Here is a 55,223-nt window from a genome sequence, read left to right as displayed (position 1 = left end):
TGGACTGCAGGGCTTTGGGGACAGTATCAACCTCGACGCGTTCCCCGTCGCCGCAGACAACCTCATCGACGATATGCAGGATCAGTTGGTCGAAGGGTTGTTCCAAGATGATATTTTCATCTGGTGGACTGATGGCTACGCCGAACACCTCTCTCGGGGGCACGAAACGGGGTCAAATCAGTTCGAGGCGGTCGCCAAGGAGTCCGGGGGCGTGGAGCGCGTCAGCGATGCCACGCGGGACCGCTTCAGTCGTGCCGTCGCCGAGGTGTTCTTCAACGTTCTCCGCTTCGACTTCGAGGACGTGGAGGGCGACCTGCTCGGGGACCTCTACCAGCGGTACTTCGACCCCGAGACGCGCAAGGCGCTGGGAGAGTTCTACACGCCACAGCCAGTCATCGACTACATCATGGACGGCGTCGACTACGAGCACGGCGTCTCGAACGAGCGGCTCATCGACCCGTCGTGTGGGTCCGGCACCTTCCTCGTGGAAGCCGTCGAGCGGTATCTCGATGACATCGAGCATTTCGAGGACGATCCCGACTGGGAGGAGCACCTGCGGGACCTCTGCACCCGTCCGCGCATCGTCGGGCTGGACATACACCCGTTCGCCGTGTTGATGGCGCAGATTCGCTTTGTGGTCGCTATCCTTCCAGCCTACCGCGAGGCCAAGACCCAGAACCCGGCGTTCACGCTCCGGCGGCTTCCAATCTACCGGACTGACACGCTTCGCAACGAGCGGGAACTGACGGGCGCAGACCTCGGCGACGACGGCACCCGGCAGATGACCTTTGACGCCATGACCGAGGACGACCAAGACGTCCGGATTCCCGTGCCGCTCCCGGTCGAGGTGGACGAGGATGAGGTCGGCGAAACGGAGGATGGCTTCCTCGTGCGCCGGGTGCGGATGCCGTTGTTCGACACGATTCAGTTGGAGACGGGCGTGAACAACTTCGGCGAGTATTTCGCGGCTCTGCAAGGCGTCTTGGACACCGTCAAGGACCACATGGCCCTCGCTGAGGAGTTCGGCAGCGACTTCGACTGGGAGTACGAGAGCGGGCTGGCCGAGCGCATCAACCAGCACACGTCACAGGACTACTCGGGTGTCGAGGAGTTCTTCGTTCCGTACGTGGAGGACATGCTGGAGAACGTCCGCTACCTGAAGGAGGAGCACAACGACGGGCGGCTGTTCAAGATGTTCGAGGACACCGTGCTCGCGCTCGTTGTGAAGAACTACATGGAGTACGACTACGTCGTGGGGAATCCGCCGTACGTTAGGGTCCAGCACCTCCCTGACCGGCAGAAAGAGATGTTTGAACGACTCTATGACTCGACTACCGGGAATTACGACATTTACTGTCTATTCTACGAGAGAGGGTTAGAATTCCTAAAAGAGGGAACGGGAAAACTCGGATACATTACCTGTACGTGTTTAGCCCCGTCTGATTTCGTCACTGTCTCGTAGGTGGTGGTCTGTGACAGATACATGGTCTGTCAGCAGGGAGTCAGTCTACATTCTCAGGGATGGTCTCCGCTGCCCGGAGACCATCCCGTCGGCCCTGCTGTCGTCGTTTCGAGGTGGAATCGATGAGCTGGGACGATCTCTCCAAGGACGAACTCCTCTCGCGGTTTCTCCAGATGGAGGAGCGAATCGACGAGCTGGAAGAGAAGATTGCCCAGAAGGACAAGCGGATCGAGGAACAGAACGAACGGATCGAAGAGCAGCAAGAGCGGATCGAAGAACTCGAAACACGTCTCCGGAAGTACGAGAATCCACACACTCCACCCAGTAAGCGACGGTCGGGGACCGACGAGTCCCCGACCTCGCAGGACGACGAAGACGACGATGTCCGAACTGATGGTGGTACTCCCGGTCGAAAGGACGGTCACAACCCGGAGTGGCGCTCTCCGCCCGATCCTGATGAAGAAATCGAGGTCACCTCTGACTGTTGTCCCGAGTGTGGCGACCACTTCGACGAGTCGGTGGGCGTCAGCCCCCGACTCGTCGAGGAAGTCCCGGATCCACAGCCACCAGAAGTCACCCAGTACAACCGACACCGCTACCAATGCGACTCCTGTGGAACTGAGACGGTTGCGACTCACCCCGACTGCCCCGATGAGGGGCAGTTCGGGGTGAACGTCATCGCGCAATCTGCCCTGTCACGGTACGATCACCGCCTTCCCTACCGGAAAATCACGGACCGCTTCGAGCAACTTCACGGACTCGAACTCTCAGGTGCATCCGCGTGGCACGCGACCGAGCGCGCTGCGCGCGCCGGTCGCTGTGAGTACGAGCAGATCCGTCGAGAGATTCAGGAGGCTGAAATCGTCCACGTTGACGAAACCGGCATCAAGCGTGACGGTGACCAAGCGTGGATCTGGACGTTTCGGACGGACGAGCATACGCTGTACGCGGTCAGAGAGAGTCGTGGGAGTGATGTTCCCGCGGAAGTCCTTGGCGAGGACTTCGCGGGAACGGTCATCTGTGATGGGTGGACGGCGTATCCAGCGTTCAGCAGTACGCTTCAGCGGTGCTGGGCACATCTTCTCCGGGAGGCTGAAGACGTTGCTAGTGACCACGAGGAGGCAGAACCGGTGTACCGGTATCTCAAGCAGATGTTCGTCGGTCTCCAGTCGTGGCTGGAGACCGACCCAGATCCTCGTGCGAGAGCACAGATGCATCGAGCGTGTCAGGACGGCCTCAGATCGCTCGTTGAGCGGTCAGTGACCGACGAACCAGTGGCAACACTCCTCGGGAAGATCGAAGGTGGACTCGACCACTGGCTCACCTTCGTCGGTGAGCCAGCGGTCTCCCCGACGAACAATGCCGCAGAAAACGCCCTTCGTGAACCTGTTGTTCTCCGGAAAATCATCGGAACACTCCGGAACGACCGTGGCATGTTCGTTCACGAGACGATCTTGTCCCTGCTGGCGACGTGGCGCCAGCAGGGACGCAACCCATACGAGGAACTTACGCGGGTTGTCCACGACAACGAAATGATCTCACGAGAGCAGACTGTGCCGGTTGTTGAGACCTCGGGGTAAACACGTACCATTACCTCAAACCAGTTCCTTCAAACGGACTACGGAGAAGGTATCCGCCGAGTCTTGTTTGAACGCTCGGCAATAGAGGAGGTCTACGACTTCCGGGACTCCGGCGTGTTCGAGGACGCGGCGAACCTTCCAGTAATCTTGTTCGCTCGGGACGAACCAGACGCTGAAACCCGCGAGGACAACATGATTCGATGTTCTCGAGTCAAATCCAACATCAGCGAACCCAGCCAAAACAAACTTGACAAAGAGGTTGTCCAATCCATCCGCGAACACCAAGAGGAAGCGCGGTACAGCGATGAATACATCGATATTTTCGACTACCCACAGAGAAAATTGGATGACCAATTCTGGTCGCTGATGCCGCCCGAAGAACTTGAAGTGTTCGAGAAATTAAATGAAAGGCAGGACTCTACGTTAGGCGAGGTAACGAAATCTATCTCTTCTGGCACTCAAACCAGTGCAAACAAAGTCTATCTCGTGATTCCGCAGGATGCGGATAGAATCGACCCACAGGACGAAGGTGACACTGTGACGGTTGTCCCACTGGGTGAAACCAAAGAATACGAGATTGAAACCGACCTCCTCCGACCTTGGCTCCAAGGTATCGACGTTCAACGGTGGCGTGGAGATTGGGCCGGCCAACACGTAATCTTCCCCTATCACTTGGAAGAAGACGAGAACGGCGTACTGGACCCCAAACTCTACCAGAGAGAGGAAATGAAAGATAGATTCCCTAAGACTTGGGATTTCTTCAAACAGCATGAAGACACGCTCCGGGGACGTGAAGGGGGTAGATGGGAAGATAGCAAGGTCTGGTGGGAGTTTGGCCGTCCGCAGAATTTAGAGAAGTTCCGTCTTCCAAAACTCATCAATGCGGATATGGCCAGTAACGCACGGTTCATGATTGACGAAGATGGTCTATGGCACTTCAAAACTCCCTATGGTATCTATCTCAAATCGGATTTACAATCAAACACAGAACGAGTGGCCTGCTTGGTCAACTCGAAGACTCTGGATTTCTACCTCAAACATATCGCTCCGATGCTTTTAGGTGGAAAGTATCGATATCAGTCCAGATATCTTGAAGAACTGCCATACGTGGATGTACAGACCGGAGAGATACTCCCACGGTTAGATGAGACTGTTCGACCAATCTTGGAATCTCTGGATACGCAAAACAAGATAGAGCGGTTTCCAGAGGCGTACCTCGGCGACTACGATGGCGAACTCGACTACGTCACCTACGAGTGGCAAACCCGGCGATATCCGGTGAATGCCGAGATACAGGGGGACGTGGATGGGAAATTTACCGTGCAGGCTGGACGGTCGGACATCATCAACGACCCGGCGATGTATTCCGACGACCGCGAGATGCGCAAGCGGCGCGCGGAGTACGTCCACGCCGCTGTGGACGGGCGCAACGTCAAGAGCGGCGAGGAGATGACCATCCCGATTCCCCGCTCCGATGACGGCGTGGTCGAACTCCTCGGCCGGCTCGAAGCCGACCGCGAGGAAGTCCGGCAGACTGACATCGACGCTCTCGAAGCCGAGATAGACGACGCGGTCTACGACCTGTTCGACCTGACCGACGAGGAGCGCGTGGTCATAGAGCGCTACCTCGACGTGTTCTGATCGCGCTGCCCCGCTGTCACCATCCCACGCACGGGACACCCGCGGAGAGCACCACCGCTGTGATGAGCGCCGGTCCCGCGCATGCCCACTCGATTCGAGCGATTCGGGGGCTCGGTGTGGCGCGCAGACCGCGTGCAAGCGGCGTGTGTCTGACGCGTGGCTGCCAGGTCCCGGGAAGCTTTTTGCGCGTGCGGTGGTTCCATCCAGGAAATGACTCGGCCACCGGATCTTCTCGCCGACGTGCTCGATGGGATCGACGCCCTGCTCGTGTTCTCGCCGAGCGGGTCGTACTACGACCGCGTTGCCGACGTCGAGGGGGTTGACGTCGTCGTGGTGGCCACCGAGAACGCCGTCGGCGCCGAGACGTTCGTCGAGTTACCCCTGGCGTTCGACGACGTGCGAGAGCAGATCCGGTTCGGGATCGAGGGCGCGCTCAGCGAGGGTGTCGTGGCCGACGGCGACGAGCTCGGCTGCGTCGCGCCGTTCCTGAGCGAGGAGATCGACATGGTGACGCGGACGCGCGCCAACGCCGGCACCCAATCCAGCGTCTACGAGTTGTTCGCCAGCACGCGCGCGGAGCCCGGGGTCATCCGGGACGTCTTCGACGTGGCGATCGAGCTCGGGCGGAAAGGCCAGAAGGGCAAGCCCGTGGGGGCGCTGTTCGTCGTCGGGGACGCCGGCAAGGTCATGACGAAAAGCCGGCCGCTATCGTACAACCCCTTCGAGAAGAGCCACGTTCACGTCGGGGATCCGATCGTGAACGTGATGCTCAAGGAGTTCTCGCGCCTCGACGGCGCGTTCGTGATCTCCGACTCCGGGAAGATCGTGTCGTCGTACCGCTACCTGGAGCCCGGTGCCGAGGGCACGGACATCCCGAAGGGATTGGGGGCGCGGCATATGGCAGCGGGGGCGATAACCCGGGATACGAACGCGGTCGCGATCGTGCTCTCGGAGTCCGACGGCCTGGTGCGGGCGTTCAGGAACGGCGAGCTGGTGTTGGAGCTCGACCCCGAGGAGAACTAGCATGACAGACGTGTTGCGGACGCTTGTCGGCCCGCATTTCGAGTACGGGCTTGCGACGCTCGTGTTGCTTTGCGGGGCCGTCGCGGGCTACCTCGTCGGGTGGATCCACCGGCGCGTGATGTTGGCCGCCGGGGTCGATGAAATCGTCGAGGGAACCACCGTCGAGCGGTTGGCGCGGCGATCCGGGACCACAACCGTCGATCTGACCGCGCGGTTCGTGTCGACGGTCGTCTACATCGTGGCCGTGCTGGTGGCGCTGGACGCCGCCCAGTTCTCCATCCAGAAGCCACTGTGGCGGCTGCTCGGCTCGATCCTGCCGTCGGTGCTGGCTGCCGTGGTCGTGGTGGTGGTCGGGGTGCTCGTCGGCGACAAAGTCGAGGTGTTCGTGACCGAGCGGCTGCGGTCGGTGAAGTTCCCGGAGGCGTCGGTCGTGGCCGTGGCCGCGCGCTACACGGTGGTGTTGGCTACGGGGCTCGTGGCGTTGTCCCAGCTCGGCGTGGCTGTGGCGGCGCTGCTCGTGGTGTTCGGCGTCTACCTCGCGTCCGTGGTGGTGTTCGCGCTCGTCGCGACGCGGCAGCTGTTGGCGTCGGCGGCGGCGGGCGTCTACCTGTTGTTGCGCCAGCCCTACGGGATCGGTGATCAGGTCGCCATCGGGAGCCGCGAGGGCGTCGTCCAGGAGGTGGACGTGTTCGTGACGCGGATCGAAGCCGACAGCCGGGAGTACGTCATCCCGAACCATCTCGTGTTCCGGGACGGGATCGTCATCGTCCACCACCAATGAACGGACTCGCCACCATCCTCGGTGCCATCGCTGTGGGGGCGTTCGGGTACGGGATCGGCCGGCACGACCGCGTGCAGTCGTGGGCAGCGACCCGACCGGGCCGCCACTGGGCGCGCCGCGTGTGGATCGCCAGTGGGCTGTGCCTGTGCGTCGCAAGCGGCGTGTTTCCGGTGTCCCAGCCCGCGGGCATCGCGGTGTTCCTCCTCACCGGCGTGGTCGGCGTGGCGGCGGCGGGCATCGCCGCTGCGGGGGCCGCCGTCGACGCCCGACAGGCGGCGCGCTCCCAGTCGCTGGGCCGCAGGCTCCGCACGTTCTGGGGCATCGCAGCCGCAGCCCATCGCGTCACGCGGTACGGGCTCGTGGTCGGTGGCGCGGGGTTCCTGTTGGCCGCGCTGACCGGCGGCATCGCGGTCACGCCGCCGCTATCGGTTGTCGGCGGGTTCGCGTTCGGCGGCCTGTTGGCGGTGCTCGGCGGGTTGACCGCGGTCGGCGCGCTCGTGCCCGGGGCGCACGCGCACCGAGTGAGCGCCCGGGCACGGAGCGAGACGGAGGACACCGACGATTCGGCGCGTTAGTCGCCAGTGGGCGCGGCGGGGACGCCGGCGACCGTTTCGCCGGGCGGCACGTCGGCGGTGACGAGCGAGTTCGCCGCGACCTGTGCGCCGGCACCGATGGTGACCCCGGGCAGCACGACCGCGCCGGCCCCGATCATCGCGCGATCCTCGACGACGACCGCGCCCGTGCGGTATTCGTCGTGGAGGAACTCGTGGCACAGCAGCGTGGCGTCGTAGCCGATGATGGCGTCGTCGCCGACCGTGACGAGCTCCGGCCAGAAGACGTCGGGCGTCGACTCCAGGCCCCACGCGACGCCGTCGCCGACCGTGACGCCGATGCGCGCCAGCAGCCAGTTTTTCGCGTGGAGGCTCGGGGAGATGCGTGCAAGCACGATCACGACGTAGTTCAGCGCGACCCGGAGCGGGTGTTTGGCGTCGGTCCACCGCCACAGGGAGTTGCGCGCGTTCGGCGTGGGGTGGCGTTGGAGGCGGTCGTGGCGGCTGGACGCCCCGCTGGAGTCCGGGCGCGCGGTCATGCCGACCCGTCGGTGGCCGGCGTGTCATTGCCAACGACGGGAAACGACGCCGTGATGTCCCACGCGTGGATGCAGTGGACGCGCCCGGCGTCGTCGCCGATCCGCCAGTGGTGGGCGTCCTCGGACCAGTGCTCGTGGCGACCACAGCGCGTGCAGACGCGCTCCGATGGCGTTCGGAGGTCGGTCATCAGTACAGTGATGTCGGCCAACCGGCTTGAGGACTGCGGTCAGTCCGACTCCGAGCGGAACGCGTCCAGCTGGCTCCCGAGGAACGACGGCGTGAGCGTCGTGAACTCGGCGCGCTCACCCGGGCCGAGATACTCGAAGACGGAGTGGCGTGCGTCCTCGACGTACCGGCCGCCGGCGAACACGCGCACCCCGACCTCCTCGGGGCCGCGGATCACGCGCCCGATGGCTTGTCTGGCGCGCCGAACCGCGGGCACCGTCAGGGCGTACTCGAAGGCGTGGTCGTCGCCGAAGGCGTCGGCGTACGCGCGCCTGACCGCCCGAATCCGTGGCGACCCGACGTTCACCAGTGGCACGCCGACGACGAGACACGCCCCGAGTTTCGCGCCGTCGTAGTCGACGCCCTCGGTGAGCGTGCCCCGTGTGCTCGTCACCAGCACCTTGCCGTCGCCAGCGAAAAACGTCGCTTTGAGGTCGTCAGTCGCGGCGTTCGACGACGATTCGTCGACGAGCACGTCCTTCTCGACGACGCCGTCGCTGAGATAGGCGGCCGCCCACGCCGCCTCCCGGTAGTTCGGCATGCAGACGAGAACGTTGCCGGGCTGGCGGGCGACCGTCCGCAGCACGTAGCGGTATTCGTCGCGCGTCGGGTTGTCGGTGCCCGGCTCGGGGTCGCCGCGGTTGTGCGCCGTGAACGGCGTGGCGTCGACGAGGAAGCTCGCGCGGTTCGATTCGGGGAACCGCAGATCGTAGCGGCGCTCCACGACGGGGCGGGGGTCGCTGTCGCCCGCGCCCGCCGCCAGGCGGTCCAGGCCGGCGACCTCCCGGAACACGTCCAGCGGTTCCAGGGTGGCGCTCATCAACACGCCGCCGCCGACCTCCGACAGCGTCTCCCGGAGCGCGCGGGCGGGCATGCAGTTGAACATCACGAGCGCGGGGGTGTAGGATTCGGCCCACGCCGCGCCGGCCCGCCCCGACTCCTTGGGCACGTGCTCTAGCTCCACCTCCCGGAAGTACGTCGCGTGGTCGCGTTCCCACCACCGCTGGAGCGTGACGCCCACGGGGCCTGCCACCGCCGATCGGTCGCCGTCGTCGTCGAGGATCGCCTGCACCGCGGTGCCGGTTGCCGCCAGCGACCGCCACGCGTCCCCGGTGTGGCCGTGCTGTTCGGCCCACTGCGTGAGCGCGTCGGGCTGCTCGCTTTCGGGGTCCCGCAGCGGGATCTCGTGGTCGCGTTCGGGCAGCGACCCCGGGCGGTCGGGGTCGAACCCCTCCGCGGCGAGGTATCGCGCCACGCGGTCGTCGAGCCACTCCAGCACGTCGTCGAGGAACCCGACCATCGCCTCGACGGCGTCGAGCGAGCAGTCGTGGCTGGCGAGGTGGTCGGTGACCTGCTGGCGGTTCTCCCGGCTCTGGTTGGCCCGCGTGAGCAGCGTCCGGCAGTCGTTGCGGGCGCGAGTGAGCGTGTGCCGCCCCAGGCGGTCCGAGAGCAGGTCTCGAACGCGCTCCTCTAGGCGGTGGGCTTCGTCCACCACGACGAACGTCGAGTCGTCGATGAGGTGGTCGGTGAGCCCCCGGGTCTGGGGGTCGAAGAGGTGATTGTAGTTCCCGACGACGACCTCCGCGTGATCCAACAGCACCTGCTGGACGCGGTGGGGGCACGTCCCGTGGTCGACGCCCGCTGGCAACACGTCCGCGCTCGTGACGACGTTGTGCCGGCCGGCCTCGAAGCCGACCGGCGAGCCCTTGTCGCGGCCGTACCAGTCGGCCTCGAACGGACACATCAGCGGCGGGTCGCCGTCGGCCATGTCCTCGGGGGCGGTCGGCTGGTGGGGGACGTACGGTGCGTCCGTGGCAGCCGTCCGCAGCGGGGTCTGCGAGAGCGTCCGGCTGGCGTCGGCGCGCGCCGACCGCGCCAGCGCCCGACCCGCTGCGGGATCCCACCACGGCTCGTCGGGGGTCTCCGCCGCCGGCAGTTCGGTGAGGTCGCGTGCGTCCTGCCCGTCGAACTCGCCGCCGTCGTCGCCCTCCACGAGGCCGGCAGTCGACTCCCGGAGGTCCTCGCAGCGCTCGTGGACGCCGGCGTCGTCGGGGAACTTGTCCTCGCGCTCGTACGGGCAGAGATCCCGCTTTCCGACGAGCGCCACGCCGTCCAAGGGGTCATCGAGGCCCGCGTTCATCGTTCGGAGGTCCGCGACGAACTGCTCCAGTTGCTGTTTGACCGGCGTCACCACCAACACGCGCTCGTAGCTGTCGGTGTTGCGCACGAGGTGCGCGCCCGCGGTCAGCGCCGCCATCGTCTTGCCCGTCCCGCAAGGCCCCTCCATCGCGAGGAAGCCGTCGCTGTCACCGGCTTCGATGGCCGCCCCGATGGCGTCGGCCTGCTGGTCGTACGGTGCCTCGAACCCGAAGAACTCGCGCCACGGCTCGTCGGCGTCGCCCATTCGGTCAGTGGTGGGGCGGCCTCGGGTAAGAACCCTCGGAAGCCCGGCGGGTCAGTGGCCGTGCGCGTCGTCGTCAGTGACGTGGGTGCGCTCGCGGTGCCGGACGTACAGTGCAGCGACGCAGACCGAGAGCGCGACGATGCCGAGCCTGACAGCCGTGTCCACCGGCGGGTCCGACGGCAGCCCCCCGTCGACCGCAGCGAGCAGTCCGACGGTGACGAACACCGCGACGGCGATCCACGTGAGAACGGCGGCCACCGCGAAGTCAGTGAGCTTCGCCAGCGGCCAGTCACCCGCAACAAACGGGTACGCGCCGCCGAGAGCAACGACGAACGCCACCGATTTGACGACCCAAGTGGACAGCGGACTGCCCAGAAGGTGATTCACGATGGAAAGCGGGAGTCCAACGACGACTGTGATGGAGAGGAACGCGGACAGCACGTCACCGGTCGCAGCGAGCACGCCACCGGAGCGACGGCGGGACATACCCAGCGCTGTGACCGCCAGCGACAGAACGGCTCGGGTGGGTCAGTCGAACTGCGGAAGCGAAAGCGGCACCGACCCCTTGGTGTACCCCTCGACGCGGCCGCTGGGCCGCAGCCGGAACACGACCGCCGGCCGGTGGCGGACCTCGGGCCGCTCGCCGCGAATCCGACGCCACTCGTCGTCCGGGAACGACGAACAGTCCACGACCAGCACCGCACCGCCGCCGTGCTCGCTGAGCTGGCCGTCGGTCTTCGTCGCCGCCGTCTCCCGGACGGCGGCGATGGGGGTGCCGGCCGCACGATCGCTGGTTGGCACCGGCCGTGTGACCTCCACGAGCACGCCCTGCTCGCCCTCCCGGTCGGCGCGGAAATCGAGGCTGTGACCCGTCGTCACCTCGATCTCCGGGGTGACCTCGTAGCCCGCCTCCCCCAGCAGCCACGCGGCGTGGAACTCGCTCATCGCCGCGCTGGCCCGGGGCACGTCGAGTGTCTCCGAGGTCCCGAGCTTGCCCGCCATCTCGTGGCGGTGGTCGTCGAAGACACCCGTCTTCAGGAACGACTCGTAGAACGCCAGCGCGTCCTGGAAGTCGGCGTCCGGAAACCCGGCGGCGTGCTCGCGGAAGAACGCCCGCGTGGTCCGGCGGCCGTCCTTCGAGCACAACACGGACAGGAAGAACCACGACACGTACGGGTACGCCGCCAGCCAGGGGGCGTGCTGGTGGAGCTCCGCAGTGAACTCGCGTTGGGCCCACCGACTCACCGCGAACGGCGCGTCGGCAAACGACCGCTTGTCGGTGCGCCACAGCGGCGACGGTGTTTCCGTGTTCCCCAGCCACCAGCCGCCGGGCGTGTCGTCGGCCGGCCACGCGAACAGTGCGGTGTCGCCCGTGTCGACGTCGAAGCGCCGTGCCTCGTAGCCCGACGGCTGCGCGAACCAGGGCGTGTCCGCTGACGCACCGAGGTTGGCGTCGAGCTCTCGGTGGAGCGCGTCGGTAACACGGTCGGTACTCCAGCGCTCCCGGGACCGCCGGAACCGGAGTGGCTTCGCCACGGTCGTCGTATGCTGTCCCGTGTGTTAGCGGTTTCGACGGTTACTCGACGCGTTGCTGGAAGGCGTTGCCCTTCCAGCGGAACACGGCACCGTACTCCTCCCACTCCTCGCGCTCTTCGAGCCGGTACTGGGCGAACGACGGGTTCCGGATGAGTTCGAGCTCGGAGACGTGGAGCCGAACCGGCTTCAACAGCGCGCCGAACGGCGCCGTCGTGCGCTCGGTCTGGATGTCGTTGTCGTCGGGTTCGAACGTCGGCCCCTCGATCGGGTCGACGGTGACGCTCCCGAACTGGTAGCGCTGCCAAACGTCGTAGTCGCCGTACGGGACGGTGTCGGCCGGCGGGCTGTCGCGGACGACTTGGAGTTTGAATCGGCGACACTGTGCGGGCTCTTCGGTGACCCAGATCAGGCCCCGTGCGTGCAGCTTCAGCGCGTGATCGCCCATCACACCGCCGTTGACAACGTACTCGCCGGAGGTGTATTCGATGCCATCCAGGCGCACGTCCGAGAGCGTTCCGTCGAAGTACCGCTGCTCGCGGTACTGGAACGGCAGCCCGGTCTCAGCCGCGCGTTCGATCGTCGGCCGAGCGCGGTCCGGAAGCGTGTCGTCTTGGTCTTGCCCCCAGTTCGACCGCGTTTCGTTGGGATCGATCCAGGCTGTCACTGGACGGTCACAGTAGACCATTGTCATCGTCCATGATAAATCCTTCACCCGAACCGACCAGATTCGCAACGACTAAACAACTACCTCGCCGAAAGCTGAATGCGTGCGAGGGTAGCCAAGCTCGGCCAACGGCGACGGACTCAAGATCCGTTCTCGTAGGAGTTCGAGGGTTCGAATCCCTTCCCTCGCATCGCCGGCGCACACTGTGCGCCGCGGGATGCGGGAAGTCCACGGGACGGACTTCCCTCGCAAAACACACTGTTACACGCCACCAGCGACAGCCGGAGTCGCTGACCCAGACCGACGGCTCTTTGCACCGGGCCACCCGTGCTGGTGGCATGCACGACACCGACCGCGTTTCGGTCGCCGAGCGGGCGGCACGCACGGGCGGCGCGGTTGCGCTCGACGCGTTCCGAACCGGCATCGACGTCGAAACGAAATCCGGGAAGACGGACGTCGTCACGGAGGCCGACCGCACCGCCCAGCGCCGCGTCGTCGACGTGATCGACGCCGTCTACGACGAGGACACCATCGTCGGCGAGGAAGCCGACGCGCTGAAGACGGTACCCGACGCCGGCGCCGCCTGGGTGATCGACCCGATCGACGGCACGAACAACTTCGTGCGTGACACCCAGCTGTGGGCGACCGCGGTCGCCGCGGTCGTGGACGGCACCCCGGTCGCGGCGTGTAATCGGTTCCCGGCGCTCGAAGACACGTACATTGCGGGCGCTGACGGGGCCACGCTGAACGGCACGCCGATCTCGGTCAGTGAGAAAACCGACCCCGAGACGTTCGTGGTCGCGCCCACGATCTGGTGGGATTTCGACCGCCGCGACGAGTACGCCGCCGCCTGCGCCGCGATCGTCGAGCGGTTCGGCGACATGCGCCGGTACGGCTGCGCGCAGGCCGTGTTGTCGATGGTCGCGAGCGGCCAACTGGAGGCCACGATCACGAACGTCGTCGCCAACCCCTGGGACAGCGTCGCCGGCGTCCATCTGGTTCGGCAGGCGGGCGGCGTCGTGACCGACATCGACGGAACGCGTTGGACGCCGGGCGCGACCGGGCTCGTCGCGTCGAACGGGACCGCACACGACGCCGTGTTGGCCGCCGCCCAGGAGATCCGCGCTGCGGCCGAGTAGTAAGGTATTGGCGTTGGCACCGTCTACCGCGGACACATGGATGTAGACGACACGGACCGCGAGATCCTGCGCGCGCTGCAGGCCGACGCCCGGAAGCCGTTCAGCGAGATCGCCCGCGAGATAGACATGTCCTCGGCGACGGTGCATGACCGCGTCAGCCGCCTGGAGGAGGCGGGCGTGATCCGCGGCTATCACGCCGACGTCGACCCGAAGGCGGTCGGGCTCGGAACCACCGCGTTCGTGGGGCTGCGCGTCGAACAGGGCCGGGAGGACGAAACCCTCGACCGGCTCACCGGCATCGAGGGTGTTCGAGAGGTCAACCTCACGACCGGCGAGTGGGACGTGATCCTGCGTCTCGTCGCCGAGGACACCGACCATTTGCGCGCACTCATGTTCGAGGAGATCGCTGACATGGACGGGTTCGCGCGCTCCCAGACGATGGTCGTGTTGGGGACCGAGTACGAATCGCCGGAACTGCCGCTGTGAACGCACGCCCGGCGGCAACCGCTTGTCGGGCGACGTACCGGCCGCGCGTTCGGACCAGCGCCTGCCCCACGGCGGGCGTCGAGCGTGCGCGATCACCCCCACGGCTGTGGTGTCGTCTGCGCCGTCGATGGCGGGTTCGATTTCGCGTCGCCTAGAGCAAATTCCGATACGTATATGACATGTTGTTTCTGACCGTACAGTATGGTCGAATTGTGCGATGGGTGTATCGATCACCTCGAAGCCGCACTCCAAGCCACTGACCACACGGAGAAGAACTACCACATCCGGGAGGTGTTACAGGCCTGCGAGACCGCGGAGTTACCGCCCGATCAGACGGTGGAACTGGCACGACTGAACGACACCTAGGGCGTCCGATGGTGCGTGCCGGATCGCCCGCGGTGGCGACCCCAGCGGGCGCGGTCACGCGGTGTCGTCGCGCGCCGGCAGCCTGATCGTGACGACGGACCCCTGGGGCGTGTTGTCCTCGAAGTCGAGGTCGCCGTCGGAGTGGGTGACCGCCCAGTAGACCAGCCAGAGCCCCAGCCCCTGGCTGTGGTGCAGCGCGTCGATGGCGTCGTCGCCGTTGAGCACGCGACGTTCCATGCGTGGGATGCCCGGCCCGTGGTCGGAGACGGTGATCCGGACGTGATCCATGCCCTCGGTGGCCGTGGGCTCGGAGACGGAGACGCTGACCTGCGGGGCCGTGCAGTCGGCGTGCTGGATCGCGTTCGTGACGACCTCCTGGATCGCCGTGCCGATCTGGGGGACGGCGGCGGCGACGGCGGTCGGGGGCGTGTCGACTGTGAGGTCGGCGTTCGGGGCGTCGGCCTGCGCGCGCTCGACGACGGTCTCCGTGATGCGCGCCACGTCCAGGGGCTCGGGCGTGGTGTCCGTGTCCAACACGGCACTGATCGCGCGTTCCTTGTCGGCGGTTTCAACCAGGGAGTCACACCGCGAGATGATGTGCGCGGCGTGGGCGGCCGCCTCGCCGGTGGCGTGGCTGGCGACGAGTTCCGCGCGGCCACGAACCACGTTCAGTTCGTTGCGCAGCGTGTGCCGCAGCACGCGATCGAGGACGTGCAGTTGGCGGGCGCGTTCGCGGTTCTCGGCCACCGACTGGTCGATGGTGTCGCTCATCTCGTTGAACCCGGTGCCGATGCGCTCCCATTCGTCGGCCCCGCCGACGTCGACGTGGGTGCCGTACGCGCCGTCGCGGAGCGCGCGGAACCCGTCGATCAGGGCTTCGACTTGCGCGAGGTTGCGGCGGTAGTTCCACCAGCCGAACACCGCGATGACCGCGAACACGCTGATCACGCTCCCCGTCTGGAGGAGCGTGAGCCGTTGGATCGTCGGCCCGATGACCGCGCGGGACTCGGAGACGGAGACCACCCAGTCGGCCTCCGAGAGGGGGGCCGTGTGGGTGGTCACCGACCGGTTCGGCGACGGCGGACGGTGGTAGATGTCCGCGCCGCCGTCGGTGGTGACCGTGACACCCGACGAATCCGGGAGGTCCGACCGCAGCAGATCGAACGCGCCGGTCTCCGAGAGGTACACCGCGCCGTTCAGCGTGGCGACGATGTCGCCGTCGCGGCGGACCGGCGTGCTCACGACGACGACGTTGGTGCCGGTCTCCGCGGGAACCGGGTTGCTGATGTAGGTGGTGCCGGCGAGCGCGCGCTGCACGTACCTGCGGTCCCCGAAGTCGGAGCCGACGACGCTGGCGGCGTCCGACTGTGGCGCGGCGAGCGCGGTCATCGTGCCGTTCGCTGCGATCACGGATGCGCCGGCGAACGCGGAGTTGTTGACGAGCGCCCGGAGGGCGGATCGCTGTCTGGCGGTGCCGTGTGCGCGAACGCCGGGGCGTGTGGCCCACAGTTCGACGGACTGCTCGTGGGTTTTGAGTTGGGCATCCAGTTCGGTCCTGACGAGCGCCGTGTTCCGTTCGACAGTGGTCGTGTGCTTGTCGACGACGGCGTTCTGGTAGGCCTGGAACCCCGCGTAGGTCGCGCCGCCGAGGACGAGCGCCGTCACCACGAGGATGACCGCGAAGAGGGTCTGAGAGCGCACGGTTACGGCCCCGTGCGGAGCGTCACCGAGAACACCGCGCCGGTGGGGTCGTTGTCCGACACCGTGACACGGCCGCCCACGGAGTCCACGAGCGTGTCGACCAGATACAACCCCATGCCGGTGCCGTCGCTGTCCAGTCCGGTTTCGCCCTTGCCGAAGATGGCGTCCTTCTGCGCGTCGGGCACGCCGGGGCCGTTGTCCGCGACGTGGATCGTGGCCGTGTTGTCGTCGGTGCAGTCCGCCGACACAGTGACTTCGGGGCTGTCCTGGTCGTTGTGCTGAATGGCGTTTTTCAGGAGGTTGCGGAACACCGAGTCGAGCATGTTGTTGCCGTGGACCGTGACGTCCGGGATCGAGCCGTCGACGGTCACGGCCGCACTGGGGAACGACGACCGTACTTCGGCCAACTCGGCCTTCAGCGTCGCGCGCAGTGACATGACGTGGTCGGCGTCGGGGTCGGTGAGCATCACGTCCGCGATGTCGCGGGCGGTCTTCGTCAGCTCGACGGCGTGGTCGGCGCTCTCCAGGACGCGTTCGATGTAGTCGGCGTGTTCGCCGTCGAGTTCCCCGGCCAGCATGTCGGCGTACGCGAGCACGAGCTGGAGGTCGTTGCGGATGTCGTGGCGAAGCACCTGATTGAGGACGTCGAGGTTGTCGCGTTGCGTCTCCAGGCGGGCCTCGTAGTCGGCGCGCTCGGTGACATCGACCACGATCGAGAACAGCACGGTGTCGGTGTCGAGTTCGATCGGCGAGGAGTGGATCTCGACGGTTCTGCGCTCGCCGTCGGCCAGCTCGTGTTCGAAGACGAAGTGGTTGCGGTCCCCCTCCTCGGCTTGGCCGCGGTGGGTGTCGAGGGCACCACTGGGCAGCGTGTTGAGGTCGGTCACGGTCATGCCCGTGAGTTCGCTGACCGAGTAGCCGTAGAACGCCGCGGCGGCGTCGTTGGCGTTCTGGATGCCCCCCGAGTCCGGGTCGATCAGCAGCATCGGCGCGGAGTGGTGTTTGAACATGCGGCGGAACCGCCGCGCGCGCTGGCGAAGCTCGGTTTCGAGTTGGCGGCGCTCGGTCACGTCCCGGATGGCGCCATCGACCACGGTGGTGCCGTCGTGCGTGACCGTGACCGCCGTGAGCGTCCCCCAGACGGTGTTGCCGGCCAGCGTTTCGAGTTCGAGTTCGGTCTCCGTGACGACGCCGTCGGCGCGCAGCGTGGCGACGATCTCCTCGCGCGCCGCCGGGGTTGCGTAGAACTCCGTGGCCGGGCGGCCGCGGAGCGCGGCCTTCGACGGGGCGTCGGCGAACGCCACCAGCTCGTCGTTGACGCCGAGGAGCACCCCGTCCCCGAGGCGGGTGCGAAACGAGCCCACCGGGAGGGCGTCGAGAATGCGCTCGTGGTGCGCCCATTCCATGCCGGATTCGGGCGCAGCGACCACCACGAGCGCCGTCGCGGGCGCGTCCTGGTGGGCAGCGTTGAGGCGTGTGGCGTCGACGGTGACCAGCCGGCGGTCGGTGTCCGCGCCGGCGAGCACGACCCGGGCGTGCGTCCGGGTGGCGTTGCCGGCCGCCACCGCGTCACAGAAGCGATCGAGGTCCGAGGCGGTGTCCTGTGGGGCGAACGATCTGATGGGCGCTCCGACCGGGTCGGCAACGCCGGTGAGCTCGCTGAACGCCGGGTTCGCGAACGTGACGGTTCCATGCTGGACGACAACCACGGGGTCCGTGACGGCGGCGAGCACGTCGGCGTACGAGTGTGGTGGGGTGTGTGTCATCGGTGGGCACCTCGCCGGGCAGCTGTGTCGTGTTCGACTGTGGAGGTCGGGTGTCATAAACGGCGTGCGTTCGTTTCGCGGGGTGAGAAGTGGCGCCGGCGCCGACCACCACGCGTGATCGGCGGGAGGTGTACGGTCACCGATGGTGGGCCGTGGCTGTCGTGGTGGCTGCCGGAGCGAGCGCGCCGTTCAACGGCGGGAGCGGGCCGCGAGCGGGCTGGCCGATGGGTGCCGATCCGGCGGGCGAGTCCAGTGGGGCGGGGCGAGCGGTCGGGGGCCACATCGACGGGGCCGTCGGGGATGTCGTGTCCCGCTTCGTGGCCGCCGCGGCGTCGTCGTCGCCGGCTGCCGCCACGGCAGCCACCACGTCCGCGTTCGACACCGGCTGTTCGCGGTCGTTCAGCCGCCGGAGGACCGCTTGCCCGTCCGCCGTCCGGTCCGTGGCACTGCGGACGCGGCGGTCGAGCGCGCCCCAGACGAGCGCGCCCTTCCGGTAGTTCGCGCCGACAGCCCACGTCTCCGGGGTGGACAGCACGGCGCTGCGCCACGGCTCGTCGGCGCCTTTCGCGATCGTTCGTCGGAACGCGGCGTTGGTCGTGGCGTTGAGCCGCAGCGACAGCAACGCGGCGTAGTACTGGGCGGTGGCCTCGATGGTCCACCTGGCGGAGGCGGTCGTGTCGTACGCCTGGCGCGTGTGGACGTATTCGTGCAGCCAGACGTTCGTGGCGGTGTTGAGCCGTTCGTCGGCTCCCACCCAGGCGTCACTGCCGCCGTACTCGACGCCCCGCGGCCCGAGGAGCGGCGCTCGTGGGGCTGCCAGGAGCCAGACGTGATCGTCGCGCCCGCCGACCTGGAGGCGGCCTGCGGCCGCGGTGACGGTGTCCAGGATCGCCGCCGGCGGTTCCACGAGGCCGGCGCGCTCGGGGGTGACGAGCGTGATGGTCTGTCCGTGAGCGGTGCGCGTGCGCTCGATGACCGGCCCGAGGTAGGCGATTTCGCCGCCAGTCGCGCCGGGGCCGTCGACGGAGACCGATTCCGACACCGAGACGGACACGTCGTCGGCGTCCGACCACCGCCAGCTGGTCCGCACCGTGGGCACCGTGACGAGTGCCCAGTCGCCGGCGTCCACGAACGAGTACTCGCCGGCCTGGTGGCGCTCGTCGCTGGGCGGCGCGGCGGCGCTCTGGTTGGCGGTGACCGTTATGCGAAGCGTTGGTGCGTCCTGTCGGCCGGTCCACTCGTAGCCGTCGGTGCTCGGGTCGAATCCACTGGCTGACACGCGTGTCGTGCGGTTCGGCGGGGACACCGAGAGTTCGGTCACGGAGGCGGGGATGTCGTAGGTGACTGTGGCGTCGATGCGGCCGGGTTCGTCCGGCGTCTTGGAGAGCACGACGGATTTGTGGATCGTCTCCGAGTGGGGTGTTGCGGCGCCGTTGGCCGTCGCGGGCGGCGCTCTGTCTGCACCCCGGTCGGCCGTATGTTCGAACACTGCCGGCTGACTGGCGACCACCGCGGCCGTCACCACGACGGTGATGCCGGCCAGCCTGATGGCTGCCGTGCGATCCATGTCCACGTAATACGTTCCCAATACGCATAGCTTGTCCGGCCGTGACCGCCTACACCCCGTCCGACGGTGTGTCGGCAAGTGCACCGACTGCGGACACGACAGCGTCGCAGGCCACGAGCCTGTCGGCCCACTCCGGAGCACCCGCCGCGTCGCCGACAGCAAGCGTCGGGACGGTGTCGGTCAGCAGGCCCCGAACGCCGGGCCGGGCCGCGGCCGCAACCGGCACCGCGACACCGTCGGCGGCCGCGATGTCGGCGCGGGTCGCCGACGCGGCGGTCGTGTCTTCGAGGCGAGTGAACGGCGCGACGCTGGTACACGGACAGCCAACGCGGCGTGCGGTTTCGTGGTCGGTGTCCCCCTCGACGACGGGGCCGACGCTCACGGAAGCGCCGGCGGAGACGAGGCGGCGGACGACCGGTGTGGCGCTGTCGCCGCCGCCGACGACGTGCACGCTGGTGTCGGCGGCCGCGGACGTGCGGTCGGGAAGCGGGGTCACCGTCACTGCGCCCGTCGCGGGGTCCGTGCCGACGGCAACCCTGGCGTCGAAGGCCGCCCGGATGGTGTCGGGCGTGAGCACGCTGCGGGGCGCGCCGGCGTCGTGCACGCGCCCGTCAGCCACCACCACCAGCTCATCGCAGTATCGCGCCGCCAGATCGAGGTCGTGGATCGCGGCGACCACAGCGCGGTCCTCGCTGTCGGCGAGGTCACGAACCACCTCCAGCGTCCGGATCTGGTGGTTGACGTCCAGGCTTGCGGTTGGTTCGTCCAGCAGGAGGACGGGTGCCGCCTGGGCGAGCGCGCGCGCCAGCAACACGCGTTGGCGCTCGCCGCCGGACAGCGAGGTCACGTCGCGGGCGGCGAACTGCGCGACGCCCGTCCGCGCCATCGCGCGGTCGACGACCGCCGTGTCGGTGTCGGTCCCGAACCGCGTCGTGTGGGGGTGGCGTCCCATCTCGACGACCTGTCGCACGGTGAACTCGAACGAGACGCTGGCGTCCTGGGGGACGGTCGCGATGCGGCGGCTGGCGGCCGCCGAGGACAGCGCGTGGACGTCGTCGCCCGCGACCAGCACCGTCCCGGCGGTCGGCGTGATGAGGCCGTTCATGGCGCGCAGCAGCGTCGACTTGCCCGCGCCGTTGGGCCCCACGACGCCGACCAGGTGGCCGTCCCGGATGGACGCGTGGACGTCGTCGAGAATGCGGGTGCCGGCCAACTCCACGTCGAGGCCGGTAACGTCGAGGGTCACAGCGCGCGCACCTCACGGTCGCGCAGCAGGTACAGGAAGAACGGCGCGCCGATCAGGGCGGTGATGATGCCCACCGGTGGTTCGGTGGCGGTCGCGCGCGCCACGGTGTCGGCGGCAACGAGGAACGCCCCCCCGGTGAGCGCGCTCACGGGCAGCAACACGCGGTGGTCGGGGCCGACAACGAGGCGGACCGCGTGGGGGACGATGAGGCCCACGAACCCGATCGCGCCGGCGAACGAGACGGCGGCCGCGGTGACCACGCTGGCGACCGCGAGCAACAGGCGTTTCGTTCGGTCCACGTCGACGCCCAGCGTGTGGGCGTCCTCCTCGCCGGCCAGCAACACGTTCATCTCCCTGGCGTACGCCAGCAGGACGGCGCTGCCCACGACCACGACGGGGAGCGCGGCCTCGACGTCGTGCCAGCGGCTGCCGTGGAGGGTGCCCATCAGCCAGTACATCGCGGGCCGGATCTCGCGGCCGGAGTTGACGACCAGAAAGGAGGTGACCGCGCCCAGGAGGGTCTGGACGGCGACGCCGGACAGCAGGAGGGTGGCGGTCGGCGTGTGGCCGTTCTTGGTGGCGATGGCGTACACAGTGAACGCCGCGATCAGCGCCCCCGCGAAGGCCGCGGGCTGCACGCCGATGACGACGACCGACGGGAGGGTGATGGCGGCGACAGCACCCACGGCGGCCCCGCTGGAGACGCCGACGATCGACGGGTCGGCCATGGGGTTCCGGAAGAACCCCTGTAGCACTGCGCCCGAGATCGCGAGCGACGCCCCGACGGTTGCCCCGAGCACGATCCGCGGCAGCCGGATCGTGCCGACGATCACCTGGGCGGTCTCCGGAACGCCGAACTGCAGCGGGGCGGCGTACGCGATGGTGAGCGCCGGCCACGGCAGCCCACCGCTGACGACGGGCACGGCGTGCGTGTGCATCGTGACGGACGCGCCAACCGGCACCGCAAGCTCGGTGAGTGCGGCCATCGCAACGGTGCGCAGCGTGATCGGTTCCGGGCCGATCGTGGCGCTCACGAGCAGCACCGCGACGAGCAACACCCCGGCAGCCGCCGACCACGCCACCGCTCTCGCGGACGCCTCACGCATTGAACCCAAGCGTACTTTCGGTAGTCAAATATTTATTGTGGTCGCGAGACCGGTGGTGTATGCATCGGGGCCGCTTCGCCACCCTCGTGATCGTGGCGCTCGCCGTGACGATGGTCGTTCCGGCGGGCGCGTTCGCGCCACAGCCGCCAGCACAGCACGCCGACGCCGACCGGGCGTGCTCGTTTCCGGTCACCGAACCCGACGCCAGCAACACCGCGATCACACTCGACAGCGAGCCCGAGCGCGTCGTCACGCTGAACCCCAGTGCGGCACAAACCATGTGGGAGCTCGGCGACCGCGACGCCGTCGTGGGCGTCTCCCAGTTCGGCACGTATCTGCCCACGGCCAGCCAGCGCACGGTCGTCTCCGGCGGCCAACCCTCGCAGACGAACGTCGAAGCGGTCGTCGGCCTCGACCCGGATCTGGTGCTTGCGCCGAACACCGTCCGCAACACCACGGTCACGCGGCTCCGGTCGGCCGGCATCACCGTCTTCCAGTTCCGGGCCGCCACGAGCATCGACGGCGTCGTCGAAAAGACCGCCACCATCGGCCGGCTCACGGGCAACTGCGCGGCGGCGGCCGCCACCACCGCCGAGATGCGGGACCGCGTCGCCGCCATCGCGGACGCCGTGCCGGACACCGATTCCGCGCGGCCCCGCGTCTACTACCACCTCGGTGACGGCTACACCGCCGGCCCGAACACGTTCATCGGCGCGGCCATCGAGGCGGCCGGCGGCCACAACATCGCCGCCGACGTGAACACCACCTCACCGTACCCACAGCTCTCCGAGGAGGTCATCGTCTCCCAAGACCCCGACGTCGTGGTGACCGGCGTCTCCGCGGACCGCCTCGACGCCACGGCGTCCGCGCTCGTTGCGCCGTCGTCGGTCGTCCGGAACACCACCGCGTACGCCACCGGCAACGTGGTTGCGGTGAACACAAACCACATCAACCAGCCCGCGCCGCGGATCGTGGAGCCGATGGCGCGGATGGCGAACGCGTTTCACAACACCACCATCAACACGACGCTCGACGCACAGCCGTCGGCGACCACGACGGCGACATCGACAACGCCGCCCACCGACGCAGCGGACGGCACGGCACCCGGATTCGGGGTCGCAGCCGCGGTGTGCGCGCTGGCCGGCGCTGCGCTCGTCGCACGCCGGTAGGCCGACACCGTTTCATTCCTCCGCCCGGTAGCGACGCGTATGGTTGAGAACGTCATCTGGCCCGCGTACTTCGACGCGGCGCTGTCCCGCCGCGACGGCCGCCGCGTCCCCATGGAGCTTGCCGTCGAGGAGCCGTCCGTCGACGAGATCGCGACCGCCGTCCAGCAGGTCGGCTACGACGCCGTCGTCGAGCGCGACGTGGCGTACCCACGGCGGCACTGGGACGCTGCGGGCCGCGTCCTGGTGAAGGACGCCGACGACGCGAAGAACACGCTCGTCCAGGCCGTCGCCGCGTACGTCGGCGCGCTCCGGGACTGATGGAGCGCGCCGGCAGCGTCACGCGGACCGCGGGCACCATCGCGGTCGTGCGCACCGACGCGGACGCCCACCCGCCGATCGGCGCGATGCTCGTCGACCAACAACTGGACACCGTTGGCCGCGTCGTCGACGTGTTCGGGCCGGTTGAACGCCCCTACCTGGCGGTGTCACCGGACGACGGCGTTCACCTGCCGGGGCTCGTCGGGGACACCCTCTACAAGCGGTAGGCCGCCACCCGACAGACCGAAGCTGCAAAACGGGGGGCGCGCACACACTCGGAGCATGAACGATTCGACGCGTGTTGCCGCCGTGCTCGCCGGCGTCGTCGCGCTGTTCGTCGTCGTCCAAGTGGGCGCGCTCGCGCTGGTTGAGCCCTTCCAGAGCGCGGGCCTGCAGTCCACGGAGAACCCACAGAACCCGCTCAATAGCGTCGTCTACGTGGCGTTCCTGCTGGTTGCGACCGGCGGCATTCTGCTGGTCATCAAGTACGACAAACAATGGATCCTCCGGGGGGTCGTCCTGGTGACCAGCGGCCTGGTCGCGTCGTACGTCTTCGCCGTGGCGATCCCCGCGGTCGTGGTTGCGGGCGTGAACCTCGCGGTGTGGGGTCCGGCCCTGGCGCTCGTGGGGGCGCTGTACGCGTACCCCGAGTGGTGGGTCATCGACGCCGCGGGCGCGATCATGGGGATGGGCGCGGCCGCCCTGTTCGGGATCAGCTTCGGCGTGCTCCCCGCGATCGTGCTGTTGACCGTGCTGGCGGTGTACGACGCGATCAGCGTCTACGGCACCGAGCACATGCTCACGCTGGCCTCCGGGGTCATGGAGCTGCGGCTGCCGATCGTGTTGGTCGTTCCGACGACGCTGGCGTACTCGTTCGTCGAGGACGCCGCCGAGACGGCCGACGAAGCCGAGGCGGGCGAACGCGAGGCGGCAGCGCCCGCCGACCGGCCCGCGTACTTCATTGGCCTCGGTGACGCCGTGATGCCGTCGATCATGGTGGCCAGCGCGGCGTTCTTCCTGGACACGCCGCCGGTCGTCGCCGGGATCGAGTTAGCACCGCTGACCGCGATGGCGGGCACCCTGGTGGGGCTGCTGGTTCTGATGCGGATGGTGTTCGCGGGCCGCGCCCACGCCGGCCTGCCGCTGTTGAACGGCGGCGCGATCGCGGGCTACCTCGTCGGCGCGGTCGCCGCCGGCGTTCCGATCCTCGACGCGCTCGGCGTGGCTGCCTACCTGTGAGGGTGTCATAGAAGAGTTCTCATGGTTTGCTGAATCAGCTCTAACGAATTGAAAGCGCCGTACACTTGGTGCACGCTATTTTTAGCTTGTCGTAGCTATGGCAAAAGAGAAATTCGGAGTCGCTGTTGACGAGGAAATTGTGCGAGAAGTGGACGAACTGGTCGCTGAGTGTGACGATCTCGGAGCCAGCCGCTCCGAGATCGTCGAGGCCATCCTCACAGCGTTCGTTCAATCTGAGTCAAACCACGCTGAGCGAGTGAGAGAGATCATAATTCGGAAACGAAAGGGCACTCTCTAAGCATCTCAACATACCGTGCACCAAGTGCACGACTTTCTAAGCTAGTAACTCTCTATAACAGTCAGAAACTCTATCATAGTGTGTGAAGACTTCTATGACACCCTCTACCTGTAGTTACTCGCCGTACAGCGCTTCGCTGGCGGGCGCGAAGTCGAGCTCCGAGCCCAGGTCCTGCTCGACGGCGCGCTCGTACAGCATGTTCGCGGCCGCCACCGTCTCGATGCCCGTGCCGCCGCTGTCGAACACGGTGATCTCGTCGGCGCTCTGGCGGCCGGGTGCCGTTCCGGCGACGACGTCACCGAGCTCGGCGTGGATGTGGTCGCTGTCCACGACGCCGGCGTCGACGGCCGCGATGAACGACCCCGCGTCCTGCGTGGTGCGCCCGCGCAGGTCCGGGACGTAGGTCGCACGCTCGATGGCAGCCGTGTCCAGTTCGCGCTTCTCGGGGTGGTATTGGCCCATCGCGGTCACGTGCGTGCCGGCGTCCAGGTTGTCGCTGTCGAACACCGGCTCGCTGGCGCTGGTGGCGGTGATGACGATGTCAGCGCCCGTGACCGCGGCCGCGCTCGATTCGACGGCCGACACCGACGCGTCGAGGTCGGCGTCGAGGTCGGCGGCGAACGACTCGCGGCTCTCGGGGGTCGGCGAGTACACGTGGATCGTGTCCAGGTCGCGGACGGTGGCCGTTGCCTGCACTTGGCCGTGGGCCTGTGCGCTGCTGCCGATGACCGCCAGCTCGCTGGCGTCCGCCCGGGCGAGTTCGTCGACGCCGACCGCGCCGGCCGCCCCGGTCTTGAGGGGGTTCATCGACGCGCCGTCGAGCAGCGCCAGCGGCGCGCCGGAGTCGGCGTCGTACAGCGGCGTCATGAACCAGGCGTCGCCGGAGCCGAACCCGGCGCTGTACGTGTACCCGCCCATGACACCGTCGTCCGGGAGGAGCGCGGAGTAATCCGTGAACATGCCCGCGGGGTCCTCGCGGAGGAGCGCGGTGCGGGGTTCGGCGGGCGCGCCCTCGCCGCGCTGTCGGTAGCCGCTGCGCACCGCGTCGACGTAGTCGGCGGGTGTGGCCAGTCCTGCGATCTCGTCAGCCGAAAGGAACATCGTCGCTGTCACGCTTGTTGATTCGTCCGAAGCCACGAAAAGGATTGAGGAGGCGGCGGGACTCCGGGCTGGCGATGCCCGGATTACGACCCCCGGAGATCAACGACGACGAGCGTGATGAACCGGGCGATCGCGAGGCCGGCCGTGACGGTGGCGAACATCACGAGGAAGAACGTCGGGTCAGCGTTCCCGGGGAACGCGGCGGTGTTGCGGATGAGCTGACCGATGAGGTCCGCCGCCAGCCAGGTGCCGGCCGCGAGCACGATGGCGCGCCGGTTGGACGCCACGGTGCTGGCGCTGTACGCGCCGACGAGGGGGGCCGCGGCCAGCCACCCGATGAGGAACGGCAACAGGACGCCGGCGTATTCCTGGGGCGTGAACGTGCCGTGGCGGAGCGTGCCGGCCAGGATCACCACCAGGATCACAACCACGTCCCCCGGGAGGAACCGTGCGACGGCGCGACCGTCGACGTCAGTGAGCGTCATATCCGCGGGTTCCACCTCGTGGGGCAAGGATGTCCCGGTTTCGAGGGGCAACCACGCAGTCTTTTGGCCTGCCGGCGTAACGGCCGAGCGTGCGCTACGCGGTCCTGGGGGATCACCACGACGGGCCGACGCTGCTGTTGGATTGGGAGGCGTTCAGTTACGCCGGCAAGTTCGTGATGTCGAACACGGGGAAGGCGGTCGCCTACGAGGGCGCGCCCCTCGCCGAGCGCGGCGACGACTGGCCGCCCGACGCGCGGGCGGCTGATGACCCCGTCGACGACGTTGTGGGTGCCGTCTCGTTCAACGAGGACCGCACGGACGCCCACGCGGCGTGGCTGCGGTACGTGACCGTGCGCGGCGACCGCCGCGGGGCGGGCATCGGTGCGCGGCTCTGCGCGTTCGCCGCCGCCCACCTGCTGGGCGACCACGAGTGCGTGCGCATCGCCGTCAACAACCCCTTCGCGTACGAGGCGCTGCACAAGGCCGGCTTCGGATTCACGGGCGAGGAGACGGGCATCGCTGAGCTCGTGCTGGAACGCCCCTGCGAGCACCGAGCGGCCGGCTACCAGGACGGCCTCGACCGGTACCGGGAGCGCGACCTCTCGCCCGAGGAGGCGGCGTTTCTCGATCGTAAACGTGGGGCGTCGCCGCCAGCACGAGTCGAGTGGTAACGCCGCCACAGCTCAACGGTTAAACCGCGGGCACCCGAACTGGGCGTGATGGGGAACGCGGACCTCCGGCAGCTCGCGGCCATCGAGGAGACTCCCTTCGCGGACCTCGAAGGGAGTGTGGTGGCCGTCGACGCCCACAACTGGCTGTACAAGTACCTCACCACGACCGTCCAGTGGACCGGCGCGGACGTCTACACCACCAGCGACGGCACCGAAGTGGCGAACCTCGTCGGCGCGGTGCAGGGCCTGCCGAAGTTCTTCGAACACGGCCTCACGCCCGTGTTCGTCTGGGACGGCGGGGTCACCGAGCTCAAAGACGACGAGATCGCCGACCGCCGCGAGCAACGCGAGCGCTACGAGGAACAGCTCGACGACGCCCGCGAGGCCGGCGACGCCGCCGAGGCGGCGCGCCTGGACGCGCGCACGCAACGGCTCACGTCCACCATCCACGAGACCACCCGGGAGCTGTTCGACCTGTTGGACATCCCGCAAGTCGAAGCCCCCGCGGAGGGCGAAGCACAGGCCGCATACATGACGCGGACGGACGACGCCGTCGACTACGCGGGCAGCGACGACTACGACTGCCTGCTGCTTGGGTCGCCGGTGACGCTGCGCCAGCTCACGAGCTCCGGCCACCCGGAGCTGATGGACTTCGACGCGACGCTCGCCGAACACGACCTGACGTGGGAGCAACTCGTCGACGTCGGGATCCTCTGTGGGACGGATTTCAACCCCGGGATCGACGGGTTCGGACCGACAACGGCCCTGGACGCGATCGGCGAGCACGGCGACCTCTGGGACGTGCTGGCGGCCGAAGGCGAGCACGTCGCCCACGGCGACCGCATCCGGGAGCTGTTCTTGAACCCCGACGTGACCGACGACTACGTGGTCGACCCCGACGTGTCGCCGGCCATCGACGCGGCCCGCGCGTTCGTCACCGACGAGTGGGAGGTCGACGCCGACGCGGTCGCCCGGGGGTTCGAGCGCATCGACGCCGCGGCCGCACAGACCGGCCTCGACCGGTGGACGTGACCGGCGCTGATCCGGGAGTGTTTACCGATCGCGCGCTCACGCACAGGCATGGATCTCGCCGACATCGAAGCGCGGATCGAAGCCGGGTTCGAGGCGGACTGCAGCGCCACCGTGTCGCGGGCGCGTGGCCCCCACGACGACGACCACCTCGAAGCCGTCGTTGTCTCCCCGGCCTTCGAGGGCGTGTCGCTGGTCGACCAACACGAGATGGTGTACGACGCGCTCGGCGACGCCATGACGACTGAGATCCACGCACTGGAGCTCACGACACGACCACGCAGCGACCGCGACGCATGAGCCACGCGGGCGCTCGGTAGCCGGCGGGCCGCGGGGTCGCGGCCGACCGTCGCCAGCCCACTTGGCCGGGAACTGCAGGCCGCTGCGCGTGCCGTCTGGGGTGCATACACGCCGCCGATTCGGGTCGGTCCGTCAGGGCGTGTGTTCAACCACGGCGACTGGTTCCGATGGCTTTTACGCGCCGCCGGGAGACCGCCCACGTATGAGCGAGGATTACCGCACGGAGCAGGACAGCCTCGGCGAGATGCAGGTGCCCGCTGACGCCTACTGGGGGGCACAGACCCAGCGCGCGATCGAGAACTTCCCGATCTCGGGGATCGCGTTCGGGCGGCGGTTCGTGCGCGCGCTCGGCGTCGTCAAGAAGGCCGCCGCGCAGGCGAACCGCGACCTCGGCCTCGTTGACGACGAGCGCGCCGACGCCATCGTCGCGGCCGCCGACGAGGTCATCGCCGGCGAGCACGACGACCAGTTCCCGGTCGACGTCTTCCAGACCGGGTCCGGGACGTCCTCGAACATGAACGCCAACGAGGTCATCGCGAACCGCGCCGCGGAGCTCCTCGGCGAGGAGATCGGGGATCGCGTCGTGCATCCCAACGACCACGTGAACTACGGCCAGTCCAGCAACGACGTGATCCCGACCGCGATGCACGTGGCGAGCCTCGACGCGCTCGTCAACGACGTCAAACCCGGCCTGGAGACGCTGGCAGCGGAACTCGACGACAAAGCGGACGCGTTCGACGGCGTCGTGAAGACCGGGCGCACGCACTTGCAGGACGCCACGCCGGTGCGGTTGGGCCAGGAGTTCGGCGGCTACCGCACCCAAGTCGAGAAGGGCATCGACCGCATCGAGGCTGTCGCCCCGCGCCTCTCGGAGCTCGCGCTCGGCGGCACCGCCGTCGGCACCGGGCTGAACACCCACCCCGAGTTCCCGGAGACGGCGGCCGGCTACATCAGCGAGGAGACCGGCGTTGCGTTCCGTGAGGCGGACAACCACTTCGAGGCGCAGGCCGCCCACGACGCCATGAACGAGGCCCACGGCGCGCTGCGCACGGTCGCGGGGTCGCTGAACAAGATCGCCAACGACCTCCGGCTGCTTGCCTCCGGCCCCCGCAACGGGCTGGGGGAGATCGAGCAGCCCGAGAACCAGCCCGGCTCCTCGATCATGCCCGGGAAGATCAACCCCGTGGTGGCGGAGGCGGTCAACCAGGTCCACAAGCAGGTCGTGGGCAACGACGCCGCCATCGCCGCGGGGGCCGCGGAGGGGCAGATCGACTTGAACCTCTACAAGCCCGTGCTGGCGCACAACTTCCTGCAGTCCGCGGACATGCTCGCCAACGCGAGCGCTGCCTTCGGCGAGAAGTTCGTCGCCAAGCTCGAAGCCAACGAGGCCGCCTGCGAGGCGCAGGTCGAGCGCTCGATGGCGCTGGCGACCGCGCTCAACCCCACGATCGGCTACGACAAGGCCAGCGAGGTCGCGAAGGCCGCGCTGAAGGAGGGGAAAACCGTCACCGAGGTCGTCGTCGAGAAGGGATACCTCTCGGAGGCGGAGGCCGCTGACGTGCTCGACCCCGAGGGGATGACCCACCGGGGCATCCTCTCCGGCGACGACACGTAGCGGGCGCCGGCCACCTTCTTGTGTCGGGAGGCCTGACACGGCGTATGGAGCGACTCGACGCGCGCGTTGTCGTCGTCTGGCTGTGGCGTGTTCTGGTGTTTGCCGTGGTGCTCGCCGGAGCCGCGGGCATCGGCAGCGGCGCCCTGGACGTGGGCGTGTCGTCGGCCGCCGCAGCGGTGGCGGTGTTCGGCGTGGTGGCCCTCTTGGGGGCGACACACGCGCTGTTGCGGTACCGGATCTGGCGGTTCGACGTGCGCGAGGACACGCTGTACATCGAGCACGGCGTGCTGGTGCGGGTCCGAACCACCGTGCCGTACGTTCGCGTGCAACACGTCGATTCGCGGCGGGGGCCACTGGAGCGCGTGCTCGGGCTGGGGCGGGTCGTCGTCTACACCGCCGGCTCCCGGGGGGCTGACGTCACGATCCCGGGGCTGTCCCGCGAGCGGGCGGCCGACGCCCAGGAGACGTTGCGCGCGCTCGCGATCGAGAGCGAGCCCGAGAACGGCGAGGGTGACGCCGTATGAAGCTGCATCCGCTGTCGGTGCCGGTGCGGGCGCTGTCCCGGGCGCTGGGGTTCGGGTGGGCGTTTTTGATCGGCGGCGCGGCGCTCTCGGGCGGGAACGCCGCGCTCACCGGCGTGGCGGTGCTGGGGGTCATGGTGGCCGTGGTTGCGGTGGTCGCCTACGAGATCGCGTACTACAGGCGGTTCGACTACGAGCTCACCGAGGACAGCCTGGACATCGCGTCGGGCGTGTTCTCCCGGCGCGAGCGCGAAATCCCGCTGCGCCGCGTCCAGAACGTCGACGTGACGCGGTCGCTGGTCGCGCGGCTGCTCGGGCTGGCGGTGGTGGACGTGGAGACCGCCGGCGGCGGCAGCACGGAGGCGTCGCTGCGGTTCGTCAGCCGGGAGGCGGCTGCGGACCTGCAAGCCAACGTGCGAACGCGCCGCACCACACCGGGCGACGCGGCCGACGCCGCCACAGCAGCCACTCCGGACGCGGGTGACACCGACAGCGAGTCGCGGTCGGCGGCGGATCGCGCGCGTGAGCCGACGCCCGTCGGCGAGCGCGGGGAGTTGCTGTTCGCGCTGTCGAACCGCGACCTGCTGTTGTACGGGCTGTTGTCGTTCAACCCGCGGCTGTTCTCGGGCATCATCGCGGTCGCGACGGTCGCCGCGCCGAGCCTCGGCGGACGCGTGGCGGTGCCGGATCTCGGGGTGGTGGTGCTGGTCGCCGGAGCGGTCGCGCTCGCGCTCGGGGTGTGGCTGGTGTCGGCGGCGGTGCGCGTCGTGCAGTTCTACGGGTTCCGGTTGCGCCGGGTGGGCGGCGATCTGCGCTACGAGCGCGGGCTGTTCGAGCGCCGCGACGGCACCATCCCGCTGTCGAAGCTCCAGACGGTGTCCGTCGAGGACAGCGTGTTGATGCGGCGGTACGGGTTCGCGTCGCTGGCGGTCGAGACGGCGGGGTACGCGCCGGGGCAGTCGCCAAGCGGCGGGTCGGAGGCGGCGGTGCCGATCGCGCCGCGGGCGGCGGTGTTCGAGCTCGCCCGGGAGATCGAACCGGTCGCGGACATCGACCTCTCGCGGCCGCCCGAGCGCGCTCAGGACCGCTACGTCCGGCGGTACGCGCTCGCGGGGCTGGGCGTGGTGGCGGCGGGCGCGCTCGTGAGCCGGCTCGTCGTGTCGTTCCCGTGGTACGCGCTGGCCGTGCTGGTGCCGCTCGCGGTGCCGGCGGCCCGGCGGGCGCGCGCGACCCGGGGCGTGTACAGCGACAGCGACCACGTCGTCACGCAGGCGGGATGGTGGCGGCGCAAGACCACGGTCGTTCCGGCTCACCGCGTGCAGACGGTGCTCCGCAAGCAGACGGTGTTCCAGCGGCGCTGGGAGCTGACCAGCGTCGTCATCGACACGGCGGGGTCGCGGTCGCTCTCCGGCGGGGGCGCGGTTGCCATCGACCGTGACGGTGGTGACGCAGACGCGCTGGCCGACGACGTGGTCGACTGCACGCTGCTGTCCGTGGGCGTTCGCGGGGACGACACCGCGGCGGCCGGGTCGGCCGCGGACTGAACGGTTTTATTGCCTTCGCGGTGCCACGCATCGATAATGACCGAGTTCGACTACGACGAGCTGGGGTTGGTTGCCGGGCTGGAGATCCACCAGCAACTGGACACGGCAACCAAACTGTTCTGTGCGTGCCCGACGACCCGCCGGGAGCCCGCGGAAGCCGACCGGACGTTCACCCGGTATCTGCATCCGACGCGCTCGGAGCTGGGGGAGATCGACGAGGCCGCCCTGGAGGAGAGCCGGGTCGAACGGGAGTTCGAGTATCTCGCGTACGACACCACGTGTCTGGTCGAGGAGGACGACGAGCCACCCCACCGACTCGACGAGGACGCCCTGGCTGCGGCCCTGGAGATCGGCCACCTGTTGGGCATGGACGCCGTCGACCGGGCGCACGTGATGCGGAAAGTCGTCATCGACGGGTCGAACACCGGTGGGTTCCAGCGGTCGACGATGGTCGCCGAGGGCGGCGCGATCGACACCAGTGAGGGACCGGTCGGCATCGAGGACCTGATGCTCGAAGAGGAGTCCGCACAGCGCATCGAAGACCGCGAGGACGGCGTGCTGTACTCGCTGGATCGCCTGGGCATCCCGCTGGTCGAGATCGGGACGAAGCCCGACATTTCCTCGCCCGCCCAGGCCCGGGAGGCCGCCGAGCGCATCGGCATGCTGTTGCGGTCGACCGGGAAGGTCAAGCGCGGATTGGGGACGATCCGCCAGGACGTCAACGTCTCGATCGCTGACGGCGCGCGCGTGGAGATGAAAGGCGTGCAGAGCCTCGACGACATCGACGACCTCGTGCGCGAGGAGGTCCGGCGGCAGGTCGAGTTGCTGGACATCGTCGACGAGTTGGACGCCCGCGACGCCGCCGTGGGCAAGCCCCGGGACGTGACCGACGTGTTCGCGGACACCGAGTCGGGCGTCATCCGGGGGGCGTTGGACGACGGTGGTGAGGTCCACGCCGTCGTGCTGCACGGCTTCGACGGGCTGGTGGGTCGCGAGCTGCAGGCCGACCGCCGGCTGGGGACGGAGTTCTCCGACCACGCCACGCGCCACGGCGCGGGCGGCATCTTCCACACCGACGAGCTGCCGGCGTACGGCGTCACCGCGGCCGAGGTGGCGGCGCTCCGGGACGCGGTCGACGCGGGCGAGGACGACGCGGTCGCCATCGTGGCCGACGACCCCGAGACCGCCGCCCAGTCGATACAGGCGGTCGCGGAGCGCGCGGAGACCGCGATGGCGGGCGTCCCGGAGGAAACCCGGGGCGCGAACGACGACGGCACCTCGAAGTACCTGCGGCCGCTGCCGGGCGCGGCGCGGATGTATCCGGAGACGGACGTGCCGCCGGTCGACCCCGACCCGTCGGCCGTCGAGACGCCGGAGCTGCTGACCGAGAAAGTCGAGCGCTACCAGGCCGACTTCGATCTGGACGCCGGGCTCGCCGAGCAGGTGGCGTACGGCCGGCGCTGGCAGCTGTTCGAGCAGCAGGTCGAGGCGGGCGTCGACGCGACGCTGGCGGCCCAAACCCTGGAGTCGACGGTCACCGAACTCCGCCGCGACGACGTGCCGGTTGGGCAGCTGACGGACGCCCACTTCCGGGGTGTGCTGGGGCTCGTCGCGGACGGCGACCTCGCACAGGAGGGGGTGCCGGAGCTGTTGGCGGCGCTGGCCGAGCAGCCCGGCAGCGACCCGGCCGCGCTCGCCGAGGAGTTAGGGCTCGGCTCCGCGGCCGAAGACGAGGTCCGGGAGGCCGTCGTCGGAGTCGTCGAGCGCAACAGCGATCAGGTCGCGGCCGAGGGCATGGGCGCGTTCTCGGCGCTGATGGGGGAGTGCATGGGCGCGCTGCGCGGGAAGGCGGACGGCGACCTCGTCAGCGAGGTGCTCCGCGAGGAGATCCAACAGCGGTCCTAGCGGCGCGTTACTCGTCGGCCAGCGCGGTGACGAGGCTGTCCAGGCTGTAGCTTTCGAGGGCGCGCTGGGCGTCCTTGTGGCGGTCGATGACGAACGTGGAGTTCGTTCTGTCCACGGGGTCGAGGGCTTCGAAATCCGAGATCAGGCGTTCGACGTCGTCGGAGCCGGGGAGCCGAGCGACGACGACGAAGTCGGTTTCACCCATCGTGAAAAACGTCTGCGTGACGCCTTCGACGGCGCTGATCTCGTCGGCGACGTCCTCGTAGCCGCCGTCGTAGCTCGTGAGCACCTCGAGAACGACAGTGACGTCGAGGCCGATCGAGTCGGGGTCGATGTCGTAGAGGTCGTTGGTGATGACGCCGTCGTCGCGGAGGTTGTTGAGCCGATAGTGGATGGTGGATACGGGGATGCCGGTTTCCTCCTGGAGGGCTTCGGGGCTGCCCGTGCCGAGGTCCGCGATAGCCTTCAGGATCGTGATGTCTCGGTCGTCCATGTGCGTGGGTTGTGCACCGCGGTGAAAAACCTGTGGCCATTCCACTCAGAGCCAATTCTCTCGCGGGAAGTGCCATGCACAACTAGTATAGATACAACTGTTAAAGAAAAGTCTAAAGTACTCCGCACAAGTTATAGTTATAATGAGTTTCAGACGCCCGACGATGGGGGAAACCCCCACCACGGTGTTGTTCCTGCTGTTGGCGGCGATCTGGGGGTCCTCGTTCGTCGCCATCAAGATCGGTATCGCGGACGTTCCGGCGCTGTCGTTCGCGGCGATCCGGTATTCGATCGCTGGCCTGATCGTGCTCGCGTACGCCGCCCACACCACGGACCGCTGGCGACCCCGTGGCCGTCGAGAGTGGGTGCTCGCCGCCACGGTTGGCCTGTTCGTCATCGGCATCTACCACGGCGCACTCTACCTCGGTGAACACGACGTCTCCGCCCCCATCGCCGCGATCGTCATCAGCCTCGCGCCGATCCTGACCGCAGGGTTCGCGAGCAAACTCCACGAGAACGTGACCATCGACGGCACGCAGGCGGCCGGCCTGCTGGCCGGCCTCGCGGGCGTCGTCATCGTCGCCAACCCCGGCAGCGCGGGCAGTGTCGACCTGGGCGGCCTCCTGTTGGTGTTCCTCGCGGCGGCGAGCTTCGCGCTCGGCGGTGTCCTCACCGGGAAGCTCCCTGGCGGGGGCGGCCTGCCGGTCGAGACCATGGAGGCCTGGGCGATGCTCATCGGGTCGCTGGCCCTCTGGGTCGGGGCCGCAGTGCGCGGCGAGAACGTCACGGCCGTTCACTGGACGCCGACCGCGCTCGCCAGCCTCGCGTACCTCACGCTGGTCTGCGGTGCCGGCGGCTTCCTGTTGTACTTCGTGTTGCTCGAGCGCGCCGGCGCAACCGAGATCAACCTCGTCTCGTACCTCGAACCGATCGGCGCGTCGGTCGTCGCGTGGGCGCTGTTCGGTGACGTGGTCTCGCCGCGCGCGCTCGCCGGGTTCGCAGTCATCTTCGCCGGGTTCGCGCTGGTCAAACACCGGTACATCGGCGCTGCCGTCCGCAACACCACCGACGACGCCGAGCTCTAACGCCGCCTGCCGGGAACACAACGACTACCGCCGCGCCGAGCGAACGGTCTGCCGTGCCCGTCTACTTTGAGGACGTGACCGTCGGCGAGTCGCAGTCGTTCGGTAGCTACGACGTGACCGAGGCCGACGTGCTGGCGTTCGCCGAGGCCTACGACCCGCAGTGGTTTCACACCGACCCCGAGCGCGCCCGCGAGGAGTCGCTGTTCGGGTCGCTTGCGGCGTCCGGCTGGCACACCGCGTCGATGACGATGCGGCTGCTCGTGGACAACCACTTCGCGGACACCGCCAGCTACGGCGCGGTCGGCGTCGACGCGCTCCGGTGGCCCAACCCCACGTTCCCCGGGGAGACGCTGTCGGTGACCGTCGAGGTATTGGAGAAGACGCCCTCCGAGAGCAAGCCCGATCGGGGCACGGTCCGCACCCGCGTGACCACCGAAAACGAGGCCGGCGAGCCCAAGCTCACGATGGAACCCATCGTGTTGTACGCGCGCCACACACCCGGCGAGGCGACGTAGCCGTCAGTCGTCCTCGGGAAGCTGGGTCTCGGCCCGGCGCAACAGCCCGTGGACGGTGTTGATTTCGCGGCCGGTCGGATGCGTGCGGCCCAGCATCCGGCGGAGCATCCGCATCGTCTTGGCCTGCTTTTCGGCGGGGTAATCGACGGCATCGAGGAACTCGCTGGCGTGCTCGTAGAACTGCTCGATTTCGGCCTCGTCGGCGCGGTGGCGCTCGACGTCCGGCAGCTGGGTTTCGCTCATCGCGAGGTCGCGGAGCTCGTACAGTGCGACCGTCGCGGACTGCCCCAGGTTCATCACGGGGTAGTCGTCGCTCGCGGGGATCGACCCCACTTCGTCGATGCGCGCGAGTTCGTCGTTCGTCAGGCCGACGCGCTCCCGGCCGAAGACGAGCGCGGTCGGTGCCTCGACGTCACGGAGGCTATCGCCGAGCTCCGCCGGTGTGCGGAACGGGAAGCGGGTGTGGCTGGTGGCGTCCTCGTTGGTGATGGCGGTGAACCCCACCGTGTGGAACTCCGAGACCAGCGCGTCGAAGGATAGCTCGCGGGCCTCGGGGAGGATGTCCTCGCGGGCGTGGCCGGCGAACCCGTACGCCTCGGAGTCGCGGCCGAGATACGGCGGGTCGACCAGCAACAGCTCCTCGAACCCGAAGTTCTTCATCGCTCGCGCGATGGTGCCGACGTTCCCGGCGGTTTCGGCGTCCACGATGGCGACGGCGGGCTTACTCATCGCTGGTCGGGTAGTCGGCGTCGATGTCCAGGTCGTCGCTGACGCCGTCGAAGTCGGCGGCTTCGAGCAGGTCGAGTTTGGCCTGTTCGTCCTCGGGGAGGTCGACGGTCACCGGCACCGGCTCACCGGGTGCGAGCTGTGACGTATCCGGCCCCGGGTCGGGCACCGCGTCGGGGTCGGTTTCGACGTGCTCGGGGCCGCCGTACCAGTCGGGCTCGCGGTTGCCGGCGGCCACCCACTCGTGGAAGGCGTCCTGGAGCGCCGCCGTGCCCTCGTGTTCGTCGCCGCCCGCCTCCAGGAACCAGTAGTAGAACGTCGGCTCGTGGGCGTTGCACACGAGGACTTCCGCGCCCGGCTCCCCGTAGACGGCGTCCGGCGTGGCGTCGTCGTCGCCGTCGCCGAGATAGCACACGTCACAGGGCTGGTCGAGCAACAGCGGCAGGCGTTCGAGGCGCTGCCTGGTGTCGTCGTCCATCTCCGAGCGCGACCGGAACCCGTCGCCGTCGAACAGTTCATCCTCGTCGAACCGCCACCCTCGGAGGCCGATGCTCACTTTGCTCATGGCGCTGCGTTGGCGGCGCACCCACAAAAGCCGCCCGAAGCCAGCGCCGATTCCACACGACCTATGAGCGTGCCGCCATCCAGTAGGGATATGCGAACCGTCGACGCAGCCGGGCTGCCCATCGGTGACGACTACCCGCCACGGATCATGGGCGTGTTGAACGTATCGAAGGAGTCGCCGTACGACCCGAGCGTGTACGACGACCCCGAGGCGGCGGCCGCGTACGTCGACTCGGAGCTGATCGGGGAGGGCGCTGACATCGTCGATGTCGGCCTGGAGTCCGCGAACAAGGACCTCGACGTGCTGTCGGCCGACCAGGAGCGCGAGCGCCTCCAGACGGCCATCGACACCATCGAGCGCGTCGAGGGGGAGGCGGTGTTCTCCATCGAAACCCGGTACAGCGAGGTCGCCGACGAGGCGCTGGCGGCTGGCTTCGACATGGTCAACGACATCTGTGGGTTCGCGGACCCCGAGATGCCGGCGGTCTGTGAGGCCCACGACGTCGCGGTCGCGAAGATGGCGAGCCCACCGGACCTCGAACGCCCGGGGGCCATCGAGTCCGTCGACGACATCTACGACGCGCTGTCGCTGCACGGGTTCACCGACAAGACCATCGTTGATCCGGCGTTCGGCGGGTGGAGCACCGAGAAGACGCTGGCCGACGACCGCGAGACGTTCGACCGGCTGCGGGAGTTCCGCGGGTACGGCTACCCGATGTTGGTTTCGATCAACCGCAAGAACTTCCTGCGGGAGGTCGCCGGCCGGGACACGGCGGGGGCGCTGCCGGTGTCGCTGGCGGCGACCGCGATGGCCGTCGAGCGCGGCGCACACGTGGTTCGGACCCACGACGTCGCCGAGACGCGTGACGCGGCGCTCATCGGCCACGAGTTCACGCCCGACCGCACGCACACCAGCCACATCGAGCAGTTGGACGTGACGACGCTCCCGGCGGCGATGCGCCACGCCGACCGGCTCGGCGCTGATGGGGCGGCCGACGCCGTCGCGCGCGCCTACGAGGTCACGGGGCTGTCGGCCGACGACCGGGACGCGCTGGCGGCGACTGGGGTCGCGGTCTCCGGCACGGACCCGACGCTCGTCGCCGGCACAGCGGGGGCGCTCCGTGAGGCTGGCGCGGGGCTGGCGGCCGCCACGGACGGCGACAGCGTGCTTGCAACCCTGGCGGAGATATTCCGGACGGCCGGGGAGTAACGAGAAAACTTATACCGGCGGCGAAAAAACGCCAGCATGGAAGCCGGACGCCCGCTGGGTAGGGGTACGCTGCGGGGGATCCCGGCTCGGACCACGGAATCCTCATTATTTCAGGGCTTGTAGCGGCGCGCATGGAGTACGACGACTGGCAGCCGGTGTACGACGACGTGTGTGCTGCGTTCGGCTACGAGCAGGCCGTCGACAGGCGCGCACGCGACGTGCTGGCGGCGCACGCCGAGCCCTTCGATATGGCGCGCCTGGACTGCACGGGCCAGACGGTGGCGATCGCGGGCGGCGCACCGACGCTGGCAGACGAACGCGAGGTGGCCGCCGCCGCGGACCGCGTGTTCGCGGCCTCAACGGCCGTGGACGTGCTGGCCGACGCCGGCATCGAGGTCGATCTCATGGTCACGGATCTGGACAAGAACCCCGAGACCGCGCGCCGACTGACGGCGCAGGGGACGCCGGTGGCCGTGCACGCGCACGGCGACAACATCGCCGCGATCCGCGAGCACGTCCCGACCTACGACACCACTCACGTGCTGGCGACGACACAGGCCGCGCCCACGGGGCCAGTGGTGGACCACGGCGGGTTCACCGACGGCGACCGCGCGGCGTTTCTCGCTGACCACTGTGGCGCGGCCGCCCTCCGGTTCCCGGGGTGGGCGTTCGACGACCCCACGGTGACCGAGGAGAAGCGCCGGAAGCTGGCGTGGGCGGCGCGGCTCCTGCGGTGGCTGGAAACCCGCCGTGGGGAGGCGTTTGGGGTGCTCGACGGGCGACGCGCGGCGATCGACGCCGTGACGTAGCGGCCGACACAGTGCGTTAGGGCGTGTGCGCCGGGGCGGGCGCGACGGCCGCCAGTGTGTCGTCGATCACGGCGTTGTCGGCGGCCCGCGGGAACGACACCGCGACCGCGTCGACGCCGTCGATCTCCGCGAACGCCGCCAGTCGGTCCCGCACGTCGGCCTGCGTGCCCGCCGCTGCGAACGCGTCCAAGAGGTCGTCGGTGACGAGGCCGACCGCTCGCTCGTGGTCGCCGTCCTGCCAGGCGTCGTAGATATCGGTGGCGGGAGCCTCGTAGCCCTGCCTGGCGAGGCTGTCCCGGTAGAACTCGCCCATGCCGCCGACGTAGAACGCGAGGTGTTGGCGGGTCAGGTCCCGGGCGGCGGCGGCGTCGGGCTGCGCACAGCACGGCACCACGAGCGTGGTCTGGACGGCGTCGGCGTCGCGGTCACCGAGATCCATGCCGCGCCGGAGGTCGGCCAGGCGCTCCCGGATGCCGTCCGCGGTGAACAGCAACGCGTGCCAGCCGTCGGCGAACCGGCCGGCGAGCTCGACGGCTTTCGGACCCATGCCGGTCACGTCGATGGCGGGCGCGGGGTCGGGGGCGTCCTGGCGCAGTCGGAACCCCTGGGTTTGGACCAGGTCGCCGTCGTAGTCGACCGGGTCGCCGGTGAGGACGGCGCGCACGACATCGATGTACTCGCGGGTGCGGCGCAGCGGGCGCTCGAACGACTGGCCGTGCCACCCCTGGATGACCGCGGGGCCGCTGGGCCCCATTCCGAGCCGGAACCGGCCCCCGGAGTGCTCCTGGAGCGTGGCGGCGGTCTGTCCGACGAGCGCGGGACTCCGGGAGTAGGTGTTGATGATGCTGGTGCCGATGCCGATGTCGGTGGTGCGGTCGGCGATCGCGGTCAGCGTCGTTGCGGCGTCCCGGCCCCAGGTTTCGGGGAACCACACGCGGTCGTAGCCGAGGGTTTCGGCGCGTTCGGCGATGTCGGTGATGTCCGCGAGACTGTCCTGGGCGGCGACCGGGAGGTGGACGGTGCGGCGGGTCACGGCGACGGCACCTCCTCGCCCTGCGGGACGCCGGCGGCGGTGAGCGTCTCACCGACCACGAACGACGCCGCGGGGCTGGCGAGAAACTGGATCGCGTCGGCGATCTCGGCGCTGGTGCCGATGCGCCGGGCGACCTCCCGTCGGTCGATGTCGGCCGCACTGACGCCCATCTGTGCGTCCAGTCCGGGGGTCGCGACGAACCCGGGGGCGATGCAGTTCACGCGTACACCCGCGGGTGCCCACTCGGCGGCCAGCGTCCGCGTGAGCGTGATGATGCCGGCCTTCGCGGCGGCGTAGTGGCTCATGTGTGGCGACCCCTCCTGGCCGGCGACGCTGGCGACGTTCACCACGGCCCCGCCGCCGTCGCGTTTCAGCTGTTCGGCGGCGGCCTGCGTGCAGTTGTAGGTGCCGCCGAGGTTCACGTCGATGATGCGGTCCCAGCCGTTCCGCGAGATGTCGTCGAACGGCGCGACGAAGCTCGCGCCGGCGTTGTTCACGAGCACGTCCAGGCCGCCGAACTCGTCGACGGTGGCTTCGACGAGCGCGTCGACGGCGTCGCGGTCGGTGACGTCGCACTCGACGGCGAGGGCGGTGCCGCCGTCCGTTCGGATGGCGTCGGCAACCGCGTCGACGTCCGCGTGGTCGCGCGAGCAGAGCACGACGCGTGCGCCGTCGGCCGCCAGTCGCTCGGCGGTCGCCCGGCCGATCCCGCTGGAAGCGCCGGTGACGATCGCCGTCCCGGACACCACAGATCTGTCTGTCATGGTCGTGGCTTCCCCGCCGCCCCGGATAAATCTATGTCAACGTCTAACAACTACCGGACGGTTCCCCCGACCGAACTTTGGGACCGCCACGTCACCACCCGGTGTGGACGTTCACTACCTCGACCGCGGCACCATCACCGCGGACAGGGCGTACATGATCGACTCCTCGACGATGGCGACCGTCGCCGACCCCGACCCCGAGCACGCGCTCGTCGAGTGTCCGGTGTACAACCTCCTCATCGACCACCCGAAGGGGACCGTGCTCTGGGACACGGGCAGCCACCCCGACGCCGGCGACGGCTACTGGCCGACACCCCTCTTCGAGGCGTTCCACCACGAGGACGCCGACGAGCACACGCTGCCGGCCGCGCTCGCTGACGCCGGCACCGCCATCAGCGACATCGACGCCGTCGTGGCGAGTCACCTCCATCTCGACCACGCCGGCGGCCTTCGGCATTTCGCGGGCACGGACACGCCGATCTACGTCCACGAGCGCGAGCTCGGCTACGCCTACCGCAGCGCGGCGACGGACACCGGGTCGATCGCGTACCACAGTCCGGACTTCGACCGTGCGCTGAACTGGCGCGTGGTCGCCGTCGACCGCGGCCGCCGCCAGCTCTACCCCGGGCTCGATCTGTTGCATCTGCCCGGCCACACGCCCGGCCTCCTGGGGCTGTACCTGGAACCCGAGGACGGCGCTGCGCCCGCGATCGTCGCGGGCGACGAGGCCTACCAGCGCGAGAACTACGAGGACGGCGTCCCGATGGCCACCAGTCTGCTGTCCTCGCTTGCCGACTGGCGGGAGAGCCGCCGTCGCGTCCGCGATCTCGCCCGGCGCACGACCGCGGACGTCTTCTGCGGGCACGACACCCGCGACGCCGCCCGACTCGCGGCCCGCTTCTGAGCGGGTCGCGCCGGGTCAGTCCTCGTCGGGGACGAGTTCGTGTTTCTTGATCTTCCCCGTGGTGGTGCGGGGCAGCTGCTCGACGAACTCGACCGTGCGTGGGTGTTTGTACTCGGCGAGGTTCGTCAGACAGAACTCCCGGATCTCGTCGGCGGACACGTCCGTGTCGGGTGCCCGCACCACGTACGCTTTGACCGTTTCGCCGCGGCGCTCGTCGGGCACGCCGACCACGGCGGCGTCCGCGATGGCGTCGTGCTCGAACAGCAACTCCTCGACCTCACGGGGGTAGACGTTGTACCCCGCGGTGTTGATCATGTGCGTCTTGCGGTCGACGATGTAGAAGTAGCCGTCCGCGTCGTGGTAGCCCAGATCGCCCGTGTGGAACCAGCGCTTCCCGTCGGCCTCGGTGAACGCCTTGCGGTTGGCCTCCGGGAGACCGAGATAGCCCGCCATCACGTTCGGCCCCGACACCACCAGCTCGCCCGTGATGTCGTCCATGTCGTGGTCGGACTCGTCGACGGGGCCCTCGTCGACGGGTGGCACCGATTCGAAGTCGTCGGTGACGATGCGGGCGTCGATCCCCGCCAGCGGCTTCCCGATCGAGCCCACGCGACGCCCCCAGTTGGGGCTGTTGAAGTGTGTCACGGGGCTGGTCTCCGTGAGCCCGTACCCCTCGTCGATCTTTGCGGTGTACAGCTCCTCGAACTTCCGCAACACCTCGGTGGGGATGCCGGAGCCGCCGACGGTGCAGCGCCGGACCGACGACAGGTCGAACTCCTCGGCGTTGGGGTGTGTGATGATGTCGTTGTACATCGTGGGGACGCCGTCGAAGAGGGTGAGTTCGGCGTCCGCGACCAGCGACATCGCGTCCTCGGTGTCCCACCTGGGCATCGGGTAGAACGTCGCGCCGGCGAACAGCGCGGCGTTCATGCCGACGGTCATGCCGTAGATGTGGAACAACGGCAACACCCCGATCTTGCGGTCCGCGGGTTGGAGGCCGTCGGGCACGATGTCCATGGACTGCTCGGCGTTCGACGCGAGGTTGTGGTGTGTGAGCTGGACGCCTTTGGGCTGGCCGGTGGTGCCGGAGGTGTACGGCTGCACGGCGAGGTCGTCGTCGTCGCGGGGCGCAACCGTGTCGTCGCTGCCGGCGTCGAGGAAGGCCTCGAACGGCGTGCCAACGTCGGCGTCGCCGCCGACCGTGACCACGGTGTCGACGGCGGTCTCCGCGCGCACGTCCTCGACGGTGGACGCACCGTCGGCCAGCGCCACCACCACTGACGCCCCGGAATCGGACAGCAAGTACTCGATTTCGCGGGTCTTGTACTGTGGGTTCATCGGCACCACGACGCAGCCGGCGCGGAGCGCGCCGTGGAACGCCGTCACGTACTGTGGGAGGTTCGGGAGGTACAGCGCGACCCGGTCGTCCGGGGTCACGCCGTGGTCGCGGAGCGCGGCCGCGAACTGTCCGGTTCGCTCCCAGAGGTCGCTGTAGGTGTGGGTGTGGTCGTCGTACACGACTGCGGGGTGGTCCGGAAGCTCGGTCGCCGAGGTTTGGACGTTGGTAACGAGATTCGACATCGGTTGTTCACCATCACGATAGACCATGGCAAATACGTTTCCAAATGGACGCCCGCTGCCGGTATTGGTGTCTGGTCAGCGGTACCCGAGCGCGGAGAGTCGGCGCTCGACGTCGTCCGGCGTGGCGGCCGCGGCGTCGCCGTCGGTTCGGATCGCGTCCAGCCGCTGGCGTGTCGCTGCGTGCAGGGCGTCCAGCGGTGGATCCGCGGTGCCGGACACGTCCGTCTGCTCGCCCGGATCGCTGGCACGGTCGTACAGCTCGTGGGTGTCGCGCTCGGGGTCGCGGATGTACGTCCAGCGGCCGTCGCGCGCGCTGACGAGCGGGCGGCCGGCACCGAGGTGGCGCGGGATCGGTTGTTGTGTCACCGACGCCCCGCGTACTGCGACCGACGTGATCGGGCCGCGGGTCGGCTCCGTCCCGGCGCGGATCTCGGGGGCGAGGCTCTCACCGGTGAACCCCCGTGTCGAGCCGCCCATCACGTCGAGCACGGTCGCGGGCACGTCGGAGAGGCCGACCGCCGTCGACACCCGCCCGCCCGCGCCGACCGGATGGTCAACGAGCAACGGCACGTGCACCAGCTCGTCGTAGAGCTTCGGGTAATGCGCGAGGTGGCCGTGTTCGAGGAACTCCTCGCCGTGGTCCCCAGCCACCACCACCATGGTGTCCTCGCGGCGGTCGCCGAGCGCCGCCAGCACGCGCCCGATGCTGGTGTCGACCTGGCGCACGGTCGCGTCGTAGAGGGTGTGCAGCTCGCCGGCCGTGGCCGAGCTCACCGTCAGCCCGAGGCCGACGCGGAGGTGCGCCGACAGCATGCCCAACATTGCGCCCCGGCGGTCCGTCGTCGCACGCAGGTGGCGCGGCGCGGGGACGTACGGCGTGTGGGTGTCCATGTAATGCAGCCAGAGGAAAAACGGCTCGCTGGCCGCCGACAGGAACTCGACGGCGCGGTCCTCGATGTCGAGCATGCGCGTGGCGTCGACGCGCTCGCGGCCGTCGCTGCGCCGCCGGAACGGCGACGCCCCGACCTGCAGCCACCCCTGGACGGTGGGGTGTGCGGCGAGCGTGCGCCCGAGCCGCGAGTTCGTGTCCGTGAACGCGTCGTAGGTGTCGAAACCGCGGTCGTATCCCCAGTGTTCGGTGAGGAACCCGTTGGCGGCGTTGACGCCGGCAGTCCGGACGCCGGCGTCGGCGAGACGGCCGGCCAGCGTGGTGTCACCGACGCCGATCGCGCCGTCGGCAGCGAACACGTGGCTGTCCCCGAGCACGCTCGGGAACGAGAACGGCGTCCAGTTCCCGTGGGCGTACGCGCGCTCGAAGACCGTGCCCGAGTCCGCCAGCGCGTCCAGGGTCGGCGTCTCGACCCGGGATCGCGCGTCCGCTCGCAGCGAGTCGACGGTCACCAACACGGTCCCGGCGGCTGAAGTCACTACCATGTCGTGTGATCGCACACACTTTAGCAGTTCTCATACGTTCACTGATAAGAGCGGCGTGGCGGCTCGGTGGGCTTATAGACACCGGGGTTCCAGTCGCAGCCATGACCGGGTTCGACGCCGACGACGCGGCCGCGCTCATCCAGTCCTACGTCGACGACCACGGGCTGCTGTCGTTTCTCGGGGTGTCCGTCGAGGACGCCAGCGACGGCGAGATGCGCCTCCGCATCCCCTACCACGAGAAGCTCACGAACCACGGCCCCGGCGAGGGAGACGTCCACGGCGGGATCGCGGCGACGCTGATCGACACCGCCGGCGGGCTGGCGGTGCGCAGCGCGCTCCCGACCCCCGTCGCCGCGAACGTCGCCACCATCGATCTGAACGTGTCCTATCTCCGGCCGGCCCGCGGCGACCTGATCGCCGATGCGTCGGTCGTGCGCGTCGGCTCAACAGTCGGCGTGGCGGAGATCTCGGTCGTCACGCCCGCCGACACGGCGGACGCCGAGCCCACCGAAGTGGCCGTGGGACGCGGGTCGTTCCGCGTGTTCCGCGACGACTGACACCCACACGTTGAGGATGCCGGCCGCCCAACCCCCCGGCATGCAACTGTTCTGGCACCGACGGGACCTCCGCACCACGGACAACCGCGGCCTCGCAGCGGCCGCTCCGGGCGTGACAGCGGTCGACGGCGGCCACGACCAGGGCCCTGTCGCGGCGGTGTTCTGCTTCGACGACGAGGTGTTGGCTCACGCCGCCCCGCCCCGGGTCGCGTTCATGCTGGACGCGCTGGCCGCCCTCCGGGAGCGCTACCGCGACCTCGGCAGCGACCTCATTGTCCGCCACGGCGACCCCGCTGCGGTGCTCCCGGCGGTCGCCGACGATCTCGACGCCACCCGGGTCGTCTGGAACCACGACTACTCGGGGCTGGCCACCGACCGCGACGCGGGCGTGCGCGACGCCCTCGACGCGGCGGGCGTCGCACACGCCCAGTTCCACGACGCCGTCCACCACCGGCCGGGCGAGATCCGCACGAACGCGGGCGACCCGTACTCGGTGTACACGTACTTCTGGCGGAAGTGGCAGGACCGCGAGAAGAACCCGCCGGCCCCGGAGCCAGAGCGCGCGGATCTCGCGGCCGACACCGCGCTCGCGGACACCGATCCGCTGCCGTCCGTCCAGGAGCTCGGCTTCGCGGAGCCGGAGGCGGCGGTCCCCGACGCCGGAACCGCGGCGGCGCGATCGCTGCTCGATGCCTTCCGCGAGTCCGGCGACATCTACCGCTACGAGGACCGCCGCGATTACCCCCACGAGGAACCCACGTCACGGCTCTCCCCGCACCTGAAGTTCGGCACGATCGGGATCCGAACGGTCTACGAGGCCGCACGCGCGGCGAAATCCGACGCCGACACCGACGACGAACGCGAGAACGTCGCGGCGTTCATCGGCCAGCTCGCGTGGCGGGAGTTCTACGCACAAGTCCTGTATTTCAACCAGAGCGTCGTCTCGGAGAACTTCAAAGCGTACGAGCACCCCATCGAGTGGCGCGACGACCCCGCGGCGCTGCAGGCCTGGAAGGACGGCGAGACCGGCTACCCGATCGTGGACGCCGGCATGCGCCAGCTCCGCGCGGAAGCGTACATGCACAACCGCGTGCGGATGATCGTCGCCGCCTTCCTCACGAAAGACCTCCTGGTGGACTGGCGGGCGGGCTACGACTGGTTCCGGGAGAAGCTCGCGGACCACGACACCGCCAACGACAACGGCGGCTGGCAGTGGGCCGCCTCAACCGGCACCGACGCCCAGCCGTACTTCCGGGTGTTCAACCCGATGACCCAGGGCGAGCGCTACGACCCCGACGCCGGCTACATCACCGAGTTCGTCCCCGAACTCCGGGACGTGCCCGCGGACGCGATCCACAGCTGGCACGAGCTGTCGCTGTCCGAGCGCCGCCGACACGCCCCGGAGTATCCGGACCCCATCGTGGACCACAGCCAGCGCCGCGAGGACGCGATCGCGATGTTCGAGCGTGCGCGCGGCGACGAGTGATCCCACGATCCTCACGAACATTTAACATGACGCCGCGTGATCACTGATCCGGTGGATTCCACCGATGAGCCAGCACGAACTCCCATCGCTGCCGTACGACTACGACGCACTCGAACCACACATCAGTGAGCAGGTGGTCACGTGGCACCACGACACCCACCACCAGAGCTACGTGGACGGCCTCAACAGCGCCGAGGAGACACTCGCGGGGAACCGTGAGACCGGCGACCACGCTTCGACTGCCGGCGCGCTCGGGGACGTCACGCACAACGGCTGTGGGCACTACCTCCACACGATGTTCTGGGAGCACATGAGTCCCGACGGGGGCGGCGAGCCGTCCGGGGCGCTCGCCGACCGCATCGCGGCGGACTTCGGCTCCTACGAGAACTGGCGGGCTGAATTCGAGGTGGCGGCCGGCGCGGCCAGCGGGTGGGCGCTGCTCGTCTACGATCCGGTCGCCAAACAGCTCCGGAACGTGGCCGTGGACAACCACGACGAGGGCGCACTCTGGGGCAGCCACCCCATCCTCGCCCTCGACGTCTGGGAGCACTCCTACTACTACGACTACGGCCCCGACCGCGGCAGCTTCGTCGACGCCTTCTTCCAGGTCGTCGACTGGGACCCCATCGCGGCGAACTACGACGACGTGGTGTCGCTGTTCGAGTGACCGGACACGCTCCCGTGTTTTTTTCGCGTCATGACGGCTCATCAGTGGCTGGCGTGAGTGCGGCGACGCTGTGCTCGTCACCGACCGCGTGCACGGTGTCGGTGAGCGCGTCGAAATCGTAGCAGGTGCCGTCGGCGTCGAGGCCGATGACGACGCCAGCGGAAGTGGTGCCATCGGCGGCATCAAGGAACGTCCGGAACAGCTCCCAGGTGTCGAACCCACGGTGCGTGTACCGCAGCGTGGCGTAGTGGAGGCGGTTGTAGGTGGCGCGAGTGATGAACCCGTAGCGCTCGTTGTCGAGGTACCGCTGGGCGTCCACGGTCGTCGTGCGGGCTGCAACGTCATCGCGCATGTACAGCAGCGCCTGCATGGCGTCTGTGCGTTGGTCGTCCAACTGAGGTGAACTATCTGACATGTTGGACGGATACATGGACTTCGGCGAGACAGATAACCGTTGGGTCAACTCGCTGGGTTTTTCGGCGTCGCCGCCGCCTGTCAGCACATGCCGGTTGCGAAATCCGAGTTCGACGACCTGTACCCGTGTGACTTCTACGAGCCAGCGGCATTACTCGACGACGACCGCATGTACACCGTCTACGAGATCGCGCGCCTGCTGCAGGACCTGGAGCCCGACGCGGACATCGATCGCGGCACCGAGGACGTGTTGCTCGACTGGGCGATCCCGTGGGTGATGCTGCACGCCGACGCGCTCGTCGTCGCGGAACCCCGGACCGACGACGAACCCGGATACTACGGCCTGGACACGAGCTAACCGCGGCTCACTGGAAGCGCGCGGATCGGGCCGCCAGGTCGATGTCGGCGGCCGGATCCGAGGTGACGCTGGGGCCGTGGCCGGGATACAGCGCCGTCAGTTCCTCGCCCGCGACGGTGTCGGCGAGCCGGTCGATGCTCTCGACCAGCGTCTCCCGGTCGCCGCCGTCGAGGTCCGTGCGCCCGAAGCTGCCGTTCGCGAACACCAGATCCGCGGAGAACAACACGCCGGCGGCCGGGCTGTACAGACACACGTGGTGGGGTTCGTGGCCGGGCGTGTGCAGAACCACGTAGTCGTCGTCGCCGAGCCTGACTTCGTCGCCGTCGGCCAGCGTCCGGTCGGCGTCGGCGACGCCGTCGAACCCGAGCACGGTCGGGTCGAAGGCGTCCACGAGCGCGTCGAGGTTGCCGACGTGGTCGGGGTGCGGGTGTGTGATGACGACCGCGTCGGGCGTGACGCCGTGGTCGCGGACCGCGGCGACGACGTCGTAGTTCGCGCCCGCGTCAACCACCACGTCGCGGTCGCCGGTCACCAGAAACACGTTGCTCGTGAACGCCTGAACGCCCGCCGAAAGGTTCGTCGGCATGGCTGTCCGTATGCCGGCCACCACTTAGGGGTTGCCGCACGCGGCGCGCGCGGTCAGCGGGGTGCGCCCACCAACACCAGCTCGGAGTGGTGATCGCCGTTGTGGAGCTGTCGGTCGTCGGTGGCGTCGACGCGGATGGCGTCGCCGGCGTCCAGCGACACCGTCTCGTCGTCGAAGACGACGTCCACACCGCCGTCGGCGACGTAGTACACTTCCTCCTGGCCGTCGTTGGCGTGGTCGTGCTCCATTCCGGTTGCGCCCGGCTCCATGTGGTACACCGAGATGGCGACCTCGTCGGTGTTCAGGGCGTCTTTCATGAAGTAGAGGTCGGCGTCCGCGTCGGCCGACAGCGCCGAGTCGACGTCGTCCACTGACACGTCCTTGTGGGCCATGTTTCGACGTGGTTCGTGGCGCCACTTCATGGTACCGGCGCGTGGGTTCGGAGTGTTTTTGCCACCGGCAGGCACACCGTCTAGCATGCGCGTTCGTCTCCTCGAAGCGACTGAGAACCCGGAGGAACTCATCTGTCAGAGCGCCCGCAACGACTACATGTCCGACTGGGTCGGTGACACGCCACTCGACACCGCGATGGCGTCCGTGGACGGCGACACCACCGACGAAAAGCTGTCGAACCTCATCGCACAGCTGCTCACTCGCGGCCACTACGGCCCCTTCGAGCATCCGTCGGCGACGTTCGCCATCGAGGGTGTGAGCCGGTCGTGTATGGCGCAGCTCACCCGCCACCGCCACGCCAGCTTCGACGTGCAGTCGATGCGCTACGTCGCGTTCGACGACGTCGATCCGGCGGCGGTTGCGGAGGGCGAGCTGGTGGTGACGCCGCCGTCGGCGACCGACCCCGACTGGGTCGGCCGCAACCAGGACGCGGGCGACGTCGACGAGGAGACCATGGCCGAACGCGAGGCGGTCTTCCAGGCGTCGGTGCGGCGCGCCGTCGAAGACTACCAGGAACTGCTGGGGCTCGGGATGCCCCCGGAGGACGCCCGGTTCGTGCTCCCTATCGGGACCGAAGTGAACGTGGTGATCACGCTGAACCCGCGGTCGCTGATGCACGTCGCGGACATGCGGGCCGCCGCCGACGCACAGTGGGAGATCCGCGAGCTCACCGAACAGCTACTCGATGCGGCCGCTCAGTGGTGTCCCCACACCTTCGAATATTACGACGCGGAGATGAAACACCGGAAGAACCGGCTCGCGCCCTGACCGGTCGCGTGTCGCCCGGCGCTACGGGAGGGAGTAACAGTCTGCCCGCGAGACGAAACGGTTATTTGTGTCTCCCAATTACCGAAGAGTGGACGCGCTCCGTTGGTGTAGTCCGGCCAATCATCTTGCCCTCTCACGGCAAGGACTAGGGTTCAAATCCCTGACGGAGCATTCCAACTTCCTGCAGTCGCGTTACGATCACCGACCACCGGCTGGTGTGGCATAAAGCATGCGTGGCCGCCCAGCTGTGGAACGGTTCCAAGGGGTGTCAGCGGACCGCAGGTGAAAACGTCTCGGGGATCCGGTGGCAGTCTATCAGGGAGCGTGTGACACCCGTTAGTGCCACCGTATCCGTTCATTCCGGATCACACACATAAGAGTATGCCTCGTGATATCAGCCATGATAACGGCGAACGCAACTCCCGGCTGGGTTGCGGTGTGCGTTGACACGACCGGAACAGTGATACATGGTTACACACGTACGCCTCGGTAGGCGTGACTCACACGAGAGCGACTGCGTCGGCCACTCCGACGGTGGTGCTGTGTGGATGATTCGGCGGCTGCTTCGCCGCGCCAACTCCGGGCCGACCGCAACCAGGCTGCGCCGGTTCGCCGCCGTCGGTGTGGTTGCGGCGGGCGCCCAGATGGCGCTGCTGTGGGTGTTCGTTGACGCAGTCGAGGTGGCCTACATCCCCAGTGCGATCGCCGCGATCGAGGCCACGATCGTGCTGACGTACGTCTTGAACAACGCGTGGACCTTTCAGGCGATCCGGAACAGCGGCCGCGTGGAGTACGCCGTTGGGCTGGTGAAGACCAACGTCGTTCGCGGGACCGCGATCCCGATCCAGTTGGGGGTGTTGTTCGCGCTCGTCGAGTGGTACAGCCTGCCGTACTTGCTCTCGAACGCCGTCGGCATCCTCGTCAGCGGTGGCTACCGGTTCGTGCTCGATCTGCGCTGGACGTGGAGCACGAGCGCCAACTGAGACCCCACCGGCTACCTGCTCGCCGCGGCCACGACCGCGGCGGTCACCACACCCCACCCAGCGAGTGCTACGCCGCCCGCCGACAGCAGCGGCGGGACCGCGAGCAGCCCGGCAGCGATCCAGACGCCGGCGGCGACCACCGCGAGTGCGTGCGCGACCCGCCCCCGAACCGGGGGTTGGGCACCGCGCATCGACGCGGCGACGCCGTACCCGCCGACGCCAACCGCAAGCACCCACAGCGCGCCCCCGAGCAGCCCAGGAACCGACAGGACGCTATCCAGAAGCGACGGCGGTGCGGCGCTGTCCGCGGGCTGGGGCGGGCCGGCTGTCGGCGGCGGTGCCGTCGTCGCTGGGGCCGTGGACGCGTCCTCAACCCGGACGGTCGTCGTGGCGGGCGGGCGGCTGGCCACCCCGCGGTCGTTCACCACAGCCACCGCGATCTCGTGTGCACCGGGGTCGTCGAACGCGCTGACGAGCGACGGCGACGCCTGTGTGGGGCGGCGCTGCCCGTCCACGGTGAACTGGTAGGTCGCGTTCGGCCCGGCAGGGGACGCCGCCGTGACCCGGACATCGGTGCCGGCGGCGACCGTCGACCGGTTGGCCGTGAGGCTGACTGATGGGCGCTCGATGAGCGCGCGATGCGGTGTCTCCGCGATCGGCGCGATGTCGGCGACGCCCCGCCGCATGCGGATCGTGTCCCCGTCGCCGTCGGGCGTGACGCTGGCGTAGAACGGCCCGCTTGGGGCCCCCCAGTAGTTGTGCTCGGCGTCGATGGTGCCGTTGGTCGCGGCTCGCAGCCCGACGAGGTGGCCGTAGATGTCGTTCCGCGTGATCGTGACGTTCCCGGAGGCGTTGGTCAGGGTCACACCGACCGACGGGCCGACGGCACTCGCGTCGGCGCTGCGGGCGGCTGAGCGCGTGTTGACGGCGATCGTGTTGCCCGTCAGCCGAACCGGCGACGGCCCGTCGACGGTGATGCCACGCGTGTTGGCGGCGATCGTGTTGTTCCGCGCGGCGACGGGGCCGCCGTTCGCCGCGCCGGAGACGCGCGCGCCGAAGGCCACGTTGTTCACTAGCGTGTTGTTCGCAACCGTCAGCGGCCCCGGGGTGCGCGCGGCACGCACGCGCACGCCGCCCCGGCCGTTGGCCGCCACACGGTTCCCCGCGACAGTGAGGTTCCGGACGCGACTGCCCCGAACGCTCACCCCCCGGTCGTGGCTCCCGCGAACCGTGTTGTCCGCGATCGTGGCACCCGAAAGCACCGGCGCGTGGAGCGCAACGCCGTCGCCGCCGCTGCCGGTGACAGTGTTGTTCCGAACGTCGAGTCGGGAGACGAACAGCCGTTGGGCGTCGATCGAGACGCCCGCACCGACGGTCTCGCGGAGCGTGTTGTTGGTCACGGCGACCGAGACGTGTGGCGGCTGGCGCTGTGCGCGGCGGTGCGTGAGCGCGATGCCGCGGGCAGCGCCACGCACTGTGTTGTCGTCGAGCACGACATCATCGAGGTCGATGGCGCGCCGAACGCCGATCCCGTCGCCGTCGACCCCGTGGACGTCGATGTCGGAGACGCGCACCCGATCGAGGTGCCCGCTCTCGATGGTGACGGCGTCGCCGCGGGCGTCGGCGAACTCGACGCCGTGCACGGTGGTGTACGTGACACTGCGGTCGTCCGGCCCGGGAACGTCGGCCGCACGGTTGCCCGTGGAAACGGCGACGCCGCCGGACTCGTAGCCGGTGATCGACCCCCCGACGACCGACACACCGACCAGGTGGCGGGCGCGAACCACCACGCCGTACTGGCCGGGGTTCCGGAAGTCGGTGTCCCGGATCGTGACGCCGGCCACACGGCGCGCGAACGGGTCCGTTCCGGGGGTCGTGACGGCCACGCCCGCGTAGCCGGTGTCGGCGATCGTCGAGCGCGCGAGCCGCAGCGACGGCGGCCCGTCGGCGGTCGTGACGGCCACGCCAGCGCGCACGTGCTTGCGCAGCAGGCTGTCCTGGACGGTGATGCGGCCGTCTGCGGACGCCACGCGAACCGCCGTGGTGGCGTATTCGACGGTGGTGTTTGCGAGGCGCAACCGGGAGTCAGCGGTGCCGGCGTACGTGATGGCGGTCCACGAGCCGGGCTGTGGTTTCGGGCGCGCGGTCGTGAACGACACGCGGTCGGTGCTCGTGCCGGCCGCATCGAGGCTGCCGGCCACCGTGATCGAGGCGTCCTTGGCGACCTGGACCGTCGTGCCCGGGGCGACGGTGAGCGTCGCGTTCTCCGTGACGGTCAGTTCGGTCGTCACCACGTACGGGCCCTCGCCGGGGGTCCACGTGGTGTTCGTCGTGACGTTCGTGCCGACGTACGTCGCGTCGCCGGTGGCAGCCGCCGATGTGCCGGCACCGAGCGCGGCGGCCGCGAACACGAGCCCCACCGCGAGCGCGGCGAGCAAGCACACCACGGCGCGCCTCATGCGTTCCCCTCCGGAGGCCCGAACAGTACTCGCCCGAGCTGTGTGGCGAGCGCGTCGGCGCTGGGGCCGCTCGGACGGATCACCGACGCGTGCGCGGTCTCAAGCGCGCTGTGTTGCGTGGGATCGGTGCCGGCGAGCACCTCCCGGCCGTCGTTGACGCCGTCGCCGTCGGTGTCGACTGCCGTCGGATCGCTGCCGAAGCGCCGCACCTCGATCCCGTCGGTGAGCCCGTCACCGTCCGTATCGGCGACGGTCGGGTCGCTGTCGTAAACGCCGACTTCCACGGCGTCCGTGAGTCCGTCGCCGTCGGTGTCCCGCTCGGTCGGGCTCGTCCCGAGCTCCGCCTCAGCGGTGTTCGGAAGCCCGTCGAAGTCGGCGTCGACGGCCGAAGCCGGCGTTCCCTGGAGGCGCTCGGCGAGACTCCCCGTCGCCTCGGGGAGCGACCCCGCACGGAGTTCGGCGGCGTCGTCGACGCCGTCGCCGTCGGTGTCCCGCTCGGTCGGATCCGTGCCGGCGACCCGCACCTCAACGCCGTCCGAGAGCCCGTCGTCGTCGGTGTCCCGGGTCAGCAGCGCCGTGCCGGCGCGCACCTCCTCGTCGTTCCGGAGGCCGTCGCCGTCACGGTCGCCGTTGCGCTTGATCGCGTGGACCGTGATCGTGGTCTCGTTGACGCGCTCCTCGACCCGTGTCTCGGGGTCGTACATGCCCACGTGGAGCTCGTGGACGCCGGTCTCGAACTCCCCGGCCGGCACGGGCAGCGAAACGGTGCGTTGCTCGCGCTCCCGCATCGTCACCGTCGTGGTGGCGACTGCGTCGTCGAACACCGGCTGGAAGCTGGACAGCGAGTCGTTCGTCAGCCGCAGTCGGTAGGTGTCGTAGCGGCTCGTGGATTCGAAGACGATGTCCTGGGTCGTCGCAACGATGTCGGTCCGGGCGTTGCGCCAGATGAACTGCGTGTCGTTCTCGACGGTGGCGTTGCCCGGACCGGAAACGCCCACCGTGACGACGCCGCCACCGGTGTCAATGCGGCCGGCCGCTGGGGCCGCTGTGACGGCGACGCTGGCGGCGACAACGACCACAACGGCTGCCACCGCTGTCGAACGGCGGCGCGACATGCACACGAGTATGCTTGAACCCGTAGTGTACTTGAACATACTGGTGGCCGGGTGCGCCGGGGCCCCGGCACCGGGAATGCGGAGGCCTGAAATCGCCCACCGACGTACCACGGGACAATGACTCAGCGGGTCCGCTGGCAGCGACCGCTCCCCGGCGGCGAGCACGCAACCGTGACGCGCGTCGTTGGCGACCACGAACTCCCCGAGTCGGGGGCCGAAACCCGGCGGTTCCGCGTGGACGCCACCGCCGACTGGGTGCGCGCTCGGGCCGCGGGCGGCGA

Annotated in this window: 56 protein-coding genes, 2 tRNA genes and 1 pseudogene (2 of these 59 running past the window's edge); 34 read left to right on the top strand and 25 right to left on the bottom strand. The window is 68.8% G+C overall.

The features are described from left to right. The 6 genes and pseudogenes from ACOZ32_RS10830 to ACOZ32_RS10805 form a co-directional block, all read left to right on the top strand. Positions 1-1,447: pseudogene (locus ACOZ32_RS10830) on the top strand (Eco57I restriction-modification methylase domain-containing protein); its annotated part reaches 863 nt to the left of the window's first position; the annotation flags it as partial. A 137-nt stretch (positions 1,448-1,584) separates the two neighbouring features. Continuing rightward, a complete protein-coding gene (locus ACOZ32_RS10825) occupies positions 1,585-3,042 on the top strand; it encodes an IS66-like element ISH10B family transposase (RefSeq protein ID WP_012289081.1) in 1,458 nt (485 codons plus the stop codon). Between the two features lie 63 nt (positions 3,043-3,105). Continuing rightward, positions 3,106-4,683, top strand: a complete 1,578-nt coding sequence (locus ACOZ32_RS10820) for a TaqI-like C-terminal specificity domain-containing protein (RefSeq protein WP_424335213.1) — start codon at positions 3,106-3,108, stop codon at positions 4,681-4,683. A 210-nt stretch (positions 4,684-4,893) separates the two neighbouring features. Continuing rightward, positions 4,894-5,706: a diadenylate cyclase DacZ gene (dacZ, locus tag ACOZ32_RS10815; protein ID WP_205251867.1), complete on the top strand. Its 813-nt coding sequence runs from the start codon at positions 4,894-4,896 to the stop codon at positions 5,704-5,706. Position 5,707: 1 nt separating this feature from the next. Then, a complete protein-coding gene (locus ACOZ32_RS10810) occupies positions 5,708-6,487 on the top strand; it encodes a mechanosensitive ion channel domain-containing protein (protein ID WP_205251866.1) in 780 nt (259 codons plus the stop codon). After that, entirely contained in the window at positions 6,484-7,062 is a 579-nt protein-coding gene (locus ACOZ32_RS10805; RefSeq protein WP_010903008.1) for a hypothetical protein, read from the top strand. The genes ACOZ32_RS10810 and ACOZ32_RS10805 overlap by 4 nt, the downstream gene beginning before the upstream one ends. Here the strand turns inward: ACOZ32_RS10805 and ACOZ32_RS10800 are convergent. From ACOZ32_RS10800 to ACOZ32_RS10775, 6 genes are read right to left on the bottom strand one after another with little or no spacing between them, the layout of a single operon-like run. Next, on the bottom strand, positions 7,059-7,577 hold the full coding sequence (locus ACOZ32_RS10800) for an acyltransferase (protein ID WP_136361477.1): 519 nt from the start codon (positions 7,575-7,577) through the stop codon (positions 7,059-7,061). The two genes, ACOZ32_RS10805 and ACOZ32_RS10800, sit on opposite strands and share 4 nt — an antisense overlap. Beyond that, positions 7,574-7,765, bottom strand: coding sequence for an HEWD family protein (locus ACOZ32_RS10795; RefSeq protein ID WP_136361476.1), 192 nt, complete (start codon positions 7,763-7,765; stop codon positions 7,574-7,576). Before ACOZ32_RS10795 ends, ACOZ32_RS10800 begins: the two co-directional genes overlap by 4 nt. Before the next feature lie 39 nt (positions 7,766-7,804). Continuing rightward, complete coding sequence (locus tag ACOZ32_RS10790) at positions 7,805-10,207, bottom strand: ATP-dependent DNA helicase (RefSeq protein ID WP_338416937.1); 2,403 nt, start codon at positions 10,205-10,207, stop codon at positions 7,805-7,807. Between the two features lie 51 nt (positions 10,208-10,258). Beyond that, on the bottom strand, positions 10,259-10,693 hold the full coding sequence (locus tag ACOZ32_RS10785; RefSeq protein ID WP_010903004.1) for a hypothetical protein: 435 nt from the start codon (positions 10,691-10,693) through the stop codon (positions 10,259-10,261). 42 nt (positions 10,694-10,735) lie between these two features. Continuing rightward, complete coding sequence (locus tag ACOZ32_RS10780) at positions 10,736-11,743, bottom strand: DUF5784 family protein (RefSeq protein WP_205251864.1); 1,008 nt, start codon at positions 11,741-11,743, stop codon at positions 10,736-10,738. Positions 11,744-11,783: 40 nt separating this feature from the next. After that, complete coding sequence (locus ACOZ32_RS10775; RefSeq protein ID WP_012289318.1) at positions 11,784-12,407, bottom strand: hypothetical protein; 624 nt, start codon at positions 12,405-12,407, stop codon at positions 11,784-11,786. A gap of 105 nt (positions 12,408-12,512) precedes the next feature. Here ACOZ32_RS10775 and ACOZ32_RS10770 point away from each other — a divergent pair. From ACOZ32_RS10770 to ACOZ32_RS10755, 4 genes are all read left to right on the top strand, one after another. Continuing rightward, positions 12,513-12,597 (top strand) — tRNA-Leu (locus ACOZ32_RS10770). 148 nt (positions 12,598-12,745) lie between these two features. Further along, positions 12,746-13,546, top strand: coding sequence for an inositol monophosphatase family protein (locus ACOZ32_RS10765; protein ID WP_010903001.1), 801 nt, complete (start codon positions 12,746-12,748; stop codon positions 13,544-13,546). A gap of 36 nt (positions 13,547-13,582) precedes the next feature. Next, positions 13,583-14,032 (top strand): Lrp/AsnC family transcriptional regulator, encoded by a 450-nt coding sequence (locus ACOZ32_RS10760; RefSeq protein WP_010903000.1) that lies wholly within the window; start codon positions 13,583-13,585, stop codon positions 14,030-14,032. A gap of 201 nt (positions 14,033-14,233) precedes the next feature. Then, entirely contained in the window at positions 14,234-14,398 is a 165-nt protein-coding gene (locus ACOZ32_RS10755) for a hypothetical protein (RefSeq protein WP_205251863.1), read from the top strand. 54 nt (positions 14,399-14,452) lie between these two features. Here ACOZ32_RS10755 and ACOZ32_RS10750 read toward each other — a convergent pair whose 3' ends face one another. The 5 genes from ACOZ32_RS10750 to btuC all read right to left on the bottom strand — a co-directional run bounded on the left by ACOZ32_RS10750 (position 14,453) and on the right by btuC (position 21,784). Continuing rightward, positions 14,453-16,099, bottom strand: coding sequence for a sensor histidine kinase (locus ACOZ32_RS10750; protein ID WP_229373433.1), 1,647 nt, complete (start codon positions 16,097-16,099; stop codon positions 14,453-14,455). A 2-nt stretch (positions 16,100-16,101) separates the two neighbouring features. After that, positions 16,102-17,865 (bottom strand): PAS domain S-box protein, encoded by a 1,764-nt coding sequence (locus ACOZ32_RS10745; RefSeq protein WP_229373432.1) that lies wholly within the window; start codon positions 17,863-17,865, stop codon positions 16,102-16,104. Positions 17,866-18,001: 136 nt separating this feature from the next. Continuing rightward, a complete protein-coding gene (locus ACOZ32_RS10740) occupies positions 18,002-19,432 on the bottom strand; it encodes a hypothetical protein (RefSeq protein WP_205251861.1) in 1,431 nt (476 codons plus the stop codon). Between the two features lie 49 nt (positions 19,433-19,481). Then, the gene (locus ACOZ32_RS10735) at positions 19,482-20,678 is read right to left on the bottom strand and encodes a heme ABC transporter ATP-binding protein (RefSeq protein ID WP_424335212.1); all 1,197 of its coding nucleotides are present in this window, start codon (positions 20,676-20,678) and stop codon (positions 19,482-19,484) included. Continuing rightward, positions 20,675-21,784: a vitamin B12 ABC transporter permease BtuC gene (btuC, locus tag ACOZ32_RS10730; RefSeq protein ID WP_010902994.1), complete on the bottom strand. Its 1,110-nt coding sequence runs from the start codon at positions 21,782-21,784 to the stop codon at positions 20,675-20,677. The genes ACOZ32_RS10735 and btuC overlap by 4 nt, the downstream gene beginning before the upstream one ends. Before the next feature lie 59 nt (positions 21,785-21,843). Between btuC and ACOZ32_RS10725 the strand changes: the two genes are divergently transcribed. From ACOZ32_RS10725 to ACOZ32_RS10710, 4 genes are read left to right on the top strand one after another with little or no spacing between them, the layout of a single operon-like run. Beyond that, positions 21,844-22,953: a PGF-CTERM-anchored ABC transporter substrate-binding protein gene (locus tag ACOZ32_RS10725; RefSeq protein WP_285271404.1), complete on the top strand. Its 1,110-nt coding sequence runs from the start codon at positions 21,844-21,846 to the stop codon at positions 22,951-22,953. Between the two features lie 39 nt (positions 22,954-22,992). Next, positions 22,993-23,271, top strand: a complete 279-nt coding sequence (gene srp19, locus ACOZ32_RS10720) for a signal recognition particle subunit SRP19 (RefSeq protein ID WP_205251858.1) — start codon at positions 22,993-22,995, stop codon at positions 23,269-23,271. Then, entirely contained in the window at positions 23,271-23,498 is a 228-nt protein-coding gene (locus ACOZ32_RS10715; RefSeq protein ID WP_010902991.1) for an H/ACA ribonucleoprotein complex subunit GAR1, read from the top strand. The genes srp19 and ACOZ32_RS10715 overlap by 1 nt, the downstream gene beginning before the upstream one ends. A gap of 55 nt (positions 23,499-23,553) precedes the next feature. Beyond that, positions 23,554-24,510: a presenilin family intramembrane aspartyl protease PSH gene (locus ACOZ32_RS10710; protein ID WP_205251857.1), complete on the top strand. Its 957-nt coding sequence runs from the start codon at positions 23,554-23,556 to the stop codon at positions 24,508-24,510. A gap of 412 nt (positions 24,511-24,922) precedes the next feature. Here ACOZ32_RS10710 and ACOZ32_RS10705 read toward each other — a convergent pair whose 3' ends face one another. Together ACOZ32_RS10705 and ACOZ32_RS10700 are read right to left on the bottom strand one after the other, a co-directional pair. After that, on the bottom strand, positions 24,923-25,921 hold the full coding sequence (locus tag ACOZ32_RS10705) for an ornithine cyclodeaminase family protein (RefSeq protein ID WP_049892505.1): 999 nt from the start codon (positions 25,919-25,921) through the stop codon (positions 24,923-24,925). A gap of 71 nt (positions 25,922-25,992) precedes the next feature. After that, positions 25,993-26,394: a DUF3054 domain-containing protein gene (locus ACOZ32_RS10700; protein WP_010902988.1), complete on the bottom strand. Its 402-nt coding sequence runs from the start codon at positions 26,392-26,394 to the stop codon at positions 25,993-25,995. 89 nt (positions 26,395-26,483) lie between these two features. On the opposite strand from ACOZ32_RS10700, the gene ACOZ32_RS10695 reads away from it, so the two are divergent. The 7 genes from ACOZ32_RS10695 (at position 26,484) to gatE (ending at position 33,979) form a co-directional block, all read left to right on the top strand. Further along, positions 26,484-27,065 carry a GNAT family N-acetyltransferase gene (locus ACOZ32_RS10695; protein ID WP_285253129.1) on the top strand — a complete coding sequence of 194 codons (582 nt, stop codon included), beginning with the start codon at positions 26,484-26,486 and terminating at the stop codon, positions 27,063-27,065. Positions 27,066-27,113: 48 nt separating this feature from the next. Further along, positions 27,114-28,097, top strand: a complete 984-nt coding sequence (fen, locus tag ACOZ32_RS10690; protein WP_285253128.1) for a flap endonuclease-1 — start codon at positions 27,114-27,116, stop codon at positions 28,095-28,097. Positions 28,098-28,145: 48 nt separating this feature from the next. Then, positions 28,146-28,394 (top strand): BolA/IbaG family iron-sulfur metabolism protein, encoded by a 249-nt coding sequence (locus tag ACOZ32_RS10685; protein WP_285271403.1) that lies wholly within the window; start codon positions 28,146-28,148, stop codon positions 28,392-28,394. Between the two features lie 202 nt (positions 28,395-28,596). Continuing rightward, positions 28,597-30,009, top strand: a complete 1,413-nt coding sequence (locus ACOZ32_RS10680; protein WP_205251853.1) for a class II fumarate hydratase — start codon at positions 28,597-28,599, stop codon at positions 30,007-30,009. 44 nt (positions 30,010-30,053) lie between these two features. Next, positions 30,054-30,533 (top strand): PH domain-containing protein, encoded by a 480-nt coding sequence (locus ACOZ32_RS10675; RefSeq protein WP_205251852.1) that lies wholly within the window; start codon positions 30,054-30,056, stop codon positions 30,531-30,533. Next, complete coding sequence (locus ACOZ32_RS10670; RefSeq protein WP_205251851.1) at positions 30,530-32,074, top strand: PH domain-containing protein; 1,545 nt, start codon at positions 30,530-30,532, stop codon at positions 32,072-32,074. The genes ACOZ32_RS10675 and ACOZ32_RS10670 overlap by 4 nt, the downstream gene beginning before the upstream one ends. Before the next feature lie 36 nt (positions 32,075-32,110). Continuing rightward, positions 32,111-33,979 carry a Glu-tRNA(Gln) amidotransferase subunit GatE gene (gatE, locus tag ACOZ32_RS10665; protein WP_285271553.1) on the top strand — a complete coding sequence of 623 codons (1,869 nt, stop codon included), beginning with the start codon at positions 32,111-32,113 and terminating at the stop codon, positions 33,977-33,979. A 7-nt stretch (positions 33,980-33,986) separates the two neighbouring features. Here gatE and ACOZ32_RS10660 read toward each other — a convergent pair whose 3' ends face one another. Next, the gene (locus tag ACOZ32_RS10660) at positions 33,987-34,472 is read right to left on the bottom strand and encodes an Lrp/AsnC family transcriptional regulator (protein WP_205251849.1); all 486 of its coding nucleotides are present in this window, start codon (positions 34,470-34,472) and stop codon (positions 33,987-33,989) included. Positions 34,473-34,614: 142 nt separating this feature from the next. Here ACOZ32_RS10660 and ACOZ32_RS10655 point away from each other — a divergent pair, with 142 nt between their 5' ends. Then, positions 34,615-35,556: a DMT family transporter gene (locus ACOZ32_RS10655; protein WP_205251848.1), complete on the top strand. Its 942-nt coding sequence runs from the start codon at positions 34,615-34,617 to the stop codon at positions 35,554-35,556. Positions 35,557-35,609: 53 nt separating this feature from the next. Next, on the top strand, positions 35,610-36,071 hold the full coding sequence (locus tag ACOZ32_RS10650) for a MaoC family dehydratase (RefSeq protein WP_205251847.1): 462 nt from the start codon (positions 35,610-35,612) through the stop codon (positions 36,069-36,071). A gap of 3 nt (positions 36,072-36,074) precedes the next feature. Here ACOZ32_RS10650 and ACOZ32_RS10645 read toward each other — a convergent pair whose 3' ends face one another. Both ACOZ32_RS10645 and ACOZ32_RS10640 read right to left on the bottom strand, forming a co-directional pair. Continuing rightward, positions 36,075-36,800, bottom strand: a complete 726-nt coding sequence (locus tag ACOZ32_RS10645; protein ID WP_012289315.1) for an RNA methyltransferase — start codon at positions 36,798-36,800, stop codon at positions 36,075-36,077. Next, positions 36,793-37,362: a hypothetical protein gene (locus ACOZ32_RS10640; RefSeq protein ID WP_205251846.1), complete on the bottom strand. Its 570-nt coding sequence runs from the start codon at positions 37,360-37,362 to the stop codon at positions 36,793-36,795. The genes ACOZ32_RS10645 and ACOZ32_RS10640 overlap by 8 nt, the downstream gene beginning before the upstream one ends. Before the next feature lie 90 nt (positions 37,363-37,452). On the opposite strand from ACOZ32_RS10640, the gene ACOZ32_RS10635 reads away from it, so the two are divergent. Together ACOZ32_RS10635 and ACOZ32_RS10630 are read left to right on the top strand one after the other, a co-directional pair. Continuing rightward, a complete protein-coding gene (locus ACOZ32_RS10635) occupies positions 37,453-38,571 on the top strand; it encodes a dihydropteroate synthase (protein ID WP_205251845.1) in 1,119 nt (372 codons plus the stop codon). A 131-nt stretch (positions 38,572-38,702) separates the two neighbouring features. After that, positions 38,703-39,380, top strand: a complete 678-nt coding sequence (locus tag ACOZ32_RS10630) for a 6-hydroxymethylpterin diphosphokinase MptE-like protein (protein WP_235218856.1) — start codon at positions 38,703-38,705, stop codon at positions 39,378-39,380. Positions 39,381-39,396: 16 nt separating this feature from the next. Here the strand turns inward: ACOZ32_RS10630 and ACOZ32_RS10625 are convergent, their stop codons facing one another. Together ACOZ32_RS10625 and ACOZ32_RS10620 are read right to left on the bottom strand one after the other, a co-directional pair. Further along, entirely contained in the window at positions 39,397-40,413 is a 1,017-nt protein-coding gene (locus ACOZ32_RS10625) for a TIGR04024 family LLM class F420-dependent oxidoreductase (protein WP_285271476.1), read from the bottom strand. Then, complete coding sequence (locus ACOZ32_RS10620) at positions 40,410-41,177, bottom strand: SDR family NAD(P)-dependent oxidoreductase (RefSeq protein WP_285271477.1); 768 nt, start codon at positions 41,175-41,177, stop codon at positions 40,410-40,412. The genes ACOZ32_RS10625 and ACOZ32_RS10620 overlap by 4 nt, the downstream gene beginning before the upstream one ends. 103 nt (positions 41,178-41,280) lie before the next feature. On the opposite strand from ACOZ32_RS10620, the gene ACOZ32_RS10615 reads away from it, so the two are divergent. Next, on the top strand, positions 41,281-42,081 hold the full coding sequence (locus ACOZ32_RS10615) for an N-acyl homoserine lactonase family protein (RefSeq protein WP_012289313.1): 801 nt from the start codon (positions 41,281-41,283) through the stop codon (positions 42,079-42,081). 15 nt (positions 42,082-42,096) lie between these two features. On the opposite strand, the gene ACOZ32_RS10610 is transcribed toward ACOZ32_RS10615, so the two are convergent. Both ACOZ32_RS10610 and ACOZ32_RS10605 read right to left on the bottom strand, forming a co-directional pair. Continuing rightward, a complete protein-coding gene (locus tag ACOZ32_RS10610) occupies positions 42,097-43,662 on the bottom strand; it encodes a long-chain-fatty-acid--CoA ligase (RefSeq protein WP_205251840.1) in 1,566 nt (521 codons plus the stop codon). A 75-nt stretch (positions 43,663-43,737) separates the two neighbouring features. Then, positions 43,738-45,096: a sulfatase-like hydrolase/transferase gene (locus tag ACOZ32_RS10605; protein ID WP_205251839.1), complete on the bottom strand. Its 1,359-nt coding sequence runs from the start codon at positions 45,094-45,096 to the stop codon at positions 43,738-43,740. 101 nt (positions 45,097-45,197) lie between these two features. On the opposite strand from ACOZ32_RS10605, the gene ACOZ32_RS10600 reads away from it, so the two are divergent. The 3 genes from ACOZ32_RS10600 (at position 45,198) to sod (ending at position 47,806) form a co-directional block, all read left to right on the top strand. After that, the gene (locus tag ACOZ32_RS10600; RefSeq protein WP_205251838.1) at positions 45,198-45,653 is read left to right on the top strand and encodes a hotdog fold thioesterase; all 456 of its coding nucleotides are present in this window, start codon (positions 45,198-45,200) and stop codon (positions 45,651-45,653) included. 40 nt (positions 45,654-45,693) lie between these two features. Next, complete coding sequence (locus ACOZ32_RS10595; RefSeq protein WP_205251837.1) at positions 45,694-47,139, top strand: cryptochrome/photolyase family protein; 1,446 nt, start codon at positions 45,694-45,696, stop codon at positions 47,137-47,139. Between the two features lie 64 nt (positions 47,140-47,203). After that, positions 47,204-47,806 (top strand): superoxide dismutase, encoded by a 603-nt coding sequence (gene sod / locus ACOZ32_RS10590; RefSeq protein WP_205251836.1) that lies wholly within the window; start codon positions 47,204-47,206, stop codon positions 47,804-47,806. Positions 47,807-47,834: 28 nt separating this feature from the next. Here the strand turns inward: sod and ACOZ32_RS10585 are convergent, their stop codons facing one another. Further along, positions 47,835-48,221 (bottom strand): hypothetical protein, encoded by a 387-nt coding sequence (locus ACOZ32_RS10585; protein ID WP_229373431.1) that lies wholly within the window; start codon positions 48,219-48,221, stop codon positions 47,835-47,837. A gap of 87 nt (positions 48,222-48,308) precedes the next feature. Between ACOZ32_RS10585 and ACOZ32_RS10580 the strand changes: the two genes are divergently transcribed. After that, a complete protein-coding gene (locus tag ACOZ32_RS10580; RefSeq protein ID WP_205251834.1) occupies positions 48,309-48,578 on the top strand; it encodes a DUF5827 family protein in 270 nt (89 codons plus the stop codon). 7 nt (positions 48,579-48,585) lie between these two features. On the opposite strand, the gene ACOZ32_RS10575 is transcribed toward ACOZ32_RS10580, so the two are convergent. Continuing rightward, on the bottom strand, positions 48,586-49,164 hold the full coding sequence (locus ACOZ32_RS10575; protein ID WP_205251833.1) for an MBL fold metallo-hydrolase: 579 nt from the start codon (positions 49,162-49,164) through the stop codon (positions 48,586-48,588). Positions 49,165-49,217: 53 nt separating this feature from the next. Continuing rightward, a complete protein-coding gene (locus ACOZ32_RS10570) occupies positions 49,218-49,556 on the bottom strand; it encodes a cupin domain-containing protein (RefSeq protein ID WP_012289310.1) in 339 nt (112 codons plus the stop codon). Positions 49,557-49,641: 85 nt separating this feature from the next. Between ACOZ32_RS10570 and thyX the strand changes: the two genes are divergently transcribed. From thyX to ACOZ32_RS10555, 3 genes are all read left to right on the top strand, one after another. Continuing rightward, positions 49,642-50,385, top strand: a complete 744-nt coding sequence (gene thyX / locus ACOZ32_RS10565) for an FAD-dependent thymidylate synthase (protein WP_205251832.1) — start codon at positions 49,642-49,644, stop codon at positions 50,383-50,385. Positions 50,386-50,481: 96 nt separating this feature from the next. Then, positions 50,482-50,556: transfer RNA gene (locus ACOZ32_RS10560), tRNA-Glu, on the top strand. A 377-nt stretch (positions 50,557-50,933) separates the two neighbouring features. Continuing rightward, on the top strand, positions 50,934-51,368 hold the full coding sequence (locus tag ACOZ32_RS10555; RefSeq protein ID WP_205251890.1) for a GtrA family protein: 435 nt from the start codon (positions 50,934-50,936) through the stop codon (positions 51,366-51,368). A gap of 11 nt (positions 51,369-51,379) precedes the next feature. Here the strand turns inward: ACOZ32_RS10555 and ACOZ32_RS10550 are convergent, their stop codons facing one another. Both ACOZ32_RS10550 and ACOZ32_RS10545 read right to left on the bottom strand, forming a co-directional pair. Next, positions 51,380-53,827 carry a right-handed parallel beta-helix repeat-containing protein gene (locus tag ACOZ32_RS10550; RefSeq protein WP_424335211.1) on the bottom strand — a complete coding sequence of 816 codons (2,448 nt, stop codon included), beginning with the start codon at positions 53,825-53,827 and terminating at the stop codon, positions 51,380-51,382. Further along, the gene (locus tag ACOZ32_RS10545; RefSeq protein ID WP_424335210.1) at positions 53,824-54,918 is read right to left on the bottom strand and encodes a calcium-binding protein; all 1,095 of its coding nucleotides are present in this window, start codon (positions 54,916-54,918) and stop codon (positions 53,824-53,826) included. The genes ACOZ32_RS10550 and ACOZ32_RS10545 overlap by 4 nt, the downstream gene beginning before the upstream one ends. Before the next feature lie 141 nt (positions 54,919-55,059). On the opposite strand from ACOZ32_RS10545, the gene ACOZ32_RS10540 reads away from it, so the two are divergent. After that, positions 55,060-55,223: the 5' end (the start) of a hypothetical protein gene (locus ACOZ32_RS10540; RefSeq protein WP_424335209.1), read on the top strand. Its footprint extends 1,522 nt past the window's final position; only the first 164 of its 1,686 coding nucleotides appear in the window; it begins with the start codon at positions 55,060-55,062; its stop codon lies beyond the right edge, outside the window.

It is taken from the genome of Halobacterium sp. MBLA0001, from assembly GCF_049705385.1.
Taxonomy (GTDB): Archaea; Halobacteriota; Halobacteria; order Halobacteriales; family Halobacteriaceae; genus Halobacterium; species Halobacterium salinarum.
Note: the sequence above shows the minus strand (reverse complement) of the source record. Positions and strands in the feature narration are given on the sequence as shown.

Bases quoted from the DNA above. Each gene is read 5' to 3' on its own strand.
- ACOZ32_RS10570 (WP_012289310.1), bottom strand. From the start codon at position 49,556: ATGGCCCACAAGGACGTGTCAGTGGACGACGTCGACTCGGCGCTGTCG.
- ACOZ32_RS10765 (WP_010903001.1), top strand. From the start codon at position 12,746: ATGCACGACACCGACCGCGTTTCGGTCGCCGAGCGGGCGGCACGCACG.
- ACOZ32_RS10700 (WP_010902988.1), bottom strand. From the start codon at position 26,394: ATGACGCTCACTGACGTCGACGGTCGCGCCGTCGCACGGTTCCTCCCG.
- sod (WP_205251836.1), top strand. From the start codon at position 47,204: ATGAGCCAGCACGAACTCCCATCGCTGCCGTACGACTACGACGCACTC.
- ACOZ32_RS10715 (WP_010902991.1), top strand. From the start codon at position 23,271: ATGGAGCGCGCCGGCAGCGTCACGCGGACCGCGGGCACCATCGCGGTC.
- ACOZ32_RS10725 (WP_285271404.1), top strand. From the start codon at position 21,844: ATGCATCGGGGCCGCTTCGCCACCCTCGTGATCGTGGCGCTCGCCGTG.
- dacZ (WP_205251867.1), top strand. From the start codon at position 4,894: ATGACTCGGCCACCGGATCTTCTCGCCGACGTGCTCGATGGGATCGAC.
- ACOZ32_RS10550 (WP_424335211.1), bottom strand. From the start codon at position 53,827: ATGAGGCGCGCCGTGGTGTGCTTGCTCGCCGCGCTCGCGGTGGGGCTC.
- ACOZ32_RS10655 (WP_205251848.1), top strand. From the start codon at position 34,615: ATGAGTTTCAGACGCCCGACGATGGGGGAAACCCCCACCACGGTGTTG.
- ACOZ32_RS10660 (WP_205251849.1), bottom strand. From the start codon at position 34,472: ATGGACGACCGAGACATCACGATCCTGAAGGCTATCGCGGACCTCGGC.
- ACOZ32_RS10795 (WP_136361476.1), bottom strand. From the start codon at position 7,765: ATGACCGACCTCCGAACGCCATCGGAGCGCGTCTGCACGCGCTGTGGT.
- ACOZ32_RS10675 (WP_205251852.1), top strand. From the start codon at position 30,054: ATGGAGCGACTCGACGCGCGCGTTGTCGTCGTCTGGCTGTGGCGTGTT.
- gatE (WP_285271553.1), top strand. From the start codon at position 32,111: ATGACCGAGTTCGACTACGACGAGCTGGGGTTGGTTGCCGGGCTGGAG.
- ACOZ32_RS10670 (WP_205251851.1), top strand. From the start codon at position 30,530: ATGAAGCTGCATCCGCTGTCGGTGCCGGTGCGGGCGCTGTCCCGGGCG.
- ACOZ32_RS10800 (WP_136361477.1), bottom strand. From the start codon at position 7,577: ATGACCGCGCGCCCGGACTCCAGCGGGGCGTCCAGCCGCCACGACCGC.
- ACOZ32_RS10755 (WP_205251863.1), top strand. From the start codon at position 14,234: ATGGTCGAATTGTGCGATGGGTGTATCGATCACCTCGAAGCCGCACTC.
- ACOZ32_RS10575 (WP_205251833.1), bottom strand. From the start codon at position 49,164: ATGCCGACGAACCTTTCGGCGGGCGTTCAGGCGTTCACGAGCAACGTG.
- ACOZ32_RS10785 (WP_010903004.1), bottom strand. From the start codon at position 10,693: ATGTCCCGCCGTCGCTCCGGTGGCGTGCTCGCTGCGACCGGTGACGTG.
- ACOZ32_RS10805 (WP_010903008.1), top strand. From the start codon at position 6,484: ATGAACGGACTCGCCACCATCCTCGGTGCCATCGCTGTGGGGGCGTTC.
- btuC (WP_010902994.1), bottom strand. From the start codon at position 21,784: ATGCGTGAGGCGTCCGCGAGAGCGGTGGCGTGGTCGGCGGCTGCCGGG.
- ACOZ32_RS10760 (WP_010903000.1), top strand. From the start codon at position 13,583: ATGGATGTAGACGACACGGACCGCGAGATCCTGCGCGCGCTGCAGGCC.
- fen (WP_285253128.1), top strand. From the start codon at position 27,114: ATGGGGAACGCGGACCTCCGGCAGCTCGCGGCCATCGAGGAGACTCCC.
- ACOZ32_RS10640 (WP_205251846.1), bottom strand. From the start codon at position 37,362: ATGAGCAAAGTGAGCATCGGCCTCCGAGGGTGGCGGTTCGACGAGGAT.
- ACOZ32_RS10620 (WP_285271477.1), bottom strand. From the start codon at position 41,177: ATGACAGACAGATCTGTGGTGTCCGGGACGGCGATCGTCACCGGCGCT.
- ACOZ32_RS10635 (WP_205251845.1), top strand. From the start codon at position 37,453: ATGCGAACCGTCGACGCAGCCGGGCTGCCCATCGGTGACGACTACCCG.
- ACOZ32_RS10745 (WP_229373432.1), bottom strand. From the start codon at position 17,865: ATGACACACACCCCACCACACTCGTACGCCGACGTGCTCGCCGCCGTC.
- ACOZ32_RS10580 (WP_205251834.1), top strand. From the start codon at position 48,309: ATGCCGGTTGCGAAATCCGAGTTCGACGACCTGTACCCGTGTGACTTC.
- ACOZ32_RS10825 (WP_012289081.1), top strand. From the start codon at position 1,585: ATGAGCTGGGACGATCTCTCCAAGGACGAACTCCTCTCGCGGTTTCTC.
- ACOZ32_RS10680 (WP_205251853.1), top strand. From the start codon at position 28,597: ATGAGCGAGGATTACCGCACGGAGCAGGACAGCCTCGGCGAGATGCAG.
- ACOZ32_RS10585 (WP_229373431.1), bottom strand. From the start codon at position 48,221: ATGTCAGATAGTTCACCTCAGTTGGACGACCAACGCACAGACGCCATG.
- ACOZ32_RS10810 (WP_205251866.1), top strand. From the start codon at position 5,708: ATGACAGACGTGTTGCGGACGCTTGTCGGCCCGCATTTCGAGTACGGG.
- ACOZ32_RS10630 (WP_235218856.1), top strand. From the start codon at position 38,703: ATGGAGTACGACGACTGGCAGCCGGTGTACGACGACGTGTGTGCTGCG.
- ACOZ32_RS10605 (WP_205251839.1), bottom strand. From the start codon at position 45,096: ATGGTAGTGACTTCAGCCGCCGGGACCGTGTTGGTGACCGTCGACTCG.
- ACOZ32_RS10555 (WP_205251890.1), top strand. From the start codon at position 50,934: ATGATTCGGCGGCTGCTTCGCCGCGCCAACTCCGGGCCGACCGCAACC.
- srp19 (WP_205251858.1), top strand. From the start codon at position 22,993: ATGGTTGAGAACGTCATCTGGCCCGCGTACTTCGACGCGGCGCTGTCC.
- ACOZ32_RS10595 (WP_205251837.1), top strand. From the start codon at position 45,694: ATGCAACTGTTCTGGCACCGACGGGACCTCCGCACCACGGACAACCGC.
- ACOZ32_RS10710 (WP_205251857.1), top strand. From the start codon at position 23,554: ATGAACGATTCGACGCGTGTTGCCGCCGTGCTCGCCGGCGTCGTCGCG.
- ACOZ32_RS10790 (WP_338416937.1), bottom strand. From the start codon at position 10,207: ATGGGCGACGCCGACGAGCCGTGGCGCGAGTTCTTCGGGTTCGAGGCA.
- ACOZ32_RS10610 (WP_205251840.1), bottom strand. From the start codon at position 43,662: ATGTCGAATCTCGTTACCAACGTCCAAACCTCGGCGACCGAGCTTCCG.
- ACOZ32_RS10740 (WP_205251861.1), bottom strand. From the start codon at position 19,432: ATGGATCGCACGGCAGCCATCAGGCTGGCCGGCATCACCGTCGTGGTG.
- ACOZ32_RS10600 (WP_205251838.1), top strand. From the start codon at position 45,198: ATGACCGGGTTCGACGCCGACGACGCGGCCGCGCTCATCCAGTCCTAC.
- ACOZ32_RS10685 (WP_285271403.1), top strand. From the start codon at position 28,146: ATGGATCTCGCCGACATCGAAGCGCGGATCGAAGCCGGGTTCGAGGCG.
- ACOZ32_RS10645 (WP_012289315.1), bottom strand. From the start codon at position 36,800: ATGAGTAAGCCCGCCGTCGCCATCGTGGACGCCGAAACCGCCGGGAAC.
- thyX (WP_205251832.1), top strand. From the start codon at position 49,642: ATGCGCGTTCGTCTCCTCGAAGCGACTGAGAACCCGGAGGAACTCATC.